This window comes from Rhizobium leguminosarum, assembly GCF_001679785.1.
Lineage (GTDB): Bacteria > Pseudomonadota > Alphaproteobacteria > Rhizobiales > Rhizobiaceae > Rhizobium > Rhizobium leguminosarum_R.
Map to the genome: position 1 here is coordinate 344388 of NZ_CP016289.1, position 56759 is coordinate 401146.

A 56759-nucleotide genomic window follows, 5' to 3' on the forward strand; every position below is an offset into this window, starting at 1 on the left:
CCTTTTCTGTCGAGAACATTGTCGACGGCGCTTTCTTCAACAGCGGCCAGTCTTGTTGTGGGATCGAACGGATCTATGCACATTCGGACGTATACGATGAATTCATTGAACGCGCGGCGAAGCTCGCCACCACGTATCATCTTGGCAATCCGCTCGATATCGACGTCAATCTCGGTCCTGTCGTCAATAAATACGCCGCGTCTGTGATAAGGGAACATCTGGATGAGGCGATCAGGAAGGGTGCAAGGAATTTAGTCCCTCTGTCCAAGGTTGAGTTGGACAGGCCGGGCGACGCCTACGTGTCACCACGTCTACTGGTCGACGTCGACCATAGCATGCGCCTTATGAGAGAAGAGACATTTGGTCCGGTCGTGGGCGTTATGCGCGTTGAATCCGATCAACAAGCGCTTGAATTGATGAATGACAGCACTTACGGCCTCACTGCGTCTATTTGGACGAAGGATGTCGCTGCGGCGAATGCGCTTGCCGAGGATTTGGAGACCGGTACGGTTCTTTTAAATCGGTGCGACCATTTGGATCCCACGCTGGCCTGGACTGGTGTCAAGAACAGTGGACGAGGTGCTACATTGAGCGTGCTGGGTTATGAGCACGTCACCCGGCCAAAGTCATATCACTTCAGGCTATGTGATAATTAGGAGCAATGCTTCGGGATAGCCCCACGAAATGCATGAGGTCTGGAAGACCAGCCCATTCGTCCTCTCGATGGCACTTTAAAGCGGGCTGGCGACGTGCCAAGCACGCCATTCGGGCCTGATGAGGTGGACGGCCTGGCACCGTAAAGTTAACCGACGGCTGATGAAGATGTGCGTACATGGGCCATGTCAGAAGTTGCTCGTGATCCGCTTTATCGTCGCCACCGCTTTCCCGCTGAGATCATTGCGCACGCGGTATGGCTCTACTTTCGCTTTCCGCTCAGCCTGCGCATGGTTGAGGACATGCTGGCGGCCCGCGGCATCATCGTCACACATCAGACCATTCGAAGCTGGGCGGAGAAATTCGGACGGCATTTCGCCCGGGAGATCAAGCGACGGTCAGCCGGCTGCCTGGGCGACAAATGTTGGGGTGGACGGCCCCCGAACGGCATCGAAATGTGCCAGAGTGAGCTGTTAACGATCTCAAACGAAGGAGCCGTCCGTGGATCAGATTATCCGTATTGGCATGGATACGTCAAAGCACGTCTTTCAATTGCATGGTGTGAACGCCGCCGAGCGGCCGATCCTGCGCAAGAAGATGCGCCGCAAGGAGATGGTGGATTTCTTTGCGACATGCCCACCGACCGTGATTGCGATCGAAGCCTGTGCCGCTTCGCATCACTGGGCGCGGTTGCTGACAGGGTTCGGACATGAGGTAAAGCTGATCGCGCCACAACTGGCGAAGCCCTACGTCAAGCGCGGCAAGAATGATGCGGCCGATGCCGAAGCGCTATGCGAGGCGATGAGCCGCCCGACGATGCGGTTCGTTCCGGTAAAGAGTGCGGATCAGCAAGCCGCGCTGATGCTGGTGGGCATGCGCGAGCGCGCTGTCGCCGCACAGACGCAGCTTGCCAATACGATTCGTGGCTATGCAGCTGAGTTCGGGCTGACCGCAGCCAAAGGCATGTCTCATCTTCCGCTCCTTCTGGAACGCATCATGATTGATGAAAGCATTCCGGCTGTGGCGCGTGAGCTGTTCGCGTCTCTCGTTGAGGAATTTGCGCAGTTGGGTGAGCGCCTGAAAGAGGTGGAGGCAAAACTGATGGCTTGGTATCGCAACAATGAATGTTGTCGCCGTCTTGCAAAGATCCCTGGTGTCGGACCAATCGGCGCGGTCTTGCTGGTGATGAAAGCGCCGGCACCGGAACAGTTCAGATCTGGAAGGCAGTTTGCCGCCTGGATGGGCCTGACGCCCAAGGATCATTCGACTGCTGGCAAAGTCAGGCTCGGTATCATTACGAGGGCCGGCGATGAGGCATTGCGCAAAACATTGGTCGTGGGTGCGACCTCGTTGCTTCGACAGGTGAGAGCGGGAAGAGGCAGGAACGCTTCGCTCTGGCTCATCGAGTTGCTCAAGCGCAAGGCCCCAAAACTCGCGGCTGTCGCGTTGGCCAACAAGATCGCCAGGATCGCCTGGAAAATGATGGTGACCGGCGAGGCTTACAAGGGCAATGCTGCGCGCCCGGCTCTGGCCTGCGCGGCGTGAAGAGATCAGTCGGTCACGGTGAGCAGGATACAGACGCTACCGTGCTGAGCTGATGCGTGAACTTGCAGGAAACGATTAGATGGTGTGATCGATCGATCCGAGACGCGGTACACTCCGTAGATGCCAGTGGCCCAACGAGGCCGATCAAGTGTTTGGAACCCACGTCGCGGAACCCATCTTGGCCAGCGTTCATGTGTGAACGCAACAAAAGGCCGGACATATGAACGCAAGAGATCCGATCAAATCATCAAAGAGTTCTTGCAAGGAGGGGGCCGTCCACATATGGCATCTCGACGAATGCGTGGTGGCCATCAATGGCAAGAAGCAGTGTATCCATCCGAGGTGGGCCGCAGGACTTAATGGGGTTCGCGTGGTAACGTCGGGTTCATGGAGATCGATGAGGACAAGATCGACGATGCCGTTTTGGCGCTGTTGTGGCTAACGCTGCATAACGAGCGTTGTGCCTGGAAGGGCTTTGACTGGGCAACGACGGATCGCTTGCATCAGAAGGGCATGATCGGCGACCCGGTGAACAAGTCGAAGTCGCTGGTGCTGACGGACGAGGGTCTGCGGCGGTCGGAGGAGCTGTTTCGGACGCTGTTTACGCGGCAACCGATATCGCCACCGCCTTGATCCTCTTCCATTCCCAAGGCAAGAGCTCACGCAGGCGGGAGACGGGAAGATCTGCGATGCGCGTCAGCACATCTGCGAGCCAAGCCTTCGGGTCGATGTCGTTGAGGCGGGCCGTCGTAATAAGGGTCAGCATGATGGCCGCCCGGTCGGCGCCCCGCTCGGATCCGGCGAAGCTCCAGTTTTTTCTTCCACATGCAACCCCGCGCAGGGCTCTTTCCGCCGCGTTATTCGTCATGCAGAGAGCTGGCTCGGTTTGTCTGAACAGTTCCGGGCGTTTTGCTAAGTGGATTTCCGCCTCGATTATGCTGCCACCATCATCGGCGTCAGCGCATTGAAGTAAGCCCGATCCGGCGTCTGCCGGTCAAGGGATGAATGTGGGCGTCGGGTGTTGTAAAAGCTCAGATATCGGCCGATGGCAGCGCGGGCCTCGGAAACGCTCTTGTAGGCGTGGAGATAGATCTCCTCGTATTTGATCGACCGCCAGAGCCGTTCGACGAAGACATTGTCTCGCCACGCGCCTTTGCCATCCATGGAGATGGCGATGTCGGCGTTCTTCAGAACGGCGGTGAAGTCGACGGAGGTGAACTGCGACCCCTGATCGGTGTTGAAGATGTCGGGCTTGCCATAGCGGGCAAGCGCTTCTTCGACCGCTTCTATGCAGAAGGCTGCTTCCATCGTGATCGACAGCCGCCACGATAGGACCTTCCGGCTGAACCAGTCCACGACAGCGCAGAGATAGACGAAGCCCCGTGCCATCGGAATGTAGGTCAGGTCCATCGCCCAGACCTGATTGGGTCTGGTGACCGCCAGCTTGCGAAGGAGATAGGGATAGACCTTGTGTCCTGGTGCCGGTTTCGAGGTGTTCGGGCGACGGTAAATCGCCTCGATGCCCATCTTCTTCATCAGGGTGGCGACGTGCAGCCGTCCGGTTTGCAGCCCTTCTGCCTTCAAAAGCCCTTGCAACATCCGGCTTCCGGCAAACGGGTAATCGAGATGCAGTTCGTCGATCCGGCGCATCAAAGCCAGATCGACGTCCGACACGGGACGTGGAGAATAATAGACGCTGCCACGGCTGAAGCCGAGAAGCTTCGCCTGGCGCACGACCGACAGTTTGTGCTCGCGGTCGATCATTTCTTTCCGCCCGGCAATCCCGCCTTTCCGAGCGCACCGGACAAAAAATCGTTCTCCAGCGTCAGTTCGCCGATCTTGGCGTGCAGCGTTTTGACATCGACGGTTGGACCCGCCGGCTCCGCCTTGGCTTCATCGCCGAAAACGCCCGTCGCCCCCTCAAGGAGCTGGTCTTTCCACTGCTTGATCTGATTGGCGTGCACGTCGAACTGCTGGGACAGTTCCACCAGCGTCTGTTCGCCCCTGATCGCGGCGAGCGCCACCTTTGCCTTGAAAGCCGGGCTATGGTTCCGGCGCGGTCGTCTCGTCATGGTATCTCCTGTTCCCGGCATCTAAGCCGAAGTCAGGCAGAAATTCCACTTATCCTGGCTGTTCAGATTTCCCGAGCCAGCTCTCTTTTAACTGGCTTGGCAAAGGGAGAGCTTGCGGCGTATGCGGCGCGCATAATCAAGGCCATGCTTTCGGCACCATCGGCGGATGGTCTCGTAGGAAACGACGATCCCGAAATCGAGCAGCATTTCCTCGACATCGCGCAGGCTCAGATTAAAGCGAAAGTAGAGCCAGACAGCACGGGCTACGATTTCGATCGGATAGCGGTGGTTCTTGTCGGTCGGTGCACTCACGGTCATGGGCGCGCTGCTACCTCAATTTCCTTACCGCAATCAATGTGACAGTACCAGCGCGGCAGCTTATTGACTGTTGACTGTCGTGAATAATGAGTCTATACGTCGCGACGGACGAAAAACGTCTTGCATATACAAACCCGTCAGGTGGCAATTATGGCACATTTTGAGAATCCGCGCATGGTCAAGGGATCCGACCGCCTTGTCTCGGCAAACTCCGGCATCACAGGGGCAACGCCCCCTATGTCCAAAATAGCGTCGGGTCGGTAACTGAAAATCCCGCACCGCACCATCACATGTGGTTCAACACCCAATTCCGTTAAAGGAGCAGCCCATGGCTACCGTGAAAGTCGATATTAATAATTTCCAGTCCGAAGTTCTGGAGTCCGCAGAACCCGTCGTCGTCGATTTCTGGGCTGAATGGTGCGGCCCGTGCAAGATGATTGCTCCGAGCCTCGAGGAAATCGCCGTCGAGATGGAAGGCAAGGTCAAGGTGGCCAAGCTGAATATCGATGAGAACCCGGAACTCGCTGCACAGTTCGGCGTGCTCTCCATTCCGACGCTTGCGATCTTCAAGGGCGGCGAAGTTGCCGATATCTCGGTTGGCGTAAAGTCGAAGACGGCCCTTTCGAACTGGATTTCGAACGCTGCCTGAGGCCCTGTCTTTATCGACGGCGTGGAGGCGGACATCGCGGGTGGTCAGCCGAATGGCGTGGCTGCCTTGCGGCGGACGGCTTTCGGGCGTGCGCAAGCAAGCATGCGGTTGAGGACGGCGCAGCCGATGGCGACTTCGGTCTGCTGACCAGGCAGCGACCTGGCCCGCATTTCATCGGGCCGTCACTGTTGATTGCGGCGATATGCCGGTTCCGTTGGCCGGGAGGTCTATCGTCGCTTGGCTCGACCGCGTTGGCGCGAGGCGGAATGACGATAGCCGCCGCCGCGCTATGATCGATGACTGCGTCGTATGTAGGTTTTCCATCATAGGCACCGTCGGCTGTGAACTGTACGATCGGACCGCCAATCTGGTCGAGGAGTGGCGCAACTTGAGAGACATCGAACGCCGACCGTCGAGCAACTTTGGAGGCAAAACCTCTTTGAAAGTGAAGTGGCGGTTGTCGCCGGCGCGACAGTTATCGGCGGTGACGGATATGACAATGTCCTCATCGCGATCGACCGGGACGGCGGCCATATCCTCTACCGTGAGCGTATGCCTGTGCCTGGCTCGATGTGGCAGCCGTGGCGGTCCTGGCTCGGGCAGAGCGGCGGCGCCAGTGCCTATTTCTTCGCCAATCCCGTTGTCGGGATCGGACCGGTCAGACTTACCCCGTTGATCTGCTACGAGCAGCTCATCGTCTGGCCGGTCCTGCAATCCATGCTCTCCGACCCCGAGATGATCGTTGCCGTTGGCAACGGCTGGTGGACGGCCGACACCAACATCGTCGCGATCCAGCGGGCCAGCGCCAGCGCCTGGGCGCGGCTGTTTTCCAAACCGTTTATCCTTTCCTTTAATACGTAAGTTCGGAGCCTCAAGATGCTCGACGCCGCCCTCATTTCGAAATGTACTGATCCTTCCCTCACCTCGGCTATCGCCGAGCAGTTTGTGGAAGCGGCCGGTTCCCCGGATCCGCTAGCAATTTCTGTCAAGTCGGGCGGCCGGCTGATCCTGGTGCCGAAGCCGACGACCGCGGACGAGGCGATGGAGATCATCCGCCAGAATGTCGGCCAGGCGGTCGTTCGCGCCGGGCTGACACAGATCCCGGTCGGCATCGGCGTGAAGGACGCTTCGGAACTGAAGCCTGATCTCGTTGACGCTTGCGAGAACCTGCGCATGGGAACGAAGCTGTTCGCCAAGGTCATGCGTATCGTCGCGAAGTGGTACGGCAATCCGACAGCAAAGGATGTTCTGCCGCAAATATTCGAGGATGCTGTCTATTCGTGGAAGACCGGCGAATTTGAGGGCGTACAGGTTTTTCTGGCGCCTGATCCGGACGGCGCGATGAAAATGGATAGAGTTGCGCCCGTTGAGAGAACACCCGTGGCCAATGAGGCTCGAGACGAGCCTGCCGTATCGCCAGATGCCGAGGAAAGCCGTGATGCCCAGTCAACTGGTATCAGGTTCGACCTCTCACGCATTGGTGGGCAAAAGTGAGAGCGGTTTCCCCCGCGGTGAACTGGCTTGTGAGCGCCGCACGGTATCGGCCCCGACCCACCAATATACAAAAACTAGTGCGAACCAGATACGCAATTTTAGTGTGATTCGGATGTGGGAAATTAGTGTGAATGACATACCGAAAACTAGTGCGATTCAAATACACAAAATTAGTGTGAGTAATACGCAGAAAAGTAGTGTAATCCTTATGCGGTAAATTAGTGCATCTCTATCCAGCAGCCATCGACAGGTTTTGTGCTACCGATGTGCATAAAGGTGGAGCGATCACAGGAGGATGGCATGGCGAAACCCAACGAACTGCTCGCAACATCGCTCTCGGAGCTGAGGGGTGTCACCCAGAATGGCACCAGGTCGGTCGTGAAGTCGGACGAGCTCAGCCGCGTCCATAGAGAGCGCTTGCAGGACAACGGCTTTCTCGAAGAGATCATGAAAGGCTGGCTGGCAGTCAATTCGAGGCCTTCCGCCAAGAATAGAATCGATGCCGCGTGGAGTACCGTGTACTGGGAATTTGTAACCCGATATCTGGATGACCGCTTCCCCAATGAATGGCGCCTCTCCGCGGAAGCATCGGTTGCTCTCTGGTCAGAAAATCACTCCATTCCGTCGCAGGCCATCGTCAGAAGCCCAAAGGCGAACAACCAGCTCGTGAAACTGCCAAGCGACACATCGCTCTATTTGCTGCGTTCGAAAGACAATGAACCGGCGGAGACGAAAGAGCGGTTGCGATTGATGCCGATGGAAGAGGCGGTCTGCAACCTGTCGCCGGAGTCCTGGAAAACATCAGCAACCGACGTCATTGCCGTTATCGGCTCGATCCGTGGAACCAGCTCGCTGCTGCAATATCTTCTTGATGGCGGACGCAGCCATGTGGGTGGCCGTGTCGCGGGAGCTCTGCGCCATCTAGGCAGGGAGCGCGACGCCGACACGATCATGAAAGCCCTGGACGCGGCCGGTTACAATCCCCACGAAGAGAACCCCTTCGATCCTGCGACCGAGCTGGTCAAACTCGATGTGCGGCGTGCTCAGGCTCCCTCCGCCACGCGCATCAAGAACCTCTGGGCGAGGATGAGGAAAGATGCGCTCGACAACATTGGATTCGAGCAACTGCGCATCAATGACCGCGACGGATACATCGCCCAGATCGACGAGCGCTATGTGGCGGACGCGCTGAACTCGCTTTCGATCGAGGGATATGAAGTGTCCGAAGATCTCATTCAGAGGGTCCAGGACGGAGCGTGGAAGCCGGACGAGGACGCACAGGACTACGAGACCAAAAACGCATTGGCCGCCAAGGGTTATCGACTGGCTTTCGAGGAAGTGCGCGACGATATCAAGAAAATCCTTGATGGCGCGCCGACCGGCAAACTGCTTGAAGAAAGGCATCAAGACTGGTTTCGCGCGATGTTCAGTCCTTCGGTCACCGCGGGTATCATCAAGGCGCATCAACTCGCCGGCTATCGTTCGCACAACGTCTACCTGCGCGGCTCTTCGCATGTCCCCCTGCCACCGCATGCCATTGCCGATGCAATGGACGCGTTGTTCGAATCCATCGAAGAGGAACCCGATCCGCGCGCGAAAGCCGTCGTCGCTCCGTTCCTGTTCACCTACATCCATCCGTTCCCCGACGGAAACGGCCGAACGGCACGCTTCATCATGAATGCTCTGCTGGCAGAGTGCGGAGTCCCCTGGACCGTCATACCGGTCGCGCGCGGGGACGAGTACATGGACGCCCTGGAACAGGCGAGCCAACTCGAAAACATCGTACCGCTGACGACGTTCGTATCCGAGCTCGTCAATGCGCCCCCTCCGGAGAGAGAGGCGAAGATTGCACGAAAAGCGTCGTAGGACGATTGCACGGTTTTGTCGCAAACTTTTTAAAAGGCCGCAGAAGCGGCCATCGCTGGACACAGTTATGCAGCGAGTGCGGCGAATTGCTGAAATGCCGATTGGCCACTGGTTGAAAATTGGCGCTTGCGGATCATGTGAGCCACCTCGATACCATCCAGTGTTGCGTATCCATCCGAGGTGGGCCGCAGGACTTAATGGGGTTCGCGTGGTAACGTCGGGTTCATGGAGATCGATGAGGACAAGATCGACGATGCCGTTTTGGCGCTGTTGTGGCTAACGCTGCATAACGAGCGTTGTGCCTGGAAGGGCTTTGACTGGGCAACGACGGATCGCTTGCATCAGAAGGGCATGATCGGCGACCCGGTGAACAAGTCGAAGTCGCTGGTGCTGACGGACGAGGGTCTGCGGCGGTCGGAGGAGCTGTTTCGGACGCTGTTTACGGGACGTGTTGCAGGGATCAGATTCTGTACGAGATAACCCCACCCTTGGGATTTTTCATACAACACGCCGGAATTCTGGACGGCCAAGTTCAGTCATCCGGTTGAGAACGTGGACGCCGATCTTGGCTTCTGTTTTCTGATTGTCGAAGTTCCTCGCTTTGAGTTTTGGCCCAATGACCGTCTTCCATCTACCCATCTGGGTCTCCACCCGGCTGCGCTGGTTATAGCCGGTGGATTTCTGCCAAGCCATCCGGCCCTTGTTTTCGATTTCGGCGATATGGCGGTCCCGTACCGTTGGATTGAACGCCGATTGCGGACTTTCAACTGCTGTCTTGGGAGGCGGGATAATGATCTCCACGATCTCGCCGAAGCGTGTCTCCAGAAGATCACGGGTCGGCGCTCCGTCATAGGCGCCATCAGCGATAAACTTGGCAACTGGGCCATCAATCTGATCCAGAAGACCTGGCAAAGCGGTCGGATCGCCAACATCATCCGTGGTTAGATCCGCGCAGACAATCTCACCACTAGCAAGATCAAGACCAATGTGAAGCTTGCGCCATCTTTTACGTTTCACCTTGATTGTGTGCTTGTTTTCCAGCCACTCGCCCTCACCGAAGACTTTTAACCCCGTGCTATCGACCACCAGATAAACAGGACCGGACGCTCTGGCTCCGGACTTTGTCGACGGCAACGCCAGCCCTTTGCTCCGGCGCGACAGGGTGGAGAAGTCAGGCACGGCAATATCGAACTCCATCAGCGCCGCAACGCTGCGCATCAGACCTTGGGTCTGGCGTAGCGCCAGCCCGTAGACGACGCGTAGGGTCAAGCACAATGTGATCGCCAGATCCGAGTATTTCGGCTGACCGCCCCGCGATCTCCGCCTCGGCGCCGTCCATAAAGCAAGGGCCTCATCACTCACCCACACGGTCAAATCACCACGTTGACGCAGGCTTTCATTATAGGCCGCCCAATTCGTCACCTTAAACTTCTGCTTGGCTATCTTGTCCCGTCGGTCGGCATTGAACTTATGCGGCATCATCAAAACCCCGATCAGGAGACTGAAAACCAAAGCCCAATATCAGTCGCCGGGTGATCCGCGCAACAACGCCGGTCTTGATCTTGCTAGCGGTGAGATTGTCTGCGCGGATCTAACCACGGATGATGTTGGCGATCCGACCGCTTTGCCAGGTCTTCTGGATCAGATTGATGGCCCAGTTGCCAAGTTTATCGCTGATGGCGCCTATGACGGAGCGCCGACCCGTGATCTTCTGGAGACACGCTTCGGCGAGATCGTGGAGATCATTATCCCGCCTCCCAAGACAGCAGTTGAAAGTCCGCAATCGGCGTTCAATCCAACGGTACGGGACCGCCATATCGCCGAAATCGAAAACAAGGGCCGGATGGCTTGGCAGAAATCCACCGGCTATAACCAGCGCAGCCGGGTGGAGACCCAGATGGGTAGATGGAAGACGGTCATTGGGCCAAAACTCAAAGCGAGGAACTTCGACAATCAGAAAACAGAAGCCAAGATCGGCGTCCACGTTCTCAACCGGATGACTGAACTTGGCCGTCCAGAATTCCGGCGTGTTGTATGAAAAATCCCAAGGGTGGGGTTATCTCGTACAGAATCTGATCCCTGCAACACGTCCAAGCTGAACCGCTAATCCCAGTCGCGCCGGGGCCGGCTTGCCGTTCACAAATTCAATATCCGAATAGCTCAAGCTCCAGCGCCCGATCAAATCCTCTCGCGAAATATGCAAACCCGTCACTCCAATCCCTAAAATTGGAGCAGACTGTCATTCCCCAGCAAAGCAGTCGTCAATTAGCGAGACAATGTTCCCACAACGTTCTTCAACTTGGCCAAAATCCCAGCTTCGAGCCGACAGGGCCAAATAGGCCATTGACTTCTAGTATTAATAGAATGGTAATGGAGGCGCTCGCTGAGGTTGAAATTGACCCGCCAATAAACAATTTGAGGAGAGAGCTATGGCTTCGCCAATTCATGCAACTGATGATAGTGCAACATTTAAAGAAACCGACGTTATTTCTGGAAATCTGCTTTCCAACGATTCATCCGACAACGGCCACCTTTTCCTGGGCGCCTTCGATGGCGCGAGCGTTGGCGCCAAGGCCGGCAACGGTATTGTCACGTTAACTGGGTTGCGGTTGCCTGCCTGACGGGTTGGGCGTAGATTTCGGCGATGCAGACACGAGACATCAGCTTCAAGCGTCACCGTTTTCCGCCACGGATCGTTTCTCACGCGGTCTGGCTTTATTTGCGGTTCAACCTTAGCTCGACTTTGTACATTATGCGGCGAAGCAAAGGGCCTCGGCCATTCGGAACAGACGGCTGGGAGGTATTTTATGCATGTCCGGGTTTGACGGGCAGTGTCGATAAAGATCATCGCTCCACAGAACGAGGCGCACTGCGCCGATCGCGTCTGAGAATGTGAATTCTGTTTTCTTGTACCATGCGGCTGCATAGGGCTGCGTGTTTTGGCCGAGGAGATCACCGGCCCACAGTGTCACGAGACTATAGAGCGCCAGGAGCGAAGGCGTCGTGCGCATGATGGCGTTATCATTCCACTGGCGTTGGGTCTCCACCCCAAGATGAGCGCGTGTCTCGCCGAACGTCACTTCAATTTGCCAGCGTCGAACAAAGAAGGCGATGATCTTGGTCGGGTCAAGGTCGGTATTGGTGCTCATAAACGCCTGGGGTTCCCGGCGGCCTTTCGGGTCTCGAACCAGCACCCAGCGAATTGGCCTTGGCGGCGTTCCCCGTCGATACCACAAGCCAGTACCTGACGTGATATCGAGGCATTTATCGGTTTGTCGGCCATACCAGATTGACGCGATGACGCGCTGCCAGGAGGTCCTGGGGTTGTTAAGCACCGACCTGAGTTTGGGCAATGGCATGCCTTTTTGTGCAGGCCGCCCAAGAGTGTGTTCGTGTCGCTGATCTGGCGGAGCAAAGAGACTGGCATCAAGGCGCAGGCGTGTGATGAGAGTGGCCCGGTCGGGCAGTGCCGCGGCGTTGTTGCGCGGATCACCCGGCGACTGATATTGGGCTTTGGTTTTCAGTCTCCTGATCGGGGTTTTGATGATGCCGCATAAGTTCAATGCCGACCGACGGGACAAGATAGCCAAGCAGAAGTTTAAGGTGACGAATTGGGCGGCCTATAATGAAAGCCTGCGTCAACGTGGTGATTTGACCGTGTGGGTGAGTGATGAGGCCCTTGCTTTATGGACGGCGCCGAGGCGGAGATCGCGGGGCGGTCAGCCGAAATACTCGGATCTGGCGATCACATTGTGCTTGACCCTACGCGTCGTCTACGGGCTGGCGCTACGCCAGACCCAAGGTCTGATGCGCAGCGTTGCGGCGCTGATGGAGTTCGATATTGCCGTGCCTGACTTCTCCACCCTGTCGCGCCGGAGCAAAGGGCTGGCGTTGCCGTCGACAAAGTCCGGAGCCAGAGCGTCCGGTCCTGTTTATCTGGTGGTCGATAGCACGGGGTTAAAAGTCTTCGGTGAGGGCGAGTGGCTGGAAAACAAGCACACAATCAAGGTGAAACGTAAAAGATGGCGCAAGCTTCACATTGGTCTTGATCTTGCTAGTGGTGAGATTGTCTGCGCGGATCTAACCACGGATGATGTTGGCGATCCGACCGCTTTGCCAGGTCTTCTGGATCAGATTGATGGCCCAGTTGCCAAGTTTATCGCTGATGGCGCCTATGACGGAGCGCCGACCCGTGATCTTCTGGAGACACGCTTCGGCGAGATCGTGGAGATCATTATCCCGCCTCCCAAGACAGCAGTTGAAAGTCCGCAATCGGCGTTCAATCCAACGGTACGGGACCGCCATATCGCCGAAATCGAAAACAAGGGCCGGATGGCTTGGCAGAAATCCACCGGCTATAACCAGCGCAGCCGGGTGGAGACCCAGATGGGTAGATGGAAGACGGTCATTGGGCCAAAACTCAAAGCGAGGAACTTCGACAATCAGAAAACAGAAGCCAAGATCGGCGTCCACGTTCTCAACCGGATGACTGAACTTGGCCGTCCAGAATTGCGGCGTGTTGTATGAAAAATCCCAAGGGTGGGGTTATCTCGTACAGAATCTGATCCCTGCAACACGTCCGCTGCGCGCCATCGGCCTCGTCCGATCCGTGCGCCGGCTTCGCCACCACATAGGCGACGAGCCGCTGGTCGCCGGCGCGGTCCTGGCGCGCCACCACCACCGCATCGCCGACAAGCTCGTGCTCGCAAAGCCGTGTGGCGATCTCGCCCGGCTCGATGCGGAAGCCGCGGATCTTCACCTGGTCGTCGTTGCGGCCCAAAAACTCCAGATTGCCGTCCGGCAGATAACGCCCAAGGTCGCCGCTCCGGTACAGACGGTCGCCCTCCACAAACGGACTGGCGATGAACCGCTCCGCCGTCAGCTCCGGACGGTTGAGGTAGCCACGCGCCACCCCCGCCCCGCCGATGTAAAGCTCACCCACCGCCCCGAACGGCACCGGCGCACCATGACCGTCCAGCAGATACAACCGCGTGTTCGCAATCGGACGGCCGATCGGGACGACTGACCCATCAAAATCAGCCGGGCAATTCCAGGCCGTCACGTCGATAGCAGCTTCCGTGGGACCATATAGATTGTGCAGGCCAGTCCAAGGCAATACGCGGCGAACCTTGTGCGCAAGGGAGGCAGCAAGTGCCTCGCCACTGCACACGAGACGCTGCAGTGATGTGCAGCGATCAACGCTCTTCGCCTCCATAAAGCTGACCAGCATGGATGGTACAAAGTGCGCAGTGGTGATGCGATGACTGATTATAAGGTTTACAAGGGCATCGGGGTCTTTGTGTGCAGCCGGAGGCGCCAGTACCAGGGTCGCCCCCTCAAGCAACGTCCAGAAGAATTCCCAGGCCGAGACGTCGAAGCCAAATGGCGTCTTCTGCAAGACGACATCAGTCGCATTAAGAGCGTAGGCTTTCTGCATCCAGATTAGGCGATTGAGAATAGCCCGATGCTCATTCTGTGCCCCCTTTGGGGTTCCGGTGGAGCCTGAGGTGTAGATGACATAGGCGAGATGGCGCGGGCCCAGGCCAAGGGCGCGCGGGTCCGGGTTCGAGGCCGGCAGTTCGGCCCAGGCCGGGGTGGCCGTCTCCAGATCGACCACCGTCAGATCGACAAGCGCCTCGGGGCCGAGTGCGGCGCGTCCGGCGGCATCGCAAAGCAGCCGCCGCGGTGCGGCATCCTCGACAATCTGCCGCAGCCGCGCCGACGGATAGGCCGGATCCAGCGGCAGATAGGCGCCGCCCGCCTTGAGGATCGCCAAAAGACCCACCACCATCGCCGGGCTGCGCTCCAGGCAGATCGCCACCGGCTGATCCGGCCTGACCCCAAGGGCGATCAGATGATGGGCCAGCCGGTTGGCCCGCGCGTTGAGCTCGCCATAGCTTAGCTCTTCGTCCTCATGGACGAGGGCGACGGCTTCGGGTGCGCGCCGGACCTGTTGCTCGAACAGCTCATGGATGCACCGCTCCGACGGATAGGCCGCCGCCGTCCGGTTCAGATCCTCCAGCAGATAGGTGCGCTCCTCAGCCGGAAGAATGTTGAGGTCGCGCACCGGCTGCCCGGCATCGGCCGTCACACCATATAACAAAGTTTGCAAATGCTGCGTCATACGGTCGATCTGCTCCGGTGCTAATCGACTTGCATCAAAATGCCATCGAAAGCTCCCATCCTGAGTGCAAACCTCAAACGTCAGCAAATCGCCGGATGGGGCTGACCCAGCACTTTGGCTTGTCGTCAGATCGCCAGCTACAGAACAGCTGTCTGTCGTGATTGTGATGCCAATCGGCCAGGGCTGGTGCGACCGTAGCGCCTCCACACCTCGCAATGTCGGGCAGCGCGCGATAAGATCCCGGGCAAAGCTAGCGTGCTTGCTCAGCTGAGCGCATTCGGCCGCCACCGCTTTGCGCACTTCTTCAAAATCATGTGCAAGGTCGATGGTAACTTCCATCGGCACGACAGAGGCGATAAGCACCTCCATCGCTTTCAAACCGGCTTGCGATCGATCCGATTCAGGCGTCCATCCCAGTTGAAGCTCTGTTTCTCCGGTGATGCGGGCGAGATAGATCAGCCAAGCCGTTACCAAGTATTCCGTGCGATCATTTGGCGACAGCTTAGCCAAAGCACTTGCCATGAACCACGAACTCGACTGCCGTTTGGGCGGCGCCTCAGCCACGCACGACGACAGGAAAGGAAACTGCAATATTCTAAGCTGCTCTAGCCGCTGTCGCCAAAAATCCTCTGAAGGCGCCAGCAATTCATGGGCCGCAGTTATGCTCCGCGCCTCATCGTCGCTCAAAATTGGAAGGCGACCACCTTCATCCAGATTGGAGTGCCTGGCGAGGGCTCGCGCGTCCAGCGCCTGACCATCGGAGCTGCCAAAGCAAACATCGACATCCTGTGTACCCGTCGCCACCCTCCAGTGGCTGGAGTGGATTTCAAGCAGAGAACCTGCCGGGAGGCCCGAGCGTTGAGGCAGCACCTCCAAGCGCCTGACTATGACCACCTCATCGCCTACGAGAGCCTTGGGCAGACCCAATGGATTGAGATGATATGGGCCCAAGTTCAAGGCACGCGTCATCGCTGACAGATCTTCCGCCGGCCGATCCCATCGCAGACAGCCTGCCGCATCCGGGCGCCGACGTCTCGGAAAGTAACTTCTGCTTACCAGCGCCTGCGGATAGGCAGTAAGCTCTCCCTTTGCCAAGCCAGTTAAAAGCTCGCGGAAGCCCTCGATCGCGGCTTCATCACATTTAAGGTTCAGGGTCAAAGCCGTATCGGCCGGCGCAATCAGCACTTGGAGCTGAACCACGACGTCACCCGTATCAACACCATCATCGATCCGATGCCACGTGATGGCATATTCGATCTCCTGCGCCAGCAGCGCCCAGGACGTCGCGTGCGTTCCCGCATATCGTGGCAACGGACCGTCGTGGTAATTGAAAGCACCTTGACGCACTTGCCCAAACACGTCCGGTGGCAATATGAACGGATTGGCAACGGAGAAAAGCCAATCTACCGGTTCGGCCTGCAAAAAAGACGAGAGCTCTTCAACGCTCCCTACACACGGGATCTTGGCGCGAGTCGCCCACTCTGCGAATATGACGTCGCCGGAGAGGGCCGCACCAATGACGTGGCCCATCTCAATTGCCAGCTGAGCGCAGCGGATAGCGAGCGTACCACTTCCAACAACGACACTGGAGGAGATCGATCGCGCCGCAGGATCCATGCCTTGATCGCCTGGTTGGCAGGCACTCCCGCGCGTCGGAGATGTCTGATATGTCATACTTGCGTCCTGATGGTTTTATATCGCTATGGCATCTGTATTCCGTCAGGACGGCATAGAGCCGCTCTTCAGGATCGTCAACAGTCAATAAGCTGCCGCGCCGATAAATTTACCGGCCCCATCGGAAGGCGTTGTTGCGTGGATCACCCGTCGACTGATATTGAGCGGTGGTTTTCAGTCTCAAGTTTTCAGTCTCCTGATGTGGATTTCGACGATGCCGCACACGTTCAATGCCGATCGGCGGGACAAGATTGCCAAGCAGAAATATCAAGTGACGAATTGGCCGGCATATAATGAAAGCCTGCGTCAACGTGGTGATTTGACCATCTGGGTGAAGGATGAGGCCCTGTCTTTATGGACGGCGCGGAGGCGGAGATCGCGGGGTGGTCAGCCGAAATACTCGGATCTGGCGATTACGTTGTGCTTGACCCTGCGCGTCGTCTACGGGCTGGCGCTACGCCAGACCCAAGGCTTGATGCGCAGTGTCGCGGCGCTGATGGGGTTCGATATTGCCGTGCCTGACTTCTCAACCCTGTCTCGCCGGAGCAAAGGGCTGGCGTTGCCGTCGACAAAGTCCCGAGCCACAACATCAGGTCCGGTCCATCTGGTTGTCGACAGCACCGGCTTGAAGGTCTTCGGCGAGGGCGAGTGGCTGGAAAACAAGCACAAAACCAAGACCAAACGCAAAAGATGGCGCAAACTGCACCTTGGTCTCAATCTTGTCAGTGGTGAGATTGTTTGTTCCGATCTGACCGTGGATGATGTCGGCGATCCGACAGCGTTACCAGGACTTCTGGACCAGATCGGTGGCGCCGTCGAGAAGTTCATTGCCGACGGCGCCTATGATGGAACGCCAACCCGAGATCTTCTGGCGACACGCTTTGGTGAGATCGTGGAGGTCATTATCCCACCTCCCAAGACTGCCGTTGCCAGCCCTCAATCGGTGCTGGTTCCATCTGTCCGCGATCGCCATATTGCAGAAATCCAGACCAAAGGGCGGATGGCATGGCAGAAATCCGCCGGCGACAACAAGCGCAGTCGCGCTGATCAGATGGGTCGATGGAAGGCTGTGATCGGGGGACGTGTTGCAGGGATCAGATTCTGTACGAGATAACCCCACCCTTGGGATTTTTCATACAACACGCCGGAATTCTGGACGGCCAAGTTCAGTCATCCGGTTGAGAACGTGGACGCCGATCTTGGCTTCTGTTTTCTGATTGTCGAAGTTCCTCGCTTTGAGTTTTGGCCCAATGACCGTCTTCCATCTACCCATCTGGGTCTCCACCCGGCTGCGCTGGTTATAGCCGGTGGATTTCTGCCAAGCCATCCGGCCCTTGTTTTCGATTTCGGCGATATGGCGGTCCCGTACCGTTGGATTGAACGCCGATTGCGGACTTTCAACTGCTGTCTTGGGAGGCGGGATAATGATCTCCACGATCTCGCCGAAGCGTGTCTCCAGAAGATCACGGGTCGGCGCTCCGTCATAGGCGCCATCAGCGATAAACTTGGCAACTGGGCCATCAATCTGATCCAGAAGACCTGGCAAAGCGGTCGGATCGCCAACATCATCCGTGGTTAGATCCGCGCAGACAATCTCACCACTAGCAAGATCAAGACCAATGTGAAGCTTGCGCCATCTTTTACGTTTCACCTTGATTGTGTGCTTGTTTTCCAGCCACTCGCCCTCACCGAAGACTTTTAACCCCGTGCTATCGACCACCAGATAAACAGGACCGGACGCTCTGGCTCCGGACTTTGTCGACGGCAACGCCAGCCCTTTGCTCCGGCGCGACAGGGTGGAGAAGTCAGGCACGGCAATATCGAACTCCATCAGCGCCGCAACGCTGCGCATCAGACCTTGGGTCTGGCGTAGCGCCAGCCCGTAGACGACGCGTAGGGTCAAGCACAATGTGATCGCCAGATCCGAGTATTTCGGCTGACCGCCCCGCGATCTCCGCCTCGGCGCCGTCCATAAAGCAAGGGCCTCATCACTCACCCACACGGTCAAATCACCACGTTGACGCAGGCTTTCATTATAGGCCGCCCAATTCGTCACCTTAAACTTCTGCTTGGCTATCTTGTCCCGTCGGTCGGCATTGAACTTATGCGGCATCATCAAAACCCCGATCAGGAGACTGAAAACCAAAGCCCAATATCAGTCGCCGGGTGATCCGCGCAACAACGCCGACCGCCATCGTTCTTGCCTCTTTGCGAGCTTGATTTCCTTTTCGGTCTCACGTTGTTTCTCATTCAGAAAATCGACGATCATGCGGTCGTTTGGCAAATGTCTATTCCTCAAAATAGCTTGGCCGCCAAGCTGAGTTCGCTCTTAACTGAGCAGACGTAATCTAATCATCTAGCTAATAAAAAAATATAACCAAATCATGCTCTTGGAGGGTTGACCGCGGTCAACGCTCCAAGACAATCGTTCTAGTCAGCAATACCCGTACATGAACGATCACGTCCTATTTCTACGCGAGTCCGATTGCCTGAGAAGCTGGAGCTGCCGCGAGTGCTATGATGCGACTTCCCCGCTCAAAGCCAAACATTCTTTACCGCTTTGATAGCGCCAATCACGGGGCAGATATGGTCCATACCATCCGCGCAACGCGGTGACCTCGATCTGGGATCTGAACGTGTCCTTCGGCGCTGTTGCTAACGATCCAGCTTACAACTGTATCGATCTTCTGGCGTTAACTCGAACGTTCCATAAAGCGACATGGTTCCCGGTCGGCCCGAGGCACATTGGGAGAAGCACACTTGCAAGAAACAACGTCATTTCAGTAAGTTACGGTGATGACCGCGGTCAACGCGTTGGGCACTTGTTAGCATACCGAACGGAAAACCAAGAGAAGTCAGGCATTTCGAGTGAACGGAGTTCTGCGCGTCATTGAAAGGATGACCAGATTATTTCCTTTGAACAGTTTTTGCTTCAAAAGATTGGACACTAAATTTCCACCTAACGAGCCTGAAAACGAGCTGCCATGCAACGCGCCAAAATTGTCCGGACCCAGCACCCCGTTGGCCATGGTGGATTCCACACCGGGTTGATTACGACAACTGAAATCTCAGCTCCTCATATCTCTTCGGCGAGTGATAGTCCGACCGGCGCCTTCAAGTATGTTTATGATTGCGGATCCGAGCAAAGCGAGGCCTTCAATGCGGAGCTCGCCCTTTACCGTGAGCAATCAGGTGGTTCGACGGACCTCCTCTTCGTGTCCCATCTCCACGCCGATCATATCAACGGGATTGACCGGTTACAGGGGATGGCGCCCGCCCGAAAAGTGGTCGTGCCCTATTTCGATGTCATAGAGCGTTTGCTCTTCGTCCTTTCCGACTTCGAGCGAGGGGCAACGTCGCGCTCTTCCCTGGACTACTTTGCGGATCCGGCGGCGTGGTGGCTTGGTCGCGGTGCACAGGAGGTCATCTTTCTGCAACAGGGCGAGCCCGACGACATACCTCCGCCCCGTCCACCGGAGCCGGACGCGCCACTCGATGATCCAAGAGCGCGACGCATCCTGGGCTTGGAGGACAGGGACAAAGCGAAGCGCCCCGCAAGTCGATTGAATGATCATCTCAAACCGCCTCATGGAGAGGACGTCGAAGGACTTGCTCCGGCTGGCTTGACAAGCCCCAAACAAAACACCGCTCTGCTTGCGGCATCCGGATCATATTTTCAGCTCGAGTGGCGGAACTTCGGCGGAGAGCCCTGGCACAGGGCTGACTGGATTCTCCTGCCCTATGTCCACCCCGTCGACGACCCACGCGCAAGCGCTTCGTAAAAGACTTAAGGGCCGCAATAGGTGCTCGCCGATCTCGCAAAGCCGATCTAACAGCGACGCTTCTTTCACGGCTGAGCTCGATGGAGAAAGTAAAAGAGCTCGTCGCGATCTATCAGCGCCATTTTCCTGGCGGGCATAACGCAATATCGATGTCACTTTACTCTGGGCCGCTCGCCCAAAAGTCCCGATCAGTTGCGCCCGGCCGACCCTCGAACAGTTGGACGAACCCGATGGGCTATGAGGACAACTATGGACCTTACCTCTGGCGAGACGACGGAATAGGGTGGCTGGGCACGGGAGACGCCGCGCTCTTGCAGGACAAATGCCGAGAGCCTTGGCGTGAATTTTACGAACCGTTCGGCGATAGCGTTACAATAATGACGCTTCCTCACCACGGATCGGCGCACAATTTCCATCCGGATATTTTGACCTTCGCCGCGGTTCGCTATGCGCTTGCAACAACCGTCGAAGCTCGTAACCGCGTCGCTCGCATGCGGGAAACTCTTGGTTTCGTTGAGACCCGACGAATTCGCACCCATGTGGTCGACGACCTGCGCCACAGCCGATTCCGCGTCACATGTGAGCGCTCGATGCCTTAGTGCAAGCCCTGTTAGAGAGATCGCCCAGACCAGGTCGACGTCGGAGCCTTCAGTTCGCAGAGACTAATATTTCCAATCGGTTCGATAGTTGACCGCGGTCAACTCACCTCGCAGCGCAAGTGAGAACGCGGGGCAGGAGCTCCTTCGAAAAAGTGATCTCACCTTTGGCCAACCGGCGACATCCAAGAGACCTAATCCACTGAAAGATGTTCAGATCACCCCGCCCTGAGATGCGTTTCGTTGTTCGCTTTAAGGGCAGCCATTAGCATCGGACCGATAGAAAACTCATCGCGGTCTGCACGTCGCGTGAGATCGCGCAGATACGCTCCGGCCGAGTTGATCAGGTTGGCTCGCTCGAGGATACAGGCCATGGCCACCGCCGCATTTTCCGGCCCCATTACCTCGCATGCCTCTTGGTAGGCCGAAGGGCTTACACCGAGCATTGATCTGATCACCACCGCGGCCGACATGAGTTCGCGCCAACTGTCGACCGAGCCACCGGGAGCATAGTCCGAGACTTGCGGGCAAGCTTTCAACACGATCGAAAGCGGGAACGTTTTCAGCGGCTCCTTCGATGCCTCAGTTTTTCTCGGCTTTGCGCCCGGCTCTTTTTCAGAGCTTGGTTCAAGTTCAGGAATGGATTCTGGTTTTGAATTCTGTATGTGGCGCTCAATATGGGCATCATTGCTGCTATCATTTCCAGAATTATCATTGATTTCGAGCAGGTTGAGTATTTCCTGTTTCAACATCTCCATCTCATCGAGTATGTCGACCAATTCACCGGCCGTGGGCGTCCTGGGCAACCGCCCGACAAGGCTAATATAGGCGTGTTCGATGGCTTGCCAGTTTCCCTCGGCACCTTCCTCCATCGCAGCTGAAATGAGTTTTCGGGTGTCACGCCGGCAAATCGTCAGCTTTTCTTTAGCTTTACGATAGGCCGCGCGTGCCGCAATGACGTCCTGCGCAAGCATAGCAAGCTCTTCGGAGCGCAGGAGGAGAGGGGACAAGTCGAAGCCGAAGGCCTCTTCGACATCACCGGCCTGGTCCTTCCTCGAAAAGCGCTTGCCGTTGGCGCTATCACGCCGGACAATAAGTCCCGCCTCAACAAGTACGGCGAGGTGCCGTCTCAAAGTCGATCCTGGCATTGAGTGCGCGCGCAAAGACAATTGCAAATTAGATGGAAAAACGATTAGCTGGGCATCTTCACGCAATTCGTTCTCCGGATAGAAACTCAGGAGAGCATCAAGAACAGCCAGGCTGCTCGATTGGATCCGGAGCGCTTCCATTGCTGCGGACGCGTCTCTGAAAATCTTCCATTTGTCAGCGGTTTTGCCGGTCCGAATTTGCTTCGTCGCCTGTTGCCGTCTCACCAGGGCGAGCGTCATCGGCCGCCGCCCAAAGGGCGTCGTCACACTTTCCGTATGCATCGTCTTTCACCTTTAAGCAGGCAAAAGAAATTCGTTCGCCGAAACGGCGCCTAGACTCTTGACGATGAATCCCGGAAATGCGATTCTATCTTTGCTACGAGATAGGGGCTTCCGAGGCGGCGACGTTTTGGGGCCTCTTTTCTTTTGCGGTTTACGCTTCCTTCTCGCGTTGAATCATTGCGCGGCGATCCTCAAAGAGGGCCACCGCATCGTTTAACAAGAATGCTGCGAAATCAGCCGCTTCTGTCCGATCGATCGTAATTTCGAGCTTGGTCTTGCTCTGCTTTACATGGGCCAGACGCTCCCCGGATGTAGCTGACAGCACGTCCGGCAAACGTACGGCGCGGCGCGGCTTGAGCTTTGAAACGACCGCCTTGAAGCGATCTTGCGACGCCATGCGCTGCATCTCCTCGCTCCGAACGATATCGATGGCATCCTGGCTGGACGACTTTTGAACGAGTTCCGCCAACTCTTGCCAACTGCGTCGACCAACGCCTGGAGCCGGTCCAATAGCGTCAATCAAGTCCGCCGGAAGTTGGTCGATAATGCCAAACATGCGAGAAATCTCTGCCTTGTCCAACGACATGGAAGAAATGATGACCTCACGCGGGAAACGCTCCTTGAGGTAGTGGGCAAACCGAGACTTCTCGATGTAGGATAGATCCTCGCGCTCGTTATTTTCCTGCCCCTGAGCAATGACTAGCTCTTCATCGGTCAGGTTCCGAACGATTGCTTTGACCTGCTGGCCGAGGTCTTGGACCGCACGCAAGCGGCGATGGCCAAAAGCGACCTGATACCGGCCTGCATCTGTTGGGTGAGGGCGAACGAGGATCGGCACTTGCTGACCCTGGTCGCGGATAGATGCGAGAAGACCGGTGATGTCGCCCGGCATGCGATCACGCACGAAGGATGGTTCCACCAAAGCGGGATCGAGCTCGATAACGGCTTGCCCTTCAGAAAGTCGCCGCTCGATTTCATCCGCACGGGCCTGGCGAGCCTTCTCCTCACGCATCGAGCTCGCGACCTGGCCGACTAGCTTGTTGTCAGATGCCGGTGCCTTGGTCGGCGTGTCTGCGTCAACCTGGATGAGGTTTAGGAGGTTCTTTCTACTCATGTCGGTCTACCCCAAGCTTTTTTGATGAGCGTCTCGATTTCGTCATTCACGCTATTCATGGACTCAAGGGCCCGGTCATAAGTACTGCGGGTGAATTGACCCCGCTCGACTTCGTAGAGGGTTTGGTTGGTCAGCCCCGCATCAGAGACCGCCGTCGATTTCAACATCGGAAAATTCAATACGTGTGCGCCAAAAATGGAGCGAAGATATCCCACCATCTGGTTCTGAGGGCCGTCTGACGGTTCAAACCTGGTGATAAGATAGCGAAGCCAGGCAAAATCAACGTTTCCGCCGGCGGCGGCGACTTCACGGAGCAGGTCGGCGACCATAGCCAAAAATTGGTTCATCGACATGACGTCCAGCATCTGAGGATGAACCGTGACGAGAACCGATGTTGCTGCGGTGAGGGCAGAGAGCGTCAGGTAGCCGAGTTGCGGGGGGCAATCGATAATCACGACGTCATAGCCAGCGCTGACCTCGTCGATCGCATCGCTGACACGCTGGAAGAACATGACGTCGCCGACTTTGCGGGTCATGAGCGCGCGCGGCGTGTCGTGCTCGAATTCCATAAGTTCGAGGTTGCCGGGAACGAGGTCCAAGCCTGGAATATACGTCTTGCGGACGAGGTCCTTGAGTGATCGACGCTGATCGTCGTAGCGGATTGCCCCGTACATCGTCTCGTTGTCTTTGACATCGAGTTCCGGCTGATGTCCGTAGAGGGCTGATAGGCTGGCCTGCGGGTCGAGATCTACAGCAAGCACTCTATAACCGCGCAGCGCGAGATATTGAGCAAGGTGCGCAGATGTCGTTGTTTTGCCGGATCCACCTTTGAAATTCATGACGGAAATGGTCTGCAGCTCCTCACCATCCCGTCGATGAGGCAAGTACCGGCGATCGGCTCGTCCTACCTTGTCGAGATGACGGCGGATCCTATCGATATCCTCAACGGAGTACGAGCGGCGACCGCCCGGTGTCGTGCTGACCTCGAGGCCATCGATATCGTTTGAGATCTGACGAAGGTAGACTTCCTTCACGCCAACTAGCTTTGCAGCTTCCGATGGCTGAAAATGCCTTATACCCTTTTGCGCTGTTGGCGGAAACGTGCTCACATGGTGGGCCTGAAGCTGGACGGCGAGCGCCGACGAGTGCCTCTCGATGAGGCTCACCAAAGTCTCGCGTGGTTGTGTTGTGGCTTCAGCCTTGGTTTTCATGTCTAGTCCAAAAATCGGTAACAGCGCTTTGTTGCGGCGAAACCCACTATCGTCCGCTGTTGCAATAAGACCCGATTCTGAGTGTTCGGCAAGCTATTTAAGGTTAACAGACTCTTAACGCTTCTGCGCTGATCCTGGGAGATGGAAGGGAATCTCCTTGTAAAGAGGGCATTTAGGCCTAGCACGCGCTGTAATGACTACCGACTCGTAGATTAAAAAAAGAGTCGAAAACCCTTATGCATCGCACGGAGAGGGCTGTGTGGCACCTCACGGCCGGCATCGCCGAGGCTCACGATGCCAAATCTGTGACGGGGCGAGACCTACGCTCCCTTCACCAACTCGTTCGAGAAATTCTCGCCGTCGAGGCCAGGCGACCGGAAATCTTTGCACGCAAGCAACAACTGGAAGCGGGTCAACCCGATAGCCAGCCAACAGCCCGCGCGCAACACGAAGGTGTCACCTAAATCATTCGTGCGGCGCGACTGCTCCATGGCCTCTGGTAGGGGGACACCGCGATTGGCGGCCTCAGTAGGGTATCCCGACCGTAAGCCGTGCGCAGAGAACTCCCTAGTGTCCAACCCAGCGATCTCAGCCCTTTGCTTGAGGATCGCATTGACCGACTGCGGATCGAGCGCCCGGCGCGCAACGGTCCCCCACCGCCCGATCGCCCGAAACACGCTCCCGCTCTCAATTTTCGCCGCCGTCATCATCCATGCGTTCAATGCCTCCACCGGCCGGCCGGTCAGATAGACGACATCGCCCTGTTCGCCGGAGGTGGTTTTGGTGCGGCCGAGATGGATGGCGAGAGAGGGGAGGGGGGCGCCATTTTCGATCGGGATCGGCGGCTCGACGGTCAGTTGCTCGCGGCGCAGCCCGGCGATCTCGCTGCGCCTCCGGCCGCCGGAGGCAAACGCGACCATCAGGATTGCCCGGTCCCGCAGATCGCGCAGGCTGTCGGTTGTGCGCAGGTCGCGCAGGTCGCCAGCAGCCTTGCAAGGACATCCCCGGTGACCGCCTTGGCGCTCTTGCGGCGACGCGTCCTAGGGACGGCGCGCACGGCAAGGCGAATGGCGGATTTCAGGGCAGGGGAGGTGAAGGCGCCGTCGAGGCCGCGCCACTTGCTCAGCGTCGACCGGTTCGCCAGCCGCCGGCGCACCGTCGCCGGCGCGTGCGGGCCGACCGACTTGAGAAACCCCTGGCGCCGAAGGTTCTCGTCGACGGCTACAGGCATGCCGTGATCGGGATCCGTCTCGCGGCGCTGTGGGTCCCAGAGGTGATGGGCGACGAATTTTAAAAGCAGCGCTTCGGGCGCCGGCCAGGGCAGAGATTGTCCGGTGGCTGCCATGCCCCAGGCCTCGAGATAGGCGAGGTCCGAGGTCAGCGCCCGCAATGTGTTGTCGCCCATACCCTGGTTGACGAGATGGCGCAGGGTCTCGACGTCGTGGTCGGTCAAGAGTTCGGCGAGCTTGTCGCGACGCTCGATCGGCAGGACGGCGGCAAGGTGTCGAGCTCTTCGGCGCGGCGCTCCACCGCGGTTGCTGATTTCTTGGCTTTGGCCACGGACGCTCCAAAATCGCGGGTTTCGCCGGCCGCTAGGACCGTGACTTGCTACGATTCTTTCTGTGTCAGCACTCCTAATCGAGTGGATTCTATCTCGCTGATTTCTTTGAACAAGGCATGTTCCTAATTTATCGGACTCGCCCTAATTCCCCGGATCTTCTCCTCAATCAGAATGCTGTCGTGGCTCTGTAACGATCTGCCATCATTCTGGCCGCCGAGGCAATCGATACCAAGTTCCACTCGCACCTTGAAGGGACGAGGTGGCCTGCTGCCGGTTTATCGGACACGAGGTTAAGCTAATCCCACCTTTGTTTCAAAGTCATTGGGGCTGAGATAGCCCAGTGTCGAGTGGCGACGCTTCGGGTTGTAGAGGCGCTTATCCGTCCTTTGATTGCGGCCAAGCGAATTCCAGCAAGTCGTCTTGCGAGAGTTTGCCGAGAGCTCGGTCTTAAGCGGTCGCGTCTCTATGAACTCATCGCCCTATACCGTGCGGCACCTGCGGTCAGCTCGCTTTTAGACGCGGTCCCGGGGCAGGAGAAGGGTAGCCGCCGTCTCTCCGCAGAAGTAGAGAGCGTCATTGATGCTGCGATCCGCGACACCTATCGGAACCGCGAGCGACCGACGGTGCGGGCACTTCATGAACGGGTGCGCCAGCTATGCCACGAGAACGGCATTCGCGCGCCGTCCTGGAAAGCGGTTAACGCGCGGGTCCAGCAGGCGGATCAAATGAGTGTCGTCCGAGACAGGGAAGGGGCAAAAGCCGCGCGCCAACGTTTTGCACCCGTCGTCCAAGAATACAGTGCAGACTATGCATTTCAGATCGTGCAGATAGACCATACTTTGGTGGACCTGTTCATCGTCGACACTGTACACCGTCGCCCTTTGCAAAGACCGTGGCTGACGTTAGCTATCGATGTCGCGAGCCGCATGGTTGCAGGATTCCATCTTAGCTTGGAGACCCCTTCATCGACGTCTGTTGCCCTGGTCGTCCAACAGCTGGTCTTGCTGAAGGGGCCGTGGTTCGAGGATCGGGGCATTGAGGCTGAATGGACGCGATGCTTCACGCCGTTCTGTTTTCGATTTGAACACCGGGACGGCTTGGCCGAACTGGTCTGCGCTGGCTGTTTGGCGGCCGTGTCGCGCACACCACCGGCGCCTTCTGAGCTGCGCCACGCCGAATTGCTGATCGCGACGATGGAGGCGGTCAATGACGCCGAGGAGGGGAGGGGAGAGACAACACTCGCTAGGTTCAGAGAGGCTATCCGCTTTCTCTGGACTGCTTCTCCAAACACCGGGCGGCCTGAAATCGCTTTGTTCGGTGTCGAGTGCCCTTTCGGTCGAGCTTCCATACCGGTAACCGCAGATGCGCCCATGACCGGCTTGTACGTGACATGGTGATGCTCCACTCTTCTGACGATTGCGCAGATGCTGGACACTGGCAGTGCGCGATACGATTTTGGCCCTCCTGGCGAGTGGCTGATCTTGGCCTTCGAGAAACTTGGGAGCAGGGACGCTCCCGATCGGACCTCACCCGAGCGGCCAAAGGCGGAACCGCGGAAAAAGGAACTGCCACTTCGACCCGACGCCGACTATCTACGACTGGTGTGGCTTTTACTTCCCGATTTCAATTGAAGCGCTAAGCTAAAAATCCAGCCCACGATTTTGACCTAACGATTTCATCATCGGGGCAGGGGAGGGAGTCAAAGCCCGGACGCCTTGGTGAGGTTCACCCGAAACCGGTCCCGCCGCCGCTGATATTTTCGGGTCATCTCGGCGGACGCGTGCCCGAGCTGGTTCTGCACGTAGCGCTCATCGACCTCGGCCGAAGAGGCCAAGCCGGCGCGCAGTGAGTGGCCAGAAAACTTTTCCGCGCGCTCTGCCTCGGTGAGGTCGGGGCGCACGCCCGCAGCCAATGCCACCTTCTTGACGAGCCGTGCCACTTCCTGATCGAGCAACCGGTCCGATCCGACATCCTTGCCTTGACCGGTGACCCGCCGGAAGAGCGGGCCGTGCGCGATCCTTGCAAGGTTCAGCCAGGTCCGCAGCGCAACGACAGGGCAGGTCGCGTCCGACGAACCACGGCCGATTTCCACTTCGCGCCAACCTCGTTTTCCCCGGACCGTGACCACCATGCCCTTGTCGAGGATCTCGACCCAGCCGCGGCTGTCCTTCGTCTGGTCACGGCCGACGTCGAGCCCGACAATCTCGGAGCGCCGCAGCCCACCGGCAAAGCCGATCAGCAGCATGGCGCGGTCGCGAAGGCCTCGCAAGGTACCGCGGGGAAGCGTCTCCAGCATGGCGATCAGGTGTTCGGGCAGCACCGCTTCCTTCTGCCGGGGAGGGGCAGCATGGGTGTTGCGAATGCCGGCAAGAACCGTCGCGATATGGCGGTCCCTGCGGTCGAGCGGCGTGCCACGTTGGGCATAGTTCCAGGTGATGGCAGACAGCCGCCGTTCGATCGTCGTCACCGAATTCGGCTTGCGGCCGGCGATTGCCGCACCCGAGGCGGTGACCGCGTCACTGCCACCGGCGCAGGCGGTGATGTAGAGGCCGACGGTGTGCGGGTTGGGTGGCAGGATCTCCAGCCCTTGCCGGCGGCACCATCCGGAAAAATGCTTCCAGTCCGAGGCATAGGCCTTGCGGGTGTTGGCGGAACTGGAGGCCTCGACATAACCGCGCGCTCGATCGGCAAGCTGCTCCAGGTGGGCGGGCAAGGCAGTGCTTGCTTCCGGAAGAGGGGAGGGGAGGGTGGCGTTGTGCATCGGGATGCCGGCCGACGGCTGCGACGCGGAAATATCGTCCGGAACCGGCGTGCCGAGAGACGGAGCAGAGCTCGCCTCGCCATGATTTTCGCTGTTTTGCTCGATGATTTGGCTCATTTCCTTATAATGACAGAAATGAACGATAATGGAAGTTTATCGTTCGTTTTATATGATCGACGGCACGTGCGGTTTGATACAATGTTGCTGGCCAAAACTGCGCACTTGATTTATGCTCTCGTGCATGGATTCGCCCGCATCAGCCCCACCACCTGCCCCGATCTGGTCGCAGGCCCGGCCAACCTGGGCACTGCCGCGCGGCCACGAAACGAACGAGGCCGACGCGGCCTTTGCCGCCGGTATCGCTCTGAAATCCCTTGACGATCTGATCCGCGCCGACCCTCAGTGGCTCGGCTGCTGGCGTGATCGCCTCGCCCTGAAGTCCGCCGCGATCGCTGCCAGAATGCTTGGCCGCAACGAAGAAGAAGGCGCGCTCCGTGACGCGCTTTTGCTGACGGCACCCGGGGACGATCCGGGGCCGGCCGGAAAGCTGTTTCTGGCCACACGATCGCTGACCCGCCGATCCGGCACGCCGGGGTCGCCCTTCGTCAAGGAGCTCGCCGATTTAATGGACCTGCGTTGGGACGATGGTCTTGCCTCGATCCTGGATACGGTCGATTCTGCGATCCAGTCCGGGCGAGCAGCACCTTTCGCAGTGGCGGACCTGATAACGGCGATCTTTGCCGTTCGCCCGGATGCCGAGGTGCTTGCCCTGGGCCTGGCCGATGTCGTGCTCTCCCAAAAGCTGAAATGGCCAAGACCCGTGCCGCTGCTGCTGTCCGAGCGCTACGGCGCCGCCTTCCGTACGAACGGCGGACGCGGGCGTGTGCGACCAGGCGATCCGGCTTATCCGCGCGCGGTCTGCCTGGCGTTGGTCGAGGGTGTCGAGGCGGCGCTTCGCTCTGCTGCCGATATCGATCGGCGGGCCAGCCGGCTGCTGGCTGTCGCGCCGAAGCTGCGCACCAAGGGTGCCGGATCGGTGATCCGCAGGCTGTTGAACGAGGATGCAGTGCCAGCCTCGGCGCCCGGCAGCAACCTGTCGCGCTGGGCGGCCACGCGGCTGTTCGAGCGGCTCGAGAGTTTCGACGCGGTGCGCGAACAGTCCGGCCGGTCATCGTTCCGGATTTTTGGGTTGTGATGATGGGTGCAACGAGCGCAGCGAAAACCAGCGGCCGGCGTCAGGCGAAAGATCGACAGCAGGAGGTCTTGTTCGACCGCGAACTCGAAGACCTGCCGGCCGAACTGCGCTGGCGGGAATGGATGCTGCGCGTCGAGGCGGTGATCTTTGCTTCCGCCGAGCCGGTCAGCCGCGAGACGCTGGCGCGGGTGATCGGCAAGGATTGCAGTATTGACCTGCTGATCGACGATCTGAGCGAGGAACTCAGTTCCCGGCCCTATGAGCTCGTATCGGTCGCCGGCGGCTGGCAGCATCGAACGCGTTCGCGTTACGCGGACGCGATACGATCTTCGTCGGCGCCGACAAGGAGCGGGGCGGCGGCGCTGTCGGAGTTCGAGGCGATGGTGCTGATGGCGGTGGGATATTATCAGCCAGTCACCCGTGGCGAGCTTTCAAAGATCTTCGGCAAGGAAGTCAGTCGCGATACGATCGCCGCGCTCCGTAGTGCTGGCTTCCTCGCCTCTGGACCACGCAGTCCGACGCCCGGCGCACCCTATACCTACGTCACGACCCGACATTTTCTATCGGCCTTCGGCATGGAGACATTGCGCGACCTCCCGAACATCGAGGCGCTGGAGGATGCGGGGCTGCTCAGCCGGCAGGTATTGCAGCAAGCCGCGGCAACTGATCTTGAGAATGAGGCGTCGGAAGACGAGTGAGCTTTTAGCACTGGCAGCGACCGGCTGGAACTGAGCGTCTTGCGCGCTGGTCGGCCATAGTTGAGATATTACGCATCTGTTCATAGGCGCTGAGCACACCCGAAAGATCGATCATTGGTCGGTCAATGTCCGCCGCGGGAGGCCGACCTAACTTACAGGCGAGCGCTTCCGCAAACTGTCCGATCAGCACACCAGGGCCACCATCCGGCGGAAGCACGAATCGGGCCTCAGCACCGGCCAGGGCATCCTGCTCTTCGATACCCTCGTCGCCTGGGTGACCGACAAGGCGTTCGAAGCAGCGTGTGCGCGCTGATGCGGATAGGCCAGTCAGGATCGTCCGTGGATAAATTCCGGCAGGCCGAGGTATGTTCAGAAGACGCCGAATGAGCACGCCGCCTGCGGACGAACTGCTGGTCGATCCATAGCTGCAGAGTTCATCAATGCACCGGTCTAGTCTTCTCGCCACCGGGCATAGGTCGATGGCCGATGCGCGGCGCAAGTCGTAACCACACAGGGCACAATAATGTTGCGGCACGAGCTCGCTCTGGTCAAAGGCGGCAACGTGGCTGCGGCAGGAAGGGCATCGGTCACGCAATCTGCTGCCATGCGTGTCGCATGCAACACGGGTTGCCAACCGCCATCGCCGCCGAAAATACGGATGTGCGTCGTCGGCGAGGCATTGCGAGCAGAACTGAAGCCAGGTCGAACGATCCCGCCGCCGGCTGTTGCGAAGCGGTAGCAAGAGTTGATTCGGCAGAGTGTGTGACAGTGTCATTGTAGTCAGCTGATGGAGCGAAACACCGGCGTATGTTTGAAGCTGGTTCGCCACATCGATCGGGAGCCTGAGATCCAATGCGGCTGACCACATTCCCGAATTGAGCCCCAGCACCCGGGCGAAAGCGCGCGCGGGCACGCCATTGGAATAGGCAAGCCTGTGAAGCCAGCTCGACAGCAACTCGTCCGGCTGTGGTGTGGTGATTATCGGCCATCGCTCCGAAACGATATCTCGATATCGCTCGCGAATGCTGATGACCGGCGCCTGGCCGTCGATCGCCGTCATACAAGGCTTTCGCGTAGCGCGGCATTGCGCCGATGCGAGATCGGCATGTGACGCAGTTCTTCTATACCAGCCTTGGTGATGCGTTCCACGCCGGATCTGATTGCCAGGACGGCTGCCTTTGTGACGATGGTGACGACCTCGCCGATCAACCCTTCTGACAGACTGAATATCCGGCGCGCCAACGGTTCGTTCGACAGGTCGGAGGCTTTGGCTATGGGCAAGGCCGCTTCGAGACTGTCGAGAAGCATGAGATAGCTTTCGTCGTATTGCCACCGAGGGACCGCCATCAGGTCGAACCGGCTCGCCATCTCGCTGGTGGCGTTGACGAAATCGTAGATGGCCACCTCACCGATCAAAACTGGTGAGATGTCGTATTGCCGGCCGATCCGCCGCAAGAAAGCAAAGACCGCCTCTACATCGCGGGGGCGGCCCCGCAGCGCATTGTGAAATTCGTCGAAAATCAGCACCCTCGGTTTGAGGTTCGCCAGCAAATGATCCAACTGCTCGGCCTTCCGGCCGACGTCCCACATCTCGCCGCCAGGCGCGCGGAGGCCTTGGAGAATGCTGGCATAGAAGTGGCCGAGTCCGGCCCCTTCGCGTGTCTGGACTATCCATATCCTTTGCTCAGGCGATGTCCGAAGGTGTTCGACGGCAAACCGCTCTGCGATCATCGTCTTGCCATTTGCATAGGGGCCGACCAGCATCAGTCCCTGGGTTCGCAATGACGCAGGTCGTGACAGCAGCTCGGCCAGGCGCTGATGGCTGTCCTTTGCAACCTGGTGCCCAATCCACCGCGGCGCACGAACATAGGCGACCCGTTCCTCATTGCTACGATCGAGAAGAGGTCGGACATGGTCAAATAGATGATCCGACATGCCGGTCACCAGTCTTCCACGGGTAGCCGGTTCTTCTGTCGCATTGGATGTGCTTTGTGATCCGGTGCTTGCGCCTCGGTGGCAGCGTAAGGTTTCTGTGCTGCGGCAGCATGTGCTCTGCGCACCGCATCGCGCAGCTCGCGTTTAGAAGGCTTTGCAGCAGCGGCGATGGCTGCGATCTCACGACGAAACGCCACCTTGTCGACGCTCGAGCGCAGGTTGATCGCGCGTCGGCGCCCGCGCTCCGCATCATGTTCCCACAGGGTCAGCGGCACGAAGTGGCCGTCACGTCGCTCGACCGGGCGAAACAATCGGGTTTCCGGGTCACGGACGTAGACATGGCTGATGTCACGGGGATCGTATCGCACCTCCAACTTTCCAAGCCGATCTCGCTCTGGAACGAGGGAACCGAGCCATGGCGAATAATAGTGCAAGGCGAACATGCTGATCCCTTGGGCCGACAATTGCCGTTCGGTCCCGGGCAAAAACGACAACAGCACCTGCTGCGGCTCATCGTTGCAATCAGGCAGGGCCATATTGTCGCGCTGCCATTCGATAATCGGCACCTTCAGCGTCTTGGGATTTTCCTGGAGGTTGTGATCGATGATTGCCAGCGCTACGCAGCGCTCCAGATCGGCGAAACTCAGGCAAGCGCGTCGTTCTGACGGGTATTCGTCGCGATCGGCCACCGAGCGGCCTGAGGAGCCGGGATATGTGCCAAGAACTCCGTTGAGTTTGCCCAGCAGTCGCTCGACAACGCCCCCTTGATGGACCCGGCCACGATCGCGATAGCGGATACGGATGCCGTAATCGTCGCAGCCGCGTTGGAAGGCGTGTCCCTTGAACTCCTTGGCCGAGTCGGTAACGAGCAGCTTCGGCCGACCGAACATTGGCCAGGCATAGTTGAGATTGCGCGTGGCGAGCCACGTATCTTTCCGGCATATCGCCTGCGCGAGACAAAGCGCGACGGACAGGACTGACGGCTTTTCCAGGGTGAGACAGAAACCAAGAATGGCACGTGTCGCTACATCGGTGACGATTGTGAGGTACGGGCGGCCGACGAAAACTCCGGCCCCGTCGACAACCTCCACGAAATTTATGTCGGTCGGCGTATGGTCGATCTGGCAGACGTCGAGCGGGTTTGGTGCATGGATATAGCCCGGTCGCGGCTTGAGCCGCAGCACGTGCTTCGGGTTGGCCGAGCGCTTCTTCGCAATCTCTTCAACCGAGAACAACGACGGGATACGCCGTGCGACTGATACATAGGACGGCAATGGATGGCCGGCTTCCTCACATCGAGCGCGGATCTCGGCGACGACAGGTGCGAGAGGCGGCGCCTCGAGCGTAAGCCACTGCTCGCGCAGCGTCGCGCTGATGACTTCTTCGACCGCTTCCGGCAGTCGTTTGCGCCGATCGGAGCCAGTGCGAGGCAGCAGTGCAGTTACTTTCCGCTCTGCGCGATAACGGGCCAGGAGGTTATAGACTTGTCGCGATGTCAGCCGGAGTTCGGCTGCCGCTCGAGCTATAGCGTCCTTTCGCGATCCGCCCGCTTCCAAAATACGGTCCAGCTCGCGAGCGGTCCGGCGTGCAGTAAGCCATTGGACATCAGAAGAGTCATGGCCTGGTCCACGATCTTGAAATGGCTTTGGCATGCTCAGCCCCATCGAAATCGTTAGCGAAAACCTGCCCTATTTTTGCCGCCTAAGCTTAACAAGCGCATGACATTTGGCCGATTGAAATTGCAAACTAAAAGCCACAGCCGTGATGTTCGAGGCACCCGACGGCCGAACGATTACGGGTATCGTCATTCGCCGCAATCGCAAGACCGTCACGATCCATACCGACGACGAGAGGCACTGGAACGTCTCACCGACGCTTGTCAGGCTGACCGGTCGGCATGCTCTGGATGGGGTGGCGTCCAAGGACGGGCGCGTGCTGCCATTTACGAAGCCCGGCACGCGGTAGCGGCGTTCAGGCTTTCGCCGCGATAAGGCCTGCCAATTGCGGGATGGCTTCGCCGCCGAGGCCAAGCCGGTCCCCAAGATAGTGATAAAAGGAAAGCTTGAGTTTCTGGCAGGTCTTCAAGAGACCAAGCATGGTGTCGCGGGCAACACGACCATCGCGGCTCATGGTGCCGCCGGAGATCTTTCGTTTGGTGACGAACGTCCGCAGGTCATTCTCTGACGCATTGGTGTGCAACGGTGTTTGCGGGTAATCGAGCACCTTTAGCAGCTCGTTTTTACGGCGATGCAGCCGCTCAAGCAACTTGTCGAGTGCCCCATAGCCGGTGCGCAGGCTAAAGATCCTATCGAACCGTTTTCGGAACGCGGGAGCGGACTGAGGGGAAGGGTTCAGCTGATAGGCTTTCAACGCCTTGTAGAAACGCCAGACGAGATCGCGCACGACAGCGACCCAGCGCTCCTCCTTCGCAGTCGCCGGCATCAGCTTTTGCAGAAGACGCTCGCCGTGGACCCAGCATAGCGCGTGGTTGCCGACGCGGAACTGGCCGGCGTCGTCGGACACGATCACCATGTCACCCACCAGACCATGATGACGGATCGAGCCCCAAAGGCCGGCCTCTGCAAGCGTACCAATGTCCTGCCGGTCGAAGATGTCGATACCCTTGCCGCCCAGATGCTCCATGAACGGTACCTGGTTGCAGAAGTGTTGCAGTTCAACTGTCCGCAGTCCGGCGGCCAATGCTGGACCGCCATGGCGTTCCTCCAGATAGTCGATAGCCGCATCGTTCAACACGTAGTCCAGATAACTGCCACGCAGCAGCGACAGGAAGTTCAGCCGTGATTTTGATTTCGTGGTGCGGAAAATGGTAAAATGCTCGCCGCCGATATGGGTCGTGTGGAAGTTGGCATGGGCATGGCGGGCGCCAGTATCATCGACCGTCACGTAGGCTGACGACACCAGGCCAGCATGCAGCACCGCCGCATCTTCAGCGACAAAGCCATCCAGATCCTTGGTCAGAAGCCGCACGATCTGACGCTTGGAGATGTCCAGACCGATATCGTTCAGCAATGTCGTCAGCCGCGCCATCGTCACCTGTCCTTGCGCGTGGAGCATCAGGCACAGCCGCTTGAGGTTTGCCCCGTAACCGCCTGTGATCCCCACTGGCAACGGCGCGAGCACCGTCTTTCCATCCGGCGTCACCCAGCATTCGCGGCGATAATGCACGAGCTCGGCCTTGAGGATAAGGTCGCGGACGTAGACGCTTTTGTATCCCTTGAAGCGCGAGCCGCTGGGAACATCGGCGCGCAAGACTTGCCGCCGGCTCACCCGCTTCACATCCAGTTTTGGACCCCGTGGCTTCTTCTTGGCGCCCGGCTTCTCGTCAGGCTTCGTGTCGGTTGCCTTTTCCATGCCGGACGATCGAAACGGCGACCGCGGTGGCAGATTCTTCAGCCGGGCGATCTCATCGCGCAGCAGCTGGTTCTCGAGTTTCAGCCGGGTATTTTCCAGGCGAAGGGCGGCGTTTTCTTCGCGCAGTTGGATGGTCTCGGCCTCAAGCTTCTCAAGCCTGGCTTCCGCCTGCTGCGACCGCCCCAGAAGACCCGTCACCAATCCGCGCAACGCATTCAGCGAAAGCGTGTCGGCATGCTCGGGGGAGGGGAGCCGTTTCTTCATGACGGAATCGAATCATGATTTGCCCCGTTCAGGGAATCCCCCAAGCCGACAAACTGTTCTCAAAGCGTACGGTTATGCACACTTTCTATGCCCGGCGCCGAAACGCCGCCACCGAATCTGCTCCACGTACGATCATGTGAGCCACCTCGATCCCATCCAGTGTTGCTGACGCAGACTGAAAGGATTTGAAGCCCTTCATGGGGCGGGTCAGCAACACTGGATGGGATCGAGGTGGCTCACATGATCCGCAAGCGCCAATTTTCAACCAGTGGCCAATCGGCATTTCAGCAATTCGCCGCACTCGCGGCATAACTGTGTCCAGCGATGGCCGCTTCTGCGGCCTTTTAAAAAGTTTGCGACAAAACCTAGGAGACCGCATATCTCACGTAGAAAAATACCGCGTATAAAATCACGTCTTTCGGGTAATGACTGCCTTTGAAATCGACCATGATCGGGAAACTCAATCTGCCTGCTCATCTTCAACCCGGATCTACGCCTACCATACTGGTTGCAAACCCGGTGAAAAGTTTTGCGACAGAACCCATCCAGATGCTTCCGGGGTCGGAATTGTGAAGCAAGGGCCACTGCACAGCCTCCGTGAACCAGAGGGAAGGCAGCGGATGATCGACGATCTGGAGGCGGATGGTGGGTTCGAAATGTCTGACGAGCCGCAAGGGCAGCGTTGCTATTCGGTTTGTCCCCAATAGCAATGATGGGATTAAGTTGAAGCCGGGCACCACGATATCGATACGCCGCTTAAAACCGTGCTCAAGCAACAGCCATTGTTCAACGGATGGCTTCAGCGTCCGACCGAACTTGGCCGCAACATGTCCGATGGACATGAATTGCTCAAGGGAAAGCTTTCCTCGCAGCTGCTGGTTGGTAGGGCAGCCGACACATACCAGTTTCTCGTCAAACAGCTTAGCCTTGGGATGGGCGGCTGACATGAACAAATCTGGAAGGATCAAGAAATCCACATCGCCACTGCGGAGAAGTTCGTCCGGATCATCATCGAGGGAGAGCAACTCGAAGCTGACGCCGGGTGCTTCGCGCGCCACCCGCTTTATGACCTTTTCGAAGAATACGAGTGCCATGAAATCGGAAAGGATGATCCTGAAACGCCGGTCCGACTCTGCCGGAACTAGTGGGTCCCAAGCAAGGATAGAAGACTGAATATGCAGAAGAGCATCGCGAACTGCAGGGGCAAGCGCTTCGGCTCGCGGCGTGGAGACGAGCTTGCGTTGCTGCATCACAAATAGCTCGTCGTTGAAATAGGCGCGAAGCCTGCCAATGGCTGCGCTCATGGCCGGTTGACTGAGGTTAATGCTGCGCGCTGCTGCCGTGAGCCTTCGCTCTGTCATCAAAGCATTGAGAGCGACGAGAAGATTTAGGGGTATTGTCACGTTAACTGGGCTGCGGTTGCCTGCCTGACGGGTTGGGCGTAGATTTCGGCGATGCAGACACGAGATATCAGCTTCAAGCGTCACCGTTTTCCGCCACGGATCGTTTCTCACGCGGTCTGGCTTTATTTGCGGTTCAACCTTAGTCTGCGTGAAGTTGAGGAAATGCTGCTCGAGCGTGGAATCGACGTGTCATACGAGACAGTCCGCCGCTGGATCGCCAAGTTCGGACCCCAGATCGCACGCAATTTGCGGCGGCAGGCGCGCCCCGGCGATATTTGGTATCTGGACGAAGTCGTTGTGAAATGCGCTGGAGAGAAATTCTGGCTCTGGCGTGCGGTCGATCAACATGGCACCGTTCTCGAAGAGATATTGCAGAAGCGGCGTGATAAAAGGGCAGCGAAGCGCGTGCTGGTGGCGTTAATGAAGCGCTATGGCTTTGCTCCCAAACGGATCATCACCGATAAGCTCCGCTCCTACGGTGCAGCAAAGGCGGAAGTGGCACCCGGCCTTGACCATTGGTCGCACAAGGGCCTCAATAATCGGGCCGAGAACAGCCATCTGCCGTTTCGAAAACGGGAACGAACCATGCAAGGCCACCGATCACCAGGCACGTTGCAACGGTTCGTCTCCATGCACTCAGCGACCCGCAATTGCTTTTCAGTTCAGTTCCGTCCCGTCGCCGCGCCGCGCAAACAATTCGCTACCATCGGCTCGAAGCTTTCGATGCATGGAAAATTGCGGCCTGTGTCGCCTGAATATCCACGAGCCGCTGACCTTTCCAGCCAGAGAAACTTAACGTGAAAACACCGGACTACCGGTTTATCAAGAAGCTGACCCGCCCCATGAAGGGCTTCAAATCCTTTCAGTCATCGTCAGCAACACTGGATGGGATCGAGGTGGCTCACATGATCCGCAAGCGCCAATTTTCAACCAGTGGCCAATCGGCATTTCAGCAATTCGCCGCACTCGCGGCATAACTGTGTCCAGCGATGGCCGCTTCTGCAGCCTTTTAAAAAGTTTGCGACAAAACCAAACTCAATGAGGCTGACGAAAGGCCGGCTCCGATGGAGCGGTGAGTTTTTTTGCGCGGCAAAGTGCACTTCGACTTGACGAGCATAAGCGATATTTGGTATGAATGATGGATTATCAACGTCATACATCAGAAAAACCGTCAAGATGCTTTCATACAACAATATAAGAATACTCACCTTAAACAGGAGGAGACGTCGACTCCAGGAGGTGTTCGGGCCGCCGCGCTATGGCGAGCTCGCGGCCGCCGAAGACCGATATCCGCCGAAGAACGTTTGGAGAGAAACCCGATGCGAATGCCTTTCTTAGAGACCCAGACCTTCCACTCAATGACACTCTCAAAGGAAACCGTCATGGCTGAAACCGATCGCTTTGTGTGGCAAAAACTTCGTATTGAGATGCCACTTCCCGAAACGGACGGTACGATGTTCGTCAGTTGCCGATTTGCGGTAGCAGTACAGATTGTGGAGGCCATTCGGTGAAAAACATTCTCGTTGAATTTTCGCATCACGCCGATGCTCGCGCAGATATCGAAGCTCGCGGTTACACAAAAAGGCCGCTGCAACTGGACCGAGATCTCGCATATATGCTCGCGCGCATGGCATCTGGCTCGTGGGATCTGCCGGCAGATGAATGGTACAGGACTGGCAAACGTTATCGCAGTTTTGACCAATACAGCGCCCTCGTGACCGGCACGGGCGTTGAGGTCCGTCATCTTGGAGAAGTTCGACCCTATTTTCAGGATGTGTCGCACAATCCGGAACTGGGCGGTGTTGAGCGCCGATATGCACCGCTTGCAGCCGATCTCTCCACCGATGTCGGCATTTACAAGCTGATATCGCAGCAGGTAGCCAGATTGCCGCTCTCGAATGCCGGGCAGGCTTATCAGGTCAATCTCCACGTCATGCGCTACTGCGCCTTGCCCGGGCAACGGTGTGAGACCAGCCCGCCCGGTTATCACAAGGACGGTGAGCGCTTCATTTCAGTGGTTCTCTTGACGTATTGCGGCGCTGACGGCGGACGTGTTCACATCGCCGACAATGAAAAATCCGAACTAGATAGTTTCCTGATGCGGGAAATGGGGGAGAACTACATTATAGACGATGAATCCGTCTATCATAAATTGTCCCCTGTAGAGATTTTCGAAAATAATACATTCGCCTTCCGGGATGTTTTGATTCTGGATTTCATTCCGCTTCAAAAGACAGGCGAGAGGAGAAATCGTCCCGACATCAAGCCCACTGAAAATGCTGCCGTCCCAAGGGGACTTAAGCTGACTTCTGATTAACGCCGCGAAGGACCAGGCGACATGGACCCCCTAAAAAGGCTGCTCAAGCTTATCAAGGATAACGACGTTCAAGAAATCGACTTCCGCTTCACCGACATGGGCGGCAAGTTGCATCACATGACATACGACGTCGCAATAATCGACACGAACATAATGACTGAAGGTTTCATGATCGACGGTTCGTCCTTTCGCGGCTGTCTCGTCCCGGGTTACGAAGCGCCTGTGTTGCTCGCCTATTCGGCCCGCAACCGCTCGGCCGCCTGCCGCATTCCGTTCGGCTCCAACCCGAAGGCCAAGCGCGTCGAAGTCCGCTTCCCGGATCCGGCCGCCAACCCGTATCTCGCCTTCGCCGCCATGCTGATGGCCGGCTTCGACGGCATCAAGAACAAGATCCATCCCGGCCCGGCGATCGACAAAGACCTCTACGAACTGCCGCTGTGCGAAAAGGTAAAAATTCCAACCGTCTGCGGATCGCTGCCCGAGGCTCTTGACAGTCTCAGCAACGACCGCGCGTTCCTCAAGGCCGGTGGGGTCTTCGACGACGATTTCATCGACAGCTATATCAAGCTGAAAATGGAAGAAGTCACTCTCTTAGAGACAACCCCGCACCCGGTTGAATTCCAGATGTACTACTCCGTCTAATGACAGAAAGAGGTGTGACATAGGTCGACATCATGACATTTAGATCGCGCAATCACATGACCCAAATCCCCTTTAAAGGAGCTGCACATGCCTGTTGTCAAAGTCGATAAAAATAACTTCCAGTCGGAAGTTTTGGAATCCGGAGACCCCGTCCTCGTCGATTTCTGGGCCGGATGGTGCGGCCCCTGCAAGAGAATTGCTCCCGTCCTCGAAGAAATCGCCGTCGAGTTAGAAGGCAAGGTCAAAGTCGCCAAACTGAATACCGACGAGAACCCGGAACTCGCCGCGCAGTTCGGTGTGCTCTCCATTCCGACCCTTGTAATCTTTAAGCGCGGCGAAGTTGTCGATATCTTGGCCGGCGAAAGGCCGAAGACCGTTCTTTCGAACTGGATTCTGAGCGCTGTCTGAGTGATATCGTCCAATTACTATCCATTGAGGAAAAGGCCGGTACGACCGGATATTTTTTATCGCAGTCGCCATTTCGAGGGTGCCATTGTCGGCTACATATAAACCTTGAGAAGGTTGTCCATCCGGAGTGATTTTAGGGACTGGAGTTACTACACCTCAATTTTCTAGTGGATTGATCGAGACAAAAGAGTCCGATTTGGATTCCCATGGGTTCTCGAGTGTGCGACGATCCGCCATGCGCTCCGGGATTACATTTGACGTCACCGCCGCCGATGAGAGCGGCGGTGCAAAAGTCGGCCACGGTAGCGGCGGAATAATCCGGCCGCGGGCGGAGTAAAATCCGGCCACCTATTTCCTTTCTGCAATGAACGCAGGAGGGACAGGGGATCTACACCGTGGAACTTTATCTGAAGGTTCGCCTGGCTGTTTCCGAAGGGATGACGCAGCGTCAGGCAGCAAAGCATTTCAACATATCGCGCGACAGCGTCGCGAAGATGGTGTCGTATTCGACGCCACCCGGCTATCAGCGGCGATCACCGATCCGGCGACCGAAGCTGGATGCGTTCGTTTCGACGATCGAGCATTGGCTCGACGAGGATATGAAGGTGCCGCGCAAGCAGCGCCATACGGCCAAGCGTGTGTTCGACCGCCTGCGCAATGAATGTGGGTTCACCGGCGGCTACACGATCATCAAGGATTACATGCGTGAGCGAGATCAGCGGCGCCAGGAAGTCTTCGTGCCGTTGTCACATCCGCCGGGTCATGCGCAGGCCGACTTCGGCGAGGCGATGGTGATGATCGGCGGCGTCGAGCAGAAGGCGCGTTTCTTCGTGCTCGATCTTCCGCACAGCGACGGCTGCTATGTGCGGGCCTATCCGGCGGCGGTATCGGAGGCATGGGTCGATGGCCACATCCATGCGTTTGCTTTCTTCGGAGCCGTGCCGCAATCGATCGTCTACGACAATGATCGCTGCCTTGTGGCGAAGATCCTGCCCGATGGCACCCGCAAGCGGGCGGCGCTGTTCAGCGGTTTCCTGTCTCACTACCTGATCCGGGACCGCTATGGCCGTCCGGGGAAAGGCAACGACAAGGGGAACGTCGAGGGTCTCGTCGGCTATGCCCGACGCAACTTCATGGTTCCGATCCCGCAGTTTGCGACATGGAAGACGTTCAGTAACCGCCCGATTGCTACCGCCGAGATTTTGCTTTGATGCGAGCGACGAGCAGCTCGTCGTCAACAAAGCTGTCGAGGAAGTCGTTCCATTCTTGGGGTGAGCGGCGGGCGTCTTTGAGCATCTGCTCCAATTCGTCCATGCCGTCGTCTGTCAGTGCGGTCACGGATTCGTCGTCTCCGGTGTACACGGAGATGATGCTGCCGTAGCTCAGATTATCATCGTTGGAGACGATTGCCTGAAGAAGCTCCGGGTCCTCTTCGAGAATTTCGGCAACAAATTTGATCGTACGGACGTAGGTGACTGCCGCCATCAGGCTGCCTTTGCGTCGACTGTGGTGATCGCCGACCAGTTCCACGGAAGCAATTCGTCTAACCGATTGATCTTGTGATCGTGGATGCGATCGAGCACGTCAGCCAGATAGGCCTGCGGATCAAGACCATTCATCTTTGCCGTCTCGATGATCGTCATGGCGCGTGCCAAGGTCTCCGCTCCCGTATCGGCTCCCGCGAAGAGCCAGTTCCGTCTTCCCACGCCTATCGGACGTAGTGCCCGCTCGGCGGCATTGTTGTCGATCGCGACGCGGCCGTCTTCGAGGAACAGACAGAGCGAAGACCATCGGCTCAATCCGTAGCGGAAAGCTGTCGCCAGATCGCTTTTGCCCGGAATGCGCGTGAGTTGAGCTTCAGCCCAGTGGCGGAATGCATCGACCTTAGGCTTGCTCTGCTTTTGACGCGCAGCAAGACGGATCTCAGGAGGCTGCCCGTTGATGCCACGCTCGATGTCGTAAAGCGCTCCGATGCGATCGAGAGCCTCTCGCGCAATCTCCGACTTGTTTGATGTCCAGATGTCGTGGAAGTCTCGTCGCCAATGAGCCCAGCAGGCGGCTTCCTTGAAGCGAGATTCTCCCTTTTCTCCAGGCGAGTATAGTTTGCCATACCCTTTGTAGCCGTCAGCCTGAAGGATGCCGCTTGATTGCTTGAGGTGGCGGTGCACGTGCTCTTCTTTCCAGTCAGGAGCAAAATAGTAGACTGCACCGGGCGGGGAAGTCCCCACCCATGGACGCTGATCGCGGACATACGTCCAGATCCTGCCCTTCTTCACACCCTTGCCCAACCCCTTGTCTCGCAGCGAGCGATCCAGCACTCGGATCGGGGTGTCGTCGGCATGAAGGAGGTCACTTGCCATAATCGCCGTTTCGATCCGCTCGATGAGAGGCTGAAGCACCTGCATGGCGCGACCACACCAATCAACCATCGTGCTGTCGGGAATGTCGGCGCCCATGCGGGCGAAGATCTCGTTCAGCCGGTACAGTGGCAAATGGTCGTCAAACTTCGAGACCAGAATATAAGCAAGAAGGCCGGCGCCCGCCATGCTGCCCGGTATCGGGCGGCTGGGTGCTGCCACCTGTACCATTTTCTCGCAGCAGCGGCAGGACTTCTTCAGTCGAGCAACCTCGATGACTTTCATCTGCGCGGCGATCATGTCGAGGATTTCGCTGACGTCCTCACCGACAAGACGCAATTCACCTCCGCATTCCGGGCAGCAGGAGCCAGGATCGAGCTCTCGGCGCTCGCGAACCGCCTTGTCCGAGACGCGTGGGCGCCGGCGCATGATCTTTTCAGACGTATCCGCCAAGGGAACAACAGACGCCGCCTCATCAGGTTCATCGATTGGCGCCGTACTGCCTTCAGCGGCGGCGATCAACAGATCCTCAAGCGCCAGTTCCAACTGCTCGATTTCACGCTCAATCTTTTCGGAGGACTTGCCGAAGACCTGTTTCTTCAGCTTGGCAATGCGCAGCCGCAGCGTTTGGATTAACTGGTCATGCGCCTGCAATGTGGCCGACATCTTCGCATTTTCCGCCTGTAAAGCGGCAATCATTGCCTTGAGAAAGGCTGGATCGTCCGGAAGATTTGTCGTCGCGCTAGACATGATCCTGACTACCACGAGTCAGGATAAATTTCCATAAAAACCAGTGGTTTCAGTGGGATAAAATCACCCGACACGGGCCGGTGGCGCACCCCAATCAGGACGACGCCAATCGATCCCTTCCCACGACTACGCATGTTGATGCCCCTCCTGGTGAGGCTGAATGATTCTCAGATCGAGGTGATTAATGGTGCGGTTACGAAGGTCGCGAACCGCGTTGACGACCGCTGGGGAATTTTGGAACAAATATGCTCCGGTTGACTGCTGGTCGATGAGCAGGCGCTTCCGCCTGATTTGGACGTAAATCCAATTGACAGGAATATCGAGCCTGGCGGCCAGTTGTACGGCGCTGAGCAAAGTAGGTTCGTGTGTCCATCTGTTGCGCTGCGCCTTTGCCTTGATGCCCGCTGCAAGGCGGAGGCGTTGCACTGTGATCGGCAAAACCTTGTCCTCGCAATTGGGTGAATGGTGTCCTTCGCGCGTCAGTATTTCAGCGATTTGATCGTCGGGCACGCCCGTCAGAGCGAGCTCCAGCAGACGCGCGCGCAGTTCTTCACCGCGCGTGAGCTTGGCGACGGAATTGACTTTCATTTTGACGTGGAGATCAGTCACGGCGCCGCCACGCCACACGATCCTCGCCAAAGCAACGTCGCGCTCACCGCGGTCAAGGACGACTTTTTCGACAAGGCACCGCAATAGTGCCTTGCGATGAGCGTCGGTCGTCGCATCGTTGGCCCAGATTTGGGGAAGGCTATCGAATAACGCAACGACCTTGTTGTTGAGGTCTTTGCTAAACCCAGTGCGCTTGGCGGGTTCAGTCGATGCTCGTTGGGCAACGGCATCTTCAGCAGCGCGAAGTTCGCTCAACGCTGCTTCCCATCGACGCTCGAGTTCGGAGGCGACCAGACGATTATCAGGGTCAACGCGATTGAACTGGCGTTCTGCCAGCGCCGCGGCGTAGCGCTTGCGCTCAAGCTCCCGTTCAGCGCCAGCGCGCAAGGCCTTGTTGACCTGCTGTTGTGCCTGCCGAGCCCGCGCTAGCGCGTCAAGCTCCCCAGGCGCCAACGCGGCCAGGAAAGCGTCCGCCACAGCTGCATCGATCTGAGCCGCACGGACACGCTGGCAGTCCGGCAGGCCAGAGTGGGAATGCAGGTGGTTGCAAGCATACTCTCCGCCACCTTTATAGCGGACGTACATCTTGTAGCCACATCGCCCGCACCAGGCGATGCCGTGCAACAGCAATTCGCCATCACGGGGAGCTCCCCTGGTTTTGGCACGCATGTATTCGGCTCTGTTGTCTCGCACAATATCGCGGATCTTCTCATAGGTTGACCAGTCGATGTAGTGGGGGTAGCGATCCTTCACGATGATCCGCCAGTCTTTAATATCCTTGGGTGTTTTCGCCTCTGAACCGCCGTCACGCCCGGCGGCGCGAAAGCGGGTCCGTCCATAAACGAAGGCACCGGCGTAGGCGGGATTCTTCAAGATCCGGGCCACCGCCGAGACCGTTGCTCGCGCCCAGCGTAGTTCGCCAAACCGGTCGCGGCGCGGCAGGGGAAGGTCCCGATCATTTAGGACGCGCATGACCTTGGCGACGGTCCGGAACTTCAGGAATGTCCGGAACACAAGCTCCAGCCGTTCCTGAACACCTAGATCAGGATCTTTTACGACCACCCCGCTCGCATCGCGCACCAAACCAACCGGCAGCATGAGGGCAAGCTCGCCGCGCTCAGCCTTGGCAAGCAGACCTGCGGTCAAACGGCTCCGGATTGTATGCAGCTCAAGCTCTGAGATGGTTCCCTTCAGACCGAGAAGCAAACGACCATTGGCGCTGCCGGGATCATAGACGCCATCGCGATCGGCAATGAGGCAGCCGCGCAGGCCGCAGATATCAAGCAGCGGATACCAATCCGAACAGTTGCGAGCAAGTCGGGTCACGTCGATCGACAGGATCAAACCGATCTCACTCAGACCAACCCGTCCGACGAGTTCCTTAAAGCCGTTCCTGCCGGTCGTAGAGGCCCCACTGATGCCGAGATCGGCATCGATAACGTCAATATCGGCTTCATGCCAGCCAAGTTCACGAGCGCGCTCGCGGAGCGCGTACTGTAGCCGTAGGCTCTCTTGATTGCTTATGACTTGATGCGGTGTCGACTGACGGACGTAAACAACCGCTCTGCGTGCCAGATGGGTGGGCTTGACCAGTTCGGACTTCATGACATACCTCCGCCAGAACTGCGGCGACGTCGTCGAGAATCTGACGCCGCAACGCGGGTGATAACGTCGCCCACAGGTTCTTCGGTTCGATCATCATGACCTTCGAGAGTTTCCGCCACCGCGATAAGATCCCGAACTGCCTCAACGCTAAGTTTAATCTGATTCGTGGCTTCGACATATCCCTGTGTCGCTGACACGGGTATCAGCAAGGTCGATCCACCACGATGTTCAACCTCATACGAAGGCGCGAAGTTGCCGCCTCTACGTCCCACCTCACGGATTACATTAAAGGAGCGTCCAAATAACGGATGGCTCGGATCCAGCACCTCGATCTTGTCCGGTGATGATTCGTCAGACTCACAAGCAGGGATATTTCTGTAGGCCGTCGCTTGACCGTTGATGCGCACCACGACTTCATCGAGGTGCCAGACATCGCCTTTCGTCGGCGCCTTGCGGCGTATGCGGCGCGCATAATCAAGGCCATGTTTTCGGCACCATCGGCGGATGGTCTCGCAGGAAACGACGATCCCGAAATCGAGCAGCATTTCCTCGACATCGCGCAGGCTCAGATTAAAGCGAAAGTAGAGCCAGACAGCACGGGCTACGATTTCGATCGGATAGCGGTGGTTCTTGTAGGTCGGTGCACTCACGGTCATGGGCGCGCTGCTACCTCAATTTCCTTACCGCAATCAATGTGACAGTACCCGCAACACTACCAGCTCAATGTCGAACGCTTCGACGCTTCGAAAAACATGGCCCGATTTTACGCCATGTCAATCGAGCCGACGTTGTTTGGGGAGGCCTGCTTGACGCGGCGCTGGGGGCGCATCGGCTCTGGTGGCAAGAGGGAAGTCCACCATTTCCATCGGGAGGAAGGGGCGGTCGCACGGATACAAACCGAAACCCCAGTGCGGCCAGAAAACGATGGCCTGATTGGCGACCGGATCAGGCGGCCGCCTTCACATCGAACTCGAAATGAAGCTGGTCATAGGGGAATTCGACGCCGGCGTCAGTCCGGTCCAGGACACCCGCGTTGACAAGCGTCGTCACGTCCTTATGGACGGCCTGCACGTCCCGGCCGACACGTCGGGCGACTTCCCGTATCGCCAGCGGCCCCTGCCCTGCCATCGCCTTCACGATCGCAAGCCGCGGCGGCGCAAGAACCCTGTGCATGTCGTCGTAGCTTGGAAAATTCACCGACGGCGTAGCGGGAACGACGACGCCTTCCAATGCCTTCTGCCCCGCATTCACGAAGCGGGCCTTGGCATCGGCAATCGAGCTTAGTCTGATGACGAGCGTCCTCATGCGAGTATCCTTTCCATGTCCGCCTGAAACGCATCGAACAATGCTTCCAGCGTTGTGAATTCTATCGGTTCCTCGATATCACCGAGATGGCGATGATCGCCCTTGCCGCGCTCATTGTCATAACGCATGACGCACTCGCCGTTGACGATCAGCGCCAGACGATATTTGAAATGGTGGTTGCTGCCGGGCACGGGTATCGGCACATGCCACAGAACCGTTTCGAAAAATGCCGTATCGCTGACGGCGGTTCTGGATTTTTCGATCAGCACGGCTTCCATGTTGTTTTTAATAACATCACCCATCGTTGTTGTCAAGAACAACAGCGATGGGCTGTCTTGCGCAGCAAAGCCGGCGCCGGGGTTCGACGCCCCGATGCAGGCTCCAGGAGCGCATGTTTCGGCCAAAACCGTTCCTCTCGAGAAGGGCCGGTTCCGGCCCTCCTCTCCTGATCCTCGATCATCCCCGTCAATTCCCCGCGTCATCACCGGGAAGGTCGCCGTTGGTTGATCGCGGCGGCGAGCTTGTCGATACCCTGCGCATCGAGGGCGGCGAATTCGCCAACCCGCATGACAGATATTCCAACTCGTCCGGGCGGGTTTCCGCATCGCGCCAGAAGATCAACGCGGCGGTAATGGTGGCCCGGTCCACGGGGTCAAGATCGATGCGCACGTTTCGCAATGTCGGCATGGGCGATCCTCCTATGAGCGCTTCGAAAAGAGCGGCATGATGCGCTTGCGCGTGAGGCGATCGCGGGTGGTCGTGAACATCGTGCCATCCCATTCCCGCCATGTTTCGCAGCCGTTGATGGTGGTGCGTCCTCGGCGTTTGCGGATCGGCGGCAGGACGCTGCGCCTGCTGCTCAGGCGTCAGGTCTTGAAACCGCTCGATCTCGTAGTCGGGCATCCAGCCGTCTTGCAAACGGTGCGGCGCGTTCCGATAGCGATGCTCGATCGCGGGACCGCCGAATAGGTCGGGCTGTATCCCGGCAAGCGGTCGCTGATGTTGCGCCTTCCGATAGTCGGCACGCCATTGACCGTCCGCGCTCAAGGCGGGGCGGTCAGGTTCGTTTTTCGGTTCCGTGCCGCCGATGGGAGTCCTCTACGCTCTTATCACCCATGATGAATGCCCTGCAGATCGAGGGATAGCTGCGCCGCGCCGGCCGCAAGGGCGGCGTGCTCGCGGTCGATATGAAGCTCGGCGGCGCGATGACCGGACGGACGCTTGCACCATGTTCCCGCCTTCACATGGCATATGGGGCAAGGGACGCGGGTGTAGGGATGGTCGGGCCACCCCTCCCCGCAACGGGAGCAACGAAACCGCATGGTCAGAACGCGAAAGCAGCTTGGCCGCTCGCCTCCATGTAGGTCATGCTCTCGCCTGCCGCATACCGCTCGCGGCCAAGCTCGGACCATTGCAGAAAGCCGGACCGGTCATAGCGAAACCAGCCGTCCTCGATCCCGAAAATCATCCCCCACGCCGCATCCTCGGCGCACAGTCGGCCGGTATTGATCGGCCAATGCTCGCTGCCCTTCTCCTGTCGGCAAACGATGGGCGCGCTGAAGGCGCGAATGATCGCGCCGCGCTCGTCGGGCTCGCCCGCCCCGACGTGCCGCATGATCTCGCGGGCTTCCGCCGTGGTGATATAGCCGGAAGCCCTTTTGTCCTCATGATGCGAATAGCGGCATCCGAGCAAATTCTTTTGTTTCGATCAATTCACAAAGTGAGCAAATTTACTCATTTACTAGATCCTAAAATACTCATAATTAGATTTTGCGGCGCATAGTACCACTCAAACGCACTCACGTTTGGGGCGGCGTTGCAGCCAATATCCGGTGCTTGATAGCAACTTCATGAAGAAAACGTCTAAATATTGATTTTAGATACTTCTAACTTTGAAGTACGCGTCGAGCCGCAAGCGCACCTAATAGAGGAGTTCTTCTCATGGCTTTCAGCGTGCAGCAACATTATGGTCCTGATGCTTTTATAGGACTTGAACCGCTTCACAAAGACCTTTGTGGTGCGTGGAAATTTGAAGGCAAGATCTGGCCCTATTACCCAGAAGATACTGCCAATGACCCCACTACCCAGCTGGATACCACTGGTACGGCCGAAATAAGCCTAACGGCCGATGGGCGATATTTTCACTTGAACTGGTCCGGTGAAAGCTCCAACGACAGATGGGCCGGAGGCTGCATCATTGGTTATGCCGCTGGCTTGGCGGACGCAAACGGCAAAAGAACAATGAATGAAAGCTTTTACAACAGCTACGGCAGCTTTGGCTCGTCCAAAGCATCCTATAAGAACGGTGACAATCGCCTTGAAATGGCTGGCGAGGTAGAATGCTATGACCGCAATAGCAAGGAAAAATATCGCCATATTCTAAACATCAAGGGCAAAAACCGCTTCGAAATGGAAGTACATCTGACGGCGCACGGCGGGAAAGAGTCCAAAGTCCGTCATCTGATCTTTTCCCGCGTATAGCGAACCGCAAAATTCATCGGAGTGAACGAAATGAACAACGTAGTTTCGGATACGCTGACAGTCGCGCCCACAACCGGAAAAAACGAAACTATTTTGGCGAAGACAGACAAACCTCTGTTTGATATCGAAGTGATTGAGTACGACGAATGTCAGATTGATGCAAACAGTGATGTTGTATTTTACCGCACGACCTGCACCACTTGCTCGACCTCCTAACGACTATTAGGTTTGGCCATGGCAAATATTTATAGAGGTTGCCATGACCTGAGCGTTGCGGGCTTTTGAGATCTTCCGATTTTTCATCATCTTCCTAGTACAACGGGATGCGCGATCCAGTCGGAAATGCGTGGTCTCGATCGGATACTTCTTTGTAGGTCAATAGTTACAATGATGGCAGGTTAACCGTTAATGACTTTGCTCCGACTTTCACCTCGAAATTGGACCATACCGATTGATGATGGCTTTCTCATAGGTCATAGGGCGACCATTTTGCGAAAAGTCAGAGGTGGTCGCGAATTAGCTATCTTATTAGATGAACTTAAAAAGCATCTTGATGATGGGCCACAGACGGAAGAAAAGCTGAAAACTGATTTGCAGGCGTCTTATCCACCGGCCTATGTTGAAGAAGCTCTTCATCACTTTTTGAATCTTGGCGTCGTTGTTTATACCGACGAAAACGCCGTTTCAGACACGCTGTCAAAGCGGGATGAGCGAGTATCCTCACCCACAAGACAATACTTGTTCAACGTTTTTGACGAAACAGAACAGGCCTTTGAAAAGCTCAAAGCCTGCGATGTGGCGTTGGTTGGTCAAGGCAGACTTGCAGAAAAGGTTCTGTCCGGTCTGATTGACTTATCCCTCCGATCGATAAGTTGGGCCGTCAACAAGGAAGCCACTTCTTCCGGAGAGAACCGTCCTGATTTCGCGGGATTCGAATACTCTCCGTATAGCGATGACGAGGATTTGAAGCGGAGGCTGGGAACCGCGGATTTTGTCATCGCTGTCGCTGACGATCCAATTGAGCGGCTACGTCTCTTTCCCAAAGTAAACGCGATCAGTTTGTCAGGTGGTCAACAGCCGTGGCTGTGCGGCTACATGGACGGGCATCAGGCTTTCATCGGCCCCTTATTTGTGCCGGGTGAAACTGGATGCTATCGCTGTTTGGAATTGCGAGAAGAACAACATCTACCTTATCCTGAAGAGTTCGCCTCGTTCAAACAATCTTTGGCACACAACAAGATTGTTTGCGCACCGGATGCCCCATCGTCGACTTTGCAGGTCGCCAGTGGGTTCATCACAGCAGAAGCGCAAAAAGCCATCGCCCGGGTCGGGCATCCCGCTACATTCCAAACCTTGGTCGTCATTGATCTCAACTATCTCGAAACTGAACGTCACAGGCTATTGCGCGTGCCCTTTTGCGATACTTGCGGCACCCACCTTAACCAACCTTTCTGCAAAACCTGGGATATGTGATCAGCAACGATGGCACAACCGCTACAGGACATCCCCTTAAGCTACAGCTGCCTTCATCTGGCTTTACATAAGTCGCACCGTTTTGGCCCCCTCACCCGCTATAGTTTTCATCGGGTGCCCGGTAATTATGGGATGCTTCATGCGGTTACTGCTAGCGTAAGGGACATATCTCAGCAAAAGGAGATTGTTGCTGCCGGGGGCGGCTTAACCAAAAACCGAGCCTTTTTTGCTGCGATTGGAGAGGCGCTTGAGCGTCTCTCGTTGCGACAGCATCAGTATCTCGGACTTACAGCCGGACGATATACAGGAAAGGATGGTGAACTCGATCCCAATTTGCTTTTACAAGGGATTGATCAATTAACCTTCCCTCTTGTTCGTTGGCATGAGGAAATGGAAATACTATGGCACCACGGGTCCGAGCTCGCATCCGGCAAACTCTGCCTCATACCAGCGTTTAGCTTATTCCCAAATGCCGCGGCTCATACCCCCGACGGGAAATTGCTCTACGCCAACACCTCTACAGGAACTGCAACCTCCCGCGAGAGAAATGCAGCGATCCTGTCAGGCATTTACGAAGTCATTGAGCGAGACGCATTTGTAGTTCATTGGGAAAACCGGTGGGCAGGTATCAAGAAGCCCCTGGACAGCAAAAGTATAGCACTGCTGCGGCAAATTGAAAGCCGGGGCTTTGATGTTTCCATTGTCGCCCTGAGCACTGACACTGGCGTTCCGGTAGCCCTAGCTGCCATTGCCGACAAAACCGGCTATCAGGCAGCAATTTCTTTTGGAGCTGCTGCACGTGCTACGTGGGAGGAGGCGAGTTTTCGCGCCCTTGAAGAGGCTTTGTTGACTAGTTTCTGGATCAGCACACGTCTTTATGTGGACGGAACGAGCTATAAAGAAGCTCAAGATAGAATGACATTACTACCAGAGCCGTCCGATCACGCTTATCTTTATGGCTTCCCTCAAGCAACGGAAAAATGTCGCTTCCTTTTTGAAGCACCAAAAGAAGATGATGTCCGTTTTGCCAATCCTCCGGACAAATCGGTCAGCAACGCTGAGCTTGAATGGGCGCTGGAACGGCTTGGATCAGTCAGGGCAATCTGTATCTACGCGGATATTACCCATCCTTCAGCTGCGGCATTGGGCCTCTATGTAATCCGCGTCGTTATTCCGGGCTTTCTACCGCTAACGCGGGGGAATGTCCGCTCGATCTTGAATCCACGCCTGGTTACAATCGCAGATGCCCTTGGTCGTGCCCACGGAAAGGATTTCGGATTTAATCCTGATCCACACCCCTTCCCGTGATCAAGATTACCGTTATGCGGAGGATCGCTACTTGCAAAAAGGTGTTAGTTACACGAACGAGACCAGAACATTCTCGCTAGTCAGGCAACAGGCCTGCCACTGGTATGAAGACCCGTTAGCTCACGCGCACACGATAGAGTACGAGAAAAGCTATAGCTACCTGCCACGCTTGCTGTTTGAAGAGCTATCGTTGGCGCAGGTTAGCAAAAATGACCCCACCATCCTGGATGGAGCACCAGCTGAATGGCTAGGACGACAGTCACTCACCGAAAAAGCCGATAGACTAGATATTCCGGCACCGCTTTGGCGCCTAGATTTCCGCACTTTTCCACAGGCGGCCAGGAAATATGATCTGATCTTAGTGTATTCTGTGCTGCGCCTTATGCCTGATCCGCCAGCGTTTCTAACTTGGCTCAAACGCAATCTGACGCCAGAAGGCCGCTGTTGTTTCGTCGATTTCATCGGCAACATTGACGAGGAATTAACCCGGCATATTCTCGGCCGTATTCCCTCCAAGGTGCACCAACAATTCTTGTTAGACCAACTTGCAGCCGCACCAAAGCCGGAACAAATCCAGCAATGGCTCTTCAATGCCAGGATCGATCACTACCGGCTCGCCATTGGGGGGCTTGGCGGCTATGAAGAAAGAAGCGAGAAGGCTCTGACGCTTATCGCTCAAAATACCCATCTGGTTCCCCTTTTGATGCAACTATCCCGATCGGGGTATAAAAGCCGTCGAGCGGCGGAGATCGTCTTCCATTTAACATTTGCACATGGTGGGGATCACTAGACATGGCTAAGTCACCTCAGGGCGTTTCCCGATATTGGTTCGTCGAACCAAGTGATCTTGAGACCCGATTATCTCAGGACTACCATGAAGCAACCAAAACAAGCGAGTTTCTCTTTAGCTTTGGCGCGGAGGATCCGAAACGCTCGCCCGCGGTGATGGAAATAATCAATGCAGTTGCCGGTAAATCCAAAAGTTATGGTTACTTCCCGCGTATTAATCTCACGCCTGCCACCTGGGAGAATTTGGATACGCCCATAGGAACATTGATTAAAAGCAGGCGCACAAACCGCAAGTTGCTTGAAAAGCCGATAACCCTGGAAGAACTGTCGACTTTGCTTGTCTATGGAGCAGGTATCAACGGCGCCATTGGTATTGGAGAAAATACAAGCAGGGATGGGCGTACATACCCATCCGGTGGGGGGCTCTATCCTCTGGAGATTTACCCAATCATACTCAACGTCGAGGGCGTCGAGGAGGGAGTCTATCACTTTGATGTGCGAAACCAATGCATCAATTGCTTGGAGAGCGGGGATGTGCGCACCAAGGTAAAGGAGGCTTATCTGGGGGAAAAGATGCTGGAAAAAGCCGCCGTTTGCTTTTTCGTCACGGCTATCTTCAAGCGAACTTCCTTCAAATATGGTGAAAGAGCCTACCGCCTTGTAAATATCGAAGCCGGCCATCTGATCCACAACGTTATGTATGTGGGGCAGGCCCTAGGCTTATCGATCATCCCGATAAACGGTTTCTTCGATCGTCGCCTGGAAAAGCTCATTAACGTTGATGGCATTGAAGAATCCATCCTCTACACAGCAATTGGAGGGTGTGTTTGATTTATGAAGTCTCGCCATACTCCCCAGCAATTTGAAGACAGACAACAGCTGAGTTATTGGCTAACGTCGCTTGTATCAGAGGTTGCTTGCAAGCTTGGCGCTTCTATAACGCCACTTCGATTTAAACTGCACTCCAATGCCAACAGCGTCTCCTATACTTGTTATGGAGAAGGCTGCCCTGAGATCAACCTATCACCAGATAGCCTGCAGACAGACGTTGTTGCTCATGAGATATGCCATGGCCTTCTACCATTTTCGTCCTTGTTTTTGGCTGAGGGGCTGGCAAACTATGTCGGCTGCCTCTTCTCAGCAGGTTGTAGCCATTTACTTTTCCCGCAAGAGACTCTTTCGCAAGTTTTAAGTGCATACCGCGACGAGCTGCCGCCTTTATCGGATTTTTTGCATCAACAGATAGGGGATCCTGGGCCACTAGCGCCTGGGCGTTTCGTTCTGCTAGAAGGCCGCCTTGCACATGCGGTTTCAGCGTCCGTGATGGAATTCTGCGTTAATCGATATAGCCATTTCGCAGCTGTCCTGCAAAGCCAAAGCGACGCATCCTTTCCCATGGCCATCGACAGAGCGACCGGCGACTCCCTTTTCAAGATTTTATATGATTGGCAGAACCATCTTGGCTTCGAGGACTATGTCTCCATTGAAGAAAAGTTTTCGCTCTTGCAGAGGTGAATGACGATGTTCTCGACATCCAGCATGCCGGAAGTGCCTGCTTATCAAACCTTCACTTTTTCCAGACCCTTGATCAGTTCAAAGATTGGGTTGGCTTCTTCATGTCTTGAACGTCGTGCTTCTCCAGATCGATATACTACCCGAAACTGGTTGGCGACGGGCGGGAAAAAGTGGGGGCGTCATCTCGCGCCCGAACGGGTGTTCGGCGGTGGCAGTGCCAATTGGCAATGGGCCTACGCCTCAGCCATTGGTGAGGCGGTTGAGCGCACAAGCCTGTCCAACTATAATCCCAATGATTTCACAGTTCTGCCTTTCGAGCAGATGCCATTATCTTTCTCCTCCGCAAAGGAGCTTTTATTCTATCTGGATTCGCAATATGCCGACCCCACCTTTCCCATTGCTAAGCCCGATTTTGAGAAGCCCATCGCTTGGGTAAAAGGTTGGTCTCTAGCTGACCGAGCGGAAGCTTATTTGCCCGCGTCACTGGTCTATCTGCCTTATCGCCACCTTAGCCAGGAACCAATTTTCACCGATCTTATCTCTACAGGGACAAGCTGCGCTCGCACTAAGGACAAAGCCGCGGCCCTGGCCATCCTGGAGCTGGTCGAGAGAGACGCTTGGACCATGGTTTGGGAAACTCGGGCCAAGGTTGCTGAAATTCATCCCGATGAAATAAAAGCAGTTCCCGCGGTTGTCGCAGCAGAACAAAACGGGCTTCAGCTTCGAGCTTTCAACTTGACCAACGATACAAACATACCGGCCGTGATCGCCATTGCCATCAATGAAACATCCCTGCCCGCCCTTGCAATCGGAACCGCCGCCCGCCTTAGCCCTTATGAAGCGCTTGAACGGGCAATTTCAGAGGCGATTACCAGTTGGCGTTCCACCGCTTATTTATGCGTCAATGGTATTCGAAAACTTGATGCTGAATCCTTGCAAAACCGGCGCCATACAGATTTTTCGTTGCAATCTCTATTTTATGCAGACCCTCAAAATAGTCATCATTTTAGTTTTCTACTCCAACAGAATTCCAATTATGTTGGACTAGAAGCCTTAGTGCCGGAACAATATAATCAGGGAGACTTGCGCCAGCTTCGAAAGCTTTTGACTGATTCCGGCCACAACGTTTGTTTATTCAACTTGACGCAATGCGAAGCGGAGGAGGTCGGACTGTATGTTGTCCGCGCTGTTTCGACCAGTTTGATAAGACAGTCCTTGGGCCTCTTAAGGCCGTTGGCGCACCCTCGTCTCCTGAATATTCCGAAGAAGCTGGGCCGGATAGCCGAAGACTTGAACGTGAAGGACCTATTGCAGTCATCACATCCTTTCCCTTAGCACGGTTTTGGTTTCAATGTCAGCCTTATTCCCCCAACGGTGCCCGGGCCCGGACTTTGTATTGAAATATATCGCCGAAGTTCTTGGTCCTTCCTTCTCGGTAAAAACACTGAGGATGCCGGGAGATTTAGCGGCCTATCACAATTT

At 56.9% G+C, this 56759-nt stretch carries 48 protein-coding genes and 18 pseudogenes (2 of these 66 cut by a window edge); 38 read left to right on the top strand and 28 right to left on the bottom strand.

What is annotated here, in order from left to right:
- The 4 genes and pseudogenes from BA011_RS33155 to BA011_RS33170 form a co-directional block, all read left to right on the top strand.
- Positions 1-656 carry the 3' portion of an aldehyde dehydrogenase family protein gene (locus tag BA011_RS33155; RefSeq protein ID WP_064244966.1) on the top strand. Its footprint begins 739 nt before the window's first position, so the window shows 656 of its 1395 coding nt (coding positions 740-1395); its start codon lies off the left edge, out of view; it ends in the stop codon at positions 654-656.
- A gap of 183 nt (positions 657-839) precedes the next feature.
- Positions 840-1055: pseudogene (locus BA011_RS45500) on the top strand (IS6 family transposase); the annotation flags it as partial.
- A 100-nt stretch (positions 1056-1155) separates the two neighbouring features.
- Complete coding sequence (locus BA011_RS33165) at positions 1156-2199, top strand: IS110 family transposase (protein ID WP_065283984.1); 1044 nt, start codon at positions 1156-1158, stop codon at positions 2197-2199.
- Positions 2200-2586: 387 nt separating this feature from the next.
- On the top strand, positions 2587-2832 hold the full coding sequence (locus BA011_RS33170; protein WP_041365332.1) for a DUF6429 family protein: 246 nt from the start codon (positions 2587-2589) through the stop codon (positions 2830-2832).
- Here the strand turns inward: BA011_RS33170 and BA011_RS33175 are convergent.
- The 3 genes and pseudogenes from BA011_RS33175 to BA011_RS33190 form a co-directional block, all read right to left on the bottom strand.
- Positions 2801-3073: pseudogene (locus BA011_RS33175) on the bottom strand (transposase domain-containing protein); the annotation flags it as partial. The gene BA011_RS33170 and the pseudogene BA011_RS33175 sit on opposite strands and share 32 nt — an antisense overlap.
- Positions 3074-3132: 59 nt before the next feature.
- Positions 3133-4271 (bottom strand): IS3 family transposase gene (locus BA011_RS33180; protein ID WP_186806533.1). Its coding sequence is split into 2 segments (ribosomal slippage): positions 3133-4013 and positions 4013-4271, totalling 1140 coding nucleotides; the frame shifts between segments, so codons are not numbered across the junction.
- Between the two features lie 111 nt (positions 4272-4382).
- Positions 4383-4589, bottom strand: a pseudogene (locus BA011_RS33190) (IS6 family transposase); the annotation flags it as partial.
- A gap of 328 nt (positions 4590-4917) precedes the next feature.
- Here BA011_RS33190 and trxA (BA011_RS33195) point away from each other — a divergent pair.
- Positions 4918-5238, top strand: coding sequence for a thioredoxin (trxA, locus tag BA011_RS33195; RefSeq protein WP_062945460.1), 321 nt, complete (start codon positions 4918-4920; stop codon positions 5236-5238).
- A 44-nt stretch (positions 5239-5282) separates the two neighbouring features.
- On the opposite strand, the pseudogene BA011_RS33200 reads toward trxA (BA011_RS33195), so the two are convergent.
- Positions 5283-5668 (bottom strand): annotated as a pseudogene (locus BA011_RS33200) (IS5/IS1182 family transposase); the annotation flags it as partial.
- Between BA011_RS33200 and BA011_RS33205 the strand changes: the two are divergent.
- The 3 genes and pseudogenes from BA011_RS33205 to BA011_RS33215 all read left to right on the top strand — a co-directional run.
- Positions 5641-6099 (top strand): annotated as a pseudogene (locus BA011_RS33205) (nitrilase-related carbon-nitrogen hydrolase); the annotation flags it as partial. The pseudogenes BA011_RS33200 and BA011_RS33205 sit on opposite strands and share 28 nt — an antisense overlap.
- A 15-nt stretch (positions 6100-6114) precedes the next feature.
- Entirely contained in the window at positions 6115-6732 is a 618-nt protein-coding gene (locus BA011_RS33210; protein ID WP_065282983.1) for a TraH family protein, read from the top strand.
- 417 nt (positions 6733-7149) lie between these two features.
- Positions 7150-8598 (top strand): Fic family protein, encoded by a 1449-nt coding sequence (locus BA011_RS33215; protein ID WP_237352791.1) that lies wholly within the window; start codon positions 7150-7152, stop codon positions 8596-8598.
- 65 nt (positions 8599-8663) lie between these two features.
- Here the strand turns inward: BA011_RS33215 and BA011_RS45505 are convergent.
- Positions 8664-8765, bottom strand: a pseudogene (locus BA011_RS45505) (IS6 family transposase); the annotation flags it as partial.
- Positions 8766-8823: 58 nt separating this feature from the next.
- On the opposite strand from BA011_RS45505, the gene BA011_RS33220 reads away from it, so the two are divergent.
- Positions 8824-9078 (top strand): DUF6429 family protein, encoded by a 255-nt coding sequence (locus tag BA011_RS33220; protein ID WP_065283989.1) that lies wholly within the window; start codon positions 8824-8826, stop codon positions 9076-9078.
- A gap of 18 nt (positions 9079-9096) precedes the next feature.
- Here the strand turns inward: BA011_RS33220 and BA011_RS33225 are convergent, their stop codons facing one another.
- Positions 9097-10077, bottom strand: coding sequence for an IS5 family transposase (locus tag BA011_RS33225; protein ID WP_065284172.1), 981 nt, complete (start codon positions 10075-10077; stop codon positions 9097-9099).
- A gap of 73 nt (positions 10078-10150) precedes the next feature.
- On the opposite strand from BA011_RS33225, the pseudogene BA011_RS33230 reads away from it, so the two are divergent.
- The 3 pseudogenes from BA011_RS33230 to BA011_RS45510 form a co-directional block, all read left to right on the top strand.
- A pseudogene (locus BA011_RS33230) lies at positions 10151-10636 on the top strand (transposase); the annotation flags it as partial.
- Between the two features lie 391 nt (positions 10637-11027).
- Positions 11028-11192 (top strand): annotated as a pseudogene (locus tag BA011_RS33235) (autoaggregation protein); the annotation flags it as partial.
- Between the two features lie 50 nt (positions 11193-11242).
- Positions 11243-11335: pseudogene (locus BA011_RS45510) on the top strand (IS6 family transposase); the annotation flags it as partial.
- Positions 11336-11348: 13 nt separating this feature from the next.
- Here the strand turns inward: BA011_RS45510 and BA011_RS45515 are convergent.
- Positions 11349-11747: a hypothetical protein gene (locus tag BA011_RS45515; protein ID WP_237352812.1), complete on the bottom strand. Its 399-nt coding sequence runs from the start codon at positions 11745-11747 to the stop codon at positions 11349-11351.
- A gap of 397 nt (positions 11748-12144) precedes the next feature.
- Between BA011_RS45515 and BA011_RS33245 the strand changes: the two genes are divergently transcribed.
- Positions 12145-13125, top strand: coding sequence for an IS5 family transposase (locus tag BA011_RS33245; protein WP_065284169.1), 981 nt, complete (start codon positions 12145-12147; stop codon positions 13123-13125).
- Here BA011_RS33245 and BA011_RS33250 read toward each other — a convergent pair.
- Complete coding sequence (locus BA011_RS33250; RefSeq protein WP_186806608.1) at positions 13076-16339, bottom strand: amino acid adenylation domain-containing protein; 3264 nt, start codon at positions 16337-16339, stop codon at positions 13076-13078. The genes BA011_RS33245 and BA011_RS33250 overlap by 50 nt on opposite strands.
- A 271-nt stretch (positions 16340-16610) precedes the next feature.
- Between BA011_RS33250 and BA011_RS33255 the strand changes: the two genes are divergently transcribed.
- Positions 16611-17510: an IS5 family transposase gene (locus BA011_RS33255; RefSeq protein WP_237352792.1), complete on the top strand. Its 900-nt coding sequence runs from the start codon at positions 16611-16613 to the stop codon at positions 17508-17510.
- Between the two features lie 18 nt (positions 17511-17528).
- On the opposite strand, the gene BA011_RS33260 is transcribed toward BA011_RS33255, so the two are convergent.
- Positions 17529-18509, bottom strand: a complete 981-nt coding sequence (locus BA011_RS33260) for an IS5 family transposase (RefSeq protein WP_065284172.1) — start codon at positions 18507-18509, stop codon at positions 17529-17531.
- Between the two features lie 871 nt (positions 18510-19380).
- On the opposite strand from BA011_RS33260, the gene BA011_RS33265 reads away from it, so the two are divergent.
- Together BA011_RS33265 and BA011_RS43020 are read left to right on the top strand one after the other, a co-directional pair.
- A complete protein-coding gene (locus tag BA011_RS33265; RefSeq protein WP_065283992.1) occupies positions 19381-20178 on the top strand; it encodes an MBL fold metallo-hydrolase in 798 nt (265 codons plus the stop codon).
- Positions 20179-20258: 80 nt separating this feature from the next.
- Positions 20259-20777, top strand: a complete 519-nt coding sequence (locus BA011_RS43020; protein WP_151343705.1) for a hypothetical protein — start codon at positions 20259-20261, stop codon at positions 20775-20777.
- A gap of 215 nt (positions 20778-20992) precedes the next feature.
- Here BA011_RS43020 and repC read toward each other — a convergent pair whose 3' ends face one another.
- The 4 genes and pseudogenes from repC to BA011_RS33285 all read right to left on the bottom strand — a co-directional run.
- On the bottom strand, positions 20993-22204 hold the full coding sequence (gene repC, locus BA011_RS33270; RefSeq protein WP_065283993.1) for a plasmid replication protein RepC: 1212 nt from the start codon (positions 22202-22204) through the stop codon (positions 20993-20995).
- Positions 22205-22355: 151 nt separating this feature from the next.
- Complete coding sequence (repB, locus tag BA011_RS33275; RefSeq protein ID WP_065283994.1) at positions 22356-23318, bottom strand: plasmid partitioning protein RepB; 963 nt, start codon at positions 23316-23318, stop codon at positions 22356-22358.
- Positions 23315-24529, bottom strand: coding sequence for a plasmid partitioning protein RepA (gene repA / locus BA011_RS33280; RefSeq protein ID WP_065283995.1), 1215 nt, complete (start codon positions 24527-24529; stop codon positions 23315-23317). Before repA ends, repB begins: the two co-directional genes overlap by 4 nt.
- Positions 24530-25005: 476 nt before the next feature.
- A pseudogene (locus BA011_RS33285) lies at positions 25006-26089 on the bottom strand (tyrosine-type recombinase/integrase); the annotation flags it as partial.
- Between the two features lie 348 nt (positions 26090-26437).
- On the opposite strand from BA011_RS33285, the gene BA011_RS33290 reads away from it, so the two are divergent.
- Positions 26438-27487, top strand: coding sequence for a DNA-binding domain-containing protein (locus BA011_RS33290; RefSeq protein ID WP_065283996.1), 1050 nt, complete (start codon positions 26438-26440; stop codon positions 27485-27487).
- A gap of 302 nt (positions 27488-27789) precedes the next feature.
- On the opposite strand, the gene BA011_RS33295 is transcribed toward BA011_RS33290, so the two are convergent.
- Positions 27790-28968: a site-specific integrase gene (locus BA011_RS33295; RefSeq protein ID WP_065282908.1), complete on the bottom strand. Its 1179-nt coding sequence runs from the start codon at positions 28966-28968 to the stop codon at positions 27790-27792.
- Between the two features lie 124 nt (positions 28969-29092).
- Here BA011_RS33295 and BA011_RS33300 point away from each other — a divergent pair, with 124 nt between their 5' ends.
- Together BA011_RS33300 and scpB are read left to right on the top strand one after the other, a co-directional pair.
- Positions 29093-30046 carry a DUF1403 family protein gene (locus tag BA011_RS33300; protein WP_065282909.1) on the top strand — a complete coding sequence of 318 codons (954 nt, stop codon included), beginning with the start codon at positions 29093-29095 and terminating at the stop codon, positions 30044-30046.
- Between the two features lie 2 nt (positions 30047-30048).
- Positions 30049-30744 (top strand): SMC-Scp complex subunit ScpB, encoded by a 696-nt coding sequence (gene scpB / locus BA011_RS33305; RefSeq protein WP_065282910.1) that lies wholly within the window; start codon positions 30049-30051, stop codon positions 30742-30744.
- A gap of 4 nt (positions 30745-30748) precedes the next feature.
- Here the strand turns inward: scpB and BA011_RS33310 are convergent, their stop codons facing one another.
- The 3 genes from BA011_RS33310 to BA011_RS33320 are packed head-to-tail and all read right to left on the bottom strand — an operon-like array spanning position 30749 to position 34331.
- The gene (locus tag BA011_RS33310) at positions 30749-31804 is read right to left on the bottom strand and encodes a TniQ family protein (protein WP_065282911.1); all 1056 of its coding nucleotides are present in this window, start codon (positions 31802-31804) and stop codon (positions 30749-30751) included.
- Positions 31801-32679, bottom strand: a complete 879-nt coding sequence (locus BA011_RS33315) for a TniB family NTP-binding protein (RefSeq protein WP_065283526.1) — start codon at positions 32677-32679, stop codon at positions 31801-31803. The genes BA011_RS33310 and BA011_RS33315 overlap by 4 nt, the downstream gene beginning before the upstream one ends.
- 5 nt (positions 32680-32684) lie before the next feature.
- Entirely contained in the window at positions 32685-34331 is a 1647-nt protein-coding gene (locus BA011_RS33320) for a Mu transposase C-terminal domain-containing protein (protein ID WP_065283527.1), read from the bottom strand.
- Between the two features lie 109 nt (positions 34332-34440).
- On the opposite strand from BA011_RS33320, the gene BA011_RS33325 reads away from it, so the two are divergent.
- Positions 34441-34644 carry a hypothetical protein gene (locus BA011_RS33325; protein ID WP_186806609.1) on the top strand — a complete coding sequence of 68 codons (204 nt, stop codon included), beginning with the start codon at positions 34441-34443 and terminating at the stop codon, positions 34642-34644.
- A gap of 6 nt (positions 34645-34650) precedes the next feature.
- Here BA011_RS33325 and BA011_RS44595 read toward each other — a convergent pair whose 3' ends face one another.
- Complete coding sequence (locus BA011_RS44595) at positions 34651-36315, bottom strand: IS66 family transposase (protein ID WP_065283997.1); 1665 nt, start codon at positions 36313-36315, stop codon at positions 34651-34653.
- A 169-nt stretch (positions 36316-36484) separates the two neighbouring features.
- Between BA011_RS44595 and BA011_RS45520 the strand changes: the two are divergent.
- A pseudogene (locus BA011_RS45520) lies at positions 36485-36627 on the top strand (IS6 family transposase); the annotation flags it as partial.
- A gap of 56 nt (positions 36628-36683) precedes the next feature.
- Here BA011_RS45520 and BA011_RS43040 read toward each other — a convergent pair.
- Together BA011_RS43040 and BA011_RS33335 are read right to left on the bottom strand one after the other, a co-directional pair.
- A pseudogene (locus BA011_RS43040) lies at positions 36684-36764 on the bottom strand (IS6 family transposase); the annotation flags it as partial.
- Positions 36765-36794: 30 nt separating this feature from the next.
- Positions 36795-37676: a LysR family transcriptional regulator gene (locus tag BA011_RS33335; protein WP_065283998.1), complete on the bottom strand. Its 882-nt coding sequence runs from the start codon at positions 37674-37676 to the stop codon at positions 36795-36797.
- A 93-nt stretch (positions 37677-37769) separates the two neighbouring features.
- On the opposite strand from BA011_RS33335, the pseudogene BA011_RS33340 reads away from it, so the two are divergent.
- From BA011_RS33340 to istA, 7 genes and pseudogenes are all read left to right on the top strand, one after another.
- Positions 37770-38473: pseudogene (locus BA011_RS33340) on the top strand (IS6 family transposase).
- A gap of 54 nt (positions 38474-38527) precedes the next feature.
- A pseudogene (locus BA011_RS43045) lies at positions 38528-38695 on the top strand (IS6 family transposase); the annotation flags it as partial.
- Between the two features lie 405 nt (positions 38696-39100).
- Complete coding sequence (locus BA011_RS46175) at positions 39101-39229, top strand: hypothetical protein (RefSeq protein WP_257785323.1); 129 nt, start codon at positions 39101-39103, stop codon at positions 39227-39229.
- Complete coding sequence (locus BA011_RS33350) at positions 39226-40035, top strand: 2OG-Fe dioxygenase family protein (protein WP_065284000.1); 810 nt, start codon at positions 39226-39228, stop codon at positions 40033-40035. Before BA011_RS46175 ends, BA011_RS33350 begins: the two co-directional genes overlap by 4 nt.
- Positions 40036-40233: 198 nt before the next feature.
- Positions 40234-40677 (top strand): annotated as a pseudogene (locus tag BA011_RS33355) (glutamine synthetase); the annotation flags it as partial.
- An 87-nt stretch (positions 40678-40764) separates the two neighbouring features.
- Positions 40765-41085: a thioredoxin gene (gene trxA, locus BA011_RS33360; RefSeq protein ID WP_065284001.1), complete on the top strand. Its 321-nt coding sequence runs from the start codon at positions 40765-40767 to the stop codon at positions 41083-41085.
- A gap of 395 nt (positions 41086-41480) precedes the next feature.
- Positions 41481-42260: pseudogene (gene istA / locus BA011_RS33365) on the top strand (IS21 family transposase); the annotation flags it as partial.
- Positions 42261-42273: 13 nt separating this feature from the next.
- Here the strand turns inward: istA and BA011_RS33370 are convergent.
- The 4 genes and pseudogenes from BA011_RS33370 to BA011_RS45530 form a co-directional block, all read right to left on the bottom strand.
- The gene (locus BA011_RS33370) at positions 42274-42570 is read right to left on the bottom strand and encodes a hypothetical protein (RefSeq protein WP_065284002.1); all 297 of its coding nucleotides are present in this window, start codon (positions 42568-42570) and stop codon (positions 42274-42276) included.
- The gene (gene tnpC, locus BA011_RS33375) at positions 42570-44192 is read right to left on the bottom strand and encodes an IS66 family transposase (protein WP_065284003.1); all 1623 of its coding nucleotides are present in this window, start codon (positions 44190-44192) and stop codon (positions 42570-42572) included. The genes BA011_RS33370 and tnpC overlap by 1 nt, the downstream gene beginning before the upstream one ends.
- A 126-nt stretch (positions 44193-44318) precedes the next feature.
- Complete coding sequence (locus tag BA011_RS33380; protein WP_065283428.1) at positions 44319-46406, bottom strand: recombinase family protein; 2088 nt, start codon at positions 46404-46406, stop codon at positions 44319-44321.
- A gap of 389 nt (positions 46407-46795) precedes the next feature.
- A pseudogene (locus tag BA011_RS45530) lies at positions 46796-47062 on the bottom strand (IS6 family transposase); the annotation flags it as partial.
- Positions 47063-47158: 96 nt separating this feature from the next.
- On the opposite strand from BA011_RS45530, the pseudogene BA011_RS45535 reads away from it, so the two are divergent.
- A pseudogene (locus tag BA011_RS45535) lies at positions 47159-47290 on the top strand (WGR domain-containing protein); the annotation flags it as partial.
- Between the two features lie 61 nt (positions 47291-47351).
- On the opposite strand, the gene BA011_RS33390 reads toward BA011_RS45535, so the two are convergent.
- The 4 genes from BA011_RS33390 to BA011_RS33410 all read right to left on the bottom strand — a co-directional run bounded on the left by BA011_RS33390 (position 47352) and on the right by BA011_RS33410 (position 49326).
- A complete protein-coding gene (locus tag BA011_RS33390) occupies positions 47352-47711 on the bottom strand; it encodes a hypothetical protein (RefSeq protein WP_065284004.1) in 360 nt (119 codons plus the stop codon).
- Positions 47708-47989: a toxin-antitoxin system TumE family protein gene (locus tag BA011_RS33395; protein ID WP_065284005.1), complete on the bottom strand. Its 282-nt coding sequence runs from the start codon at positions 47987-47989 to the stop codon at positions 47708-47710. The genes BA011_RS33390 and BA011_RS33395 overlap by 4 nt, the downstream gene beginning before the upstream one ends.
- Before the next feature lie 187 nt (positions 47990-48176).
- Positions 48177-48614 carry a hypothetical protein gene (locus tag BA011_RS43060; protein ID WP_151343709.1) on the bottom strand — a complete coding sequence of 146 codons (438 nt, stop codon included), beginning with the start codon at positions 48612-48614 and terminating at the stop codon, positions 48177-48179.
- A 421-nt stretch (positions 48615-49035) separates the two neighbouring features.
- A complete protein-coding gene (locus BA011_RS33410) occupies positions 49036-49326 on the bottom strand; it encodes a hypothetical protein (RefSeq protein WP_151343710.1) in 291 nt (96 codons plus the stop codon).
- A gap of 326 nt (positions 49327-49652) precedes the next feature.
- On the opposite strand from BA011_RS33410, the gene BA011_RS43065 reads away from it, so the two are divergent.
- From BA011_RS43065 to BA011_RS43080, 9 genes are all read left to right on the top strand, one after another.
- Positions 49653-50192, top strand: coding sequence for a DUF1579 family protein (locus BA011_RS43065; RefSeq protein WP_151343711.1), 540 nt, complete (start codon positions 49653-49655; stop codon positions 50190-50192).
- Positions 50193-50222: 30 nt separating this feature from the next.
- Complete coding sequence (locus BA011_RS43070) at positions 50223-50408, top strand: hypothetical protein (protein WP_151343712.1); 186 nt, start codon at positions 50223-50225, stop codon at positions 50406-50408.
- A gap of 273 nt (positions 50409-50681) precedes the next feature.
- Positions 50682-51665, top strand: a complete 984-nt coding sequence (locus BA011_RS33420) for a TOMM precursor leader peptide-binding protein (RefSeq protein ID WP_186806610.1) — start codon at positions 50682-50684, stop codon at positions 51663-51665.
- A gap of 132 nt (positions 51666-51797) precedes the next feature.
- Positions 51798-52973, top strand: a complete 1176-nt coding sequence (locus tag BA011_RS33425; RefSeq protein WP_186806611.1) for a YcaO-like family protein — start codon at positions 51798-51800, stop codon at positions 52971-52973.
- Between the two features lie 31 nt (positions 52974-53004).
- Positions 53005-53763, top strand: coding sequence for an SAM-dependent methyltransferase (locus BA011_RS33430; RefSeq protein WP_065284012.1), 759 nt, complete (start codon positions 53005-53007; stop codon positions 53761-53763).
- A 2-nt stretch (positions 53764-53765) separates the two neighbouring features.
- Positions 53766-54593, top strand: coding sequence for a SagB/ThcOx family dehydrogenase (locus tag BA011_RS33435; protein WP_065284013.1), 828 nt, complete (start codon positions 53766-53768; stop codon positions 54591-54593).
- Between the two features lie 3 nt (positions 54594-54596).
- Positions 54597-55277, top strand: a complete 681-nt coding sequence (locus tag BA011_RS43075; RefSeq protein ID WP_151343714.1) for a hypothetical protein — start codon at positions 54597-54599, stop codon at positions 55275-55277.
- A complete protein-coding gene (locus BA011_RS33445; protein ID WP_151343715.1) occupies positions 55278-56612 on the top strand; it encodes a YcaO-like family protein in 1335 nt (444 codons plus the stop codon).
- A 61-nt stretch (positions 56613-56673) separates the two neighbouring features.
- On the top strand, positions 56674-56759 hold the start of the coding sequence (locus BA011_RS43080) for a YcaO-like family protein (protein WP_186806612.1). Its footprint extends 1174 nt past the window's final position; the window shows 86 of its 1260 coding nt (coding positions 1-86); the start codon lies at positions 56674-56676; its stop codon lies beyond the right edge, outside the window.

Excerpts from the sequence above, each read along its gene's own strand:
- BA011_RS33170 (WP_041365332.1), top strand. The coding sequence starts at position 2,587 with ATGGAGATCGATGAGGACAAGATCGACGATGCCGTTTTGGCGCTGTTG.
- trxA (WP_062945460.1), top strand. The coding sequence starts at position 4,918 with ATGGCTACCGTGAAAGTCGATATTAATAATTTCCAGTCCGAAGTTCTG.
- BA011_RS33210 (WP_065282983.1), top strand. The coding sequence starts at position 6,115 with ATGCTCGACGCCGCCCTCATTTCGAAATGTACTGATCCTTCCCTCACC.
- BA011_RS33220 (WP_065283989.1), top strand. The coding sequence starts at position 8,824 with ATGGAGATCGATGAGGACAAGATCGACGATGCCGTTTTGGCGCTGTTG.
- BA011_RS33225 (WP_065284172.1), bottom strand. The coding sequence starts at position 10,077 with ATGCCGCATAAGTTCAATGCCGACCGACGGGACAAGATAGCCAAGCAG.
- BA011_RS45515 (WP_237352812.1), bottom strand. The coding sequence starts at position 11,747 with ATGAGCACCAATACCGACCTTGACCCGACCAAGATCATCGCCTTCTTT.
- BA011_RS33245 (WP_065284169.1), top strand. The coding sequence starts at position 12,145 with ATGCCGCATAAGTTCAATGCCGACCGACGGGACAAGATAGCCAAGCAG.
- BA011_RS33250 (WP_186806608.1), bottom strand. The coding sequence starts at position 16,339 with ATGGATCCTGCGGCGCGATCGATCTCCTCCAGTGTCGTTGTTGGAAGT.
- BA011_RS33255 (WP_237352792.1), top strand. The coding sequence starts at position 16,611 with ATGCCGCACACGTTCAATGCCGATCGGCGGGACAAGATTGCCAAGCAG.
- BA011_RS33260 (WP_065284172.1), bottom strand. The coding sequence starts at position 18,509 with ATGCCGCATAAGTTCAATGCCGACCGACGGGACAAGATAGCCAAGCAG.
- BA011_RS33265 (WP_065283992.1), top strand. The coding sequence starts at position 19,381 with ATGCAACGCGCCAAAATTGTCCGGACCCAGCACCCCGTTGGCCATGGT.
- BA011_RS43020 (WP_151343705.1), top strand. The coding sequence starts at position 20,259 with ATGGAGAAAGTAAAAGAGCTCGTCGCGATCTATCAGCGCCATTTTCCT.
- repC (WP_065283993.1), bottom strand. The coding sequence starts at position 22,204 with ATGCATACGGAAAGTGTGACGACGCCCTTTGGGCGGCGGCCGATGACG.
- repB (WP_065283994.1), bottom strand. The coding sequence starts at position 23,318 with ATGAGTAGAAAGAACCTCCTAAACCTCATCCAGGTTGACGCAGACACG.
- repA (WP_065283995.1), bottom strand. The coding sequence starts at position 24,529 with ATGAAAACCAAGGCTGAAGCCACAACACAACCACGCGAGACTTTGGTG.
- BA011_RS33295 (WP_065282908.1), bottom strand. The coding sequence starts at position 28,968 with ATGAGCCAAATCATCGAGCAAAACAGCGAAAATCATGGCGAGGCGAGC.
- BA011_RS33300 (WP_065282909.1), top strand. The coding sequence starts at position 29,093 with ATGGATTCGCCCGCATCAGCCCCACCACCTGCCCCGATCTGGTCGCAG.
- scpB (WP_065282910.1), top strand. The coding sequence starts at position 30,049 with ATGGGTGCAACGAGCGCAGCGAAAACCAGCGGCCGGCGTCAGGCGAAA.
- BA011_RS33310 (WP_065282911.1), bottom strand. The coding sequence starts at position 31,804 with ATGACGGCGATCGACGGCCAGGCGCCGGTCATCAGCATTCGCGAGCGA.
- BA011_RS33315 (WP_065283526.1), bottom strand. The coding sequence starts at position 32,679 with ATGTCGGATCATCTATTTGACCATGTCCGACCTCTTCTCGATCGTAGC.
- BA011_RS33320 (WP_065283527.1), bottom strand. The coding sequence starts at position 34,331 with ATGCCAAAGCCATTTCAAGATCGTGGACCAGGCCATGACTCTTCTGAT.
- BA011_RS44595 (WP_065283997.1), bottom strand. The coding sequence starts at position 36,315 with ATGAAGAAACGGCTCCCCTCCCCCGAGCATGCCGACACGCTTTCGCTG.
- BA011_RS33335 (WP_065283998.1), bottom strand. The coding sequence starts at position 37,676 with ATGACAGAGCGAAGGCTCACGGCAGCAGCGCGCAGCATTAACCTCAGT.
- BA011_RS46175 (WP_257785323.1), top strand. The coding sequence starts at position 39,101 with ATGGCTGAAACCGATCGCTTTGTGTGGCAAAAACTTCGTATTGAGATG.
- trxA (WP_065284001.1), top strand. The coding sequence starts at position 40,765 with ATGCCTGTTGTCAAAGTCGATAAAAATAACTTCCAGTCGGAAGTTTTG.
- BA011_RS33370 (WP_065284002.1), bottom strand. The coding sequence starts at position 42,570 with ATGGCGGCAGTCACCTACGTCCGTACGATCAAATTTGTTGCCGAAATT.
- tnpC (WP_065284003.1), bottom strand. The coding sequence starts at position 44,192 with ATGTCTAGCGCGACGACAAATCTTCCGGACGATCCAGCCTTTCTCAAG.
- BA011_RS33380 (WP_065283428.1), bottom strand. The coding sequence starts at position 46,406 with ATGAAGTCCGAACTGGTCAAGCCCACCCATCTGGCACGCAGAGCGGTT.
- BA011_RS33390 (WP_065284004.1), bottom strand. The coding sequence starts at position 47,711 with ATGAGGACGCTCGTCATCAGACTAAGCTCGATTGCCGATGCCAAGGCC.
- BA011_RS33395 (WP_065284005.1), bottom strand. The coding sequence starts at position 47,989 with ATGGAAGCCGTGCTGATCGAAAAATCCAGAACCGCCGTCAGCGATACG.
- BA011_RS43060 (WP_151343709.1), bottom strand. The coding sequence starts at position 48,614 with ATGCCCGACTACGAGATCGAGCGGTTTCAAGACCTGACGCCTGAGCAG.
- BA011_RS33410 (WP_151343710.1), bottom strand. The coding sequence starts at position 49,326 with ATGCGGCACGTCGGGGCGGGCGAGCCCGACGAGCGCGGCGCGATCATT.
- BA011_RS43065 (WP_151343711.1), top strand. The coding sequence starts at position 49,653 with ATGGCTTTCAGCGTGCAGCAACATTATGGTCCTGATGCTTTTATAGGA.
- BA011_RS43070 (WP_151343712.1), top strand. The coding sequence starts at position 50,223 with ATGAACAACGTAGTTTCGGATACGCTGACAGTCGCGCCCACAACCGGA.
- BA011_RS33425 (WP_186806611.1), top strand. The coding sequence starts at position 51,798 with ATGCTTCATGCGGTTACTGCTAGCGTAAGGGACATATCTCAGCAAAAG.
- BA011_RS33435 (WP_065284013.1), top strand. The coding sequence starts at position 53,766 with ATGGCTAAGTCACCTCAGGGCGTTTCCCGATATTGGTTCGTCGAACCA.
- BA011_RS43075 (WP_151343714.1), top strand. The coding sequence starts at position 54,597 with ATGAAGTCTCGCCATACTCCCCAGCAATTTGAAGACAGACAACAGCTG.
- BA011_RS33445 (WP_151343715.1), top strand. The coding sequence starts at position 55,278 with ATGACGATGTTCTCGACATCCAGCATGCCGGAAGTGCCTGCTTATCAA.